This window comes from Xanthomonas sp. LMG 12459, from assembly GCF_009192905.1.
Classification (GTDB): domain Bacteria; phylum Pseudomonadota; class Gammaproteobacteria; order Xanthomonadales; family Xanthomonadaceae; genus Xanthomonas_A; species Xanthomonas_A sontii.
In genome coordinates this window covers 1-56,723 of the sequence record NZ_NSGT01000020.1, presented here as the reverse complement: position 1 = coordinate 56,723, position 56,723 = coordinate 1, and the positions used below count along the sequence as shown (strand labels likewise).

Sequence of the window (56,723 nt, the reverse complement as noted above, 5' to 3'; positions counted from 1 at the left end):
AGCGGCCGCCTGCACGGCCCGGTGGTCGGCACGCTGATGACCAACTATGGCCTGGAACGGGCGCTGGCCGCGTTGCAGGTGCCGTTCCTGCGCGCCAAGGTCGGCGACCGCTACGTGCACCAGGCACTGGTGGAACAGGGCGGGGTGCTCGGCGGCGAGGCCTCCGGGCACATGCTGTGCCTGGACCGCGCCACCACCGGCGACGCCATCGTCAGCGCGCTGCAGGTGCTGGAAGTGCTCAAGCGCTCGCGGCAGACCCTGCGCCAGGCGCTGGCCGGGCTGCAGAAGGTGCCGCAGCAGACGGTCAACGTGCGCCTGCAGCCGGGCGTGCGCCCGCTCGAGGCCGAGACCGTGAAGGCCGCGCTGGCCGCGGCGCAGGCGGCGGTGCAGGGGCGCGGGCGCGCCTTCCTGCGCGCCTCCGGCACCGAACCGGTGGTGCGGGTCACGGTCGAGGCCGACGATGCCGCGTTGATGCGGCAGACCCTCGACGCCCTGGCCGAGGCGGTCCGTGACGCGGCGTGAGTCGATCGCCATTGCCCTCTTCGTGATCGTCGCCAAGGCGGTCACGTTCTACCTGCTGTATCGCCTGCTGCGCTGAGCGCGGCGTTTGCTTCCTCTCACGAGATGACGGTTCCTGCCATGACTGCGCGCATTCCCACCCTCGACATCACCCGTTTCGACACCGACCGCGAGGCCTTCGTCGCCGAGCTGGGCGCGGCCTACCGCGAGTGGGGCTTCGCCGGCATCCGTAACCACGGCATCGCCCAGGCGCAGATCGACGCGGCCTACGACGTGTTCAAGGCGTTCTTCGCCCTGCCCGAGGAGACCAAGCGCACCTACCACCTGCCCGGCAGCGGCGGCGCGCGCGGCTATACCGCCTTCGGCGTGGAGACCGCCAAGGACTCCAAGCATTTCGACCTGAAGGAGTTCTGGCACATCGGTCGCGAGATTTCCGACGACTCGCCGTACCGTGCGGTGATGCCGCCGAACCTGTGGCCGAGCGAGGTGCCCGGCTTCCGCACCCACGGCTATGGCCTGTACCAGGCGCTGGATGCGCTCGGCGCGCGCGTGCTGTCGGCGCTGGCCCTGCACATCGGCCTGCCCGAGCACTACTTCGTCGACAAGACCGATTCGGGCAACTCGATCCTGCGCCCGATCCACTACCCGCCGATCACCGCCGACGACATCCCCAACGTGCGCGCCGGCGCCCACGAGGACATCAACCTGATCACCCTGCTGGTCGGCGCCAGCGCCGCCGGCCTGGAAGTGAAGTCCAAGCAGGGCGAGTGGGTGCCGTTCACCTCCGACGCCGACACCATCGTGGTCAACATCGGCGACATGCTGCAGCGCCTGACCAACCACGTGTACCCCTCGACCACCCACCGCGTGGTCAACCCCCCGGGCGAGCAGGCGCGCCAGCCGCGCTACTCGGTACCGTTCTTCCTGCACCCGAACCCGGACTTCGTGATCGACGTGCTGCCGTCGTGCGTGAGCGCCGACAACCCCAGCCGCTATCCCGAGCCGATCACCGCGCAGGGCTACCTGGAAGAGCGCTTGCGCGAGATCAAGCTGAAGTAAGTCGCGCCCGCAACGCTGCGTGCCGCCGCCGGGACGCCCGGCGGCCGGGACCGGCCTCAAGCCGGGTCCATTCACTGCCGATATCGCTTGCAGGTCGCCCTCGACGCGCCGTCCGGGAGGTCCGGGCGCTGCCAGCCGGGCCCTTAGCGAGGGTGCGATGACAAGGCGAACAGGATCGTTCTGGCGGCAAGGCCGCTGCCGTTGGCTTGCCGTGGTGCTCGCGATGGCGGCGTTGCCGGCCGCGGCCACGCCGGTCACGGTGCTTGTGGCCGACGCCGCCGGTCCGCTGGCCGATGCCGTGGTCAGCCTGCAACCGGCCGTGCCGGCGCGCCCGGCCGCGACGGCCTCGGCGACGGCGACGATGGATCAGGTCAACTCGCAGTTCGTGCCCGCAGTGCTGGCGGTGCAGGCCGGCAGTTGGGTGCGCTTTCCCAACAGCGACCAGATCCGCCACCAGGTCTATTCCTTCTCGCCCGCCAAGCGCTTCGAACTGCCGCTGTACCAGGGCAGCACCGCCAAGCCGGTGCGCTTCGAGCAGGCGGGTCTGGTCACGGTGGGCTGCAACATCCACGACTGGATGGTCGGCTACGTGGTGGTGCTGGATACCCCGTACTTCGCGGTGACCGGCGCCGACGCGCAGGTGCGGCTGGAGGTGCCGCCCGGTGCCTACGAACTGCGGGTGTGGCATCCGCGCCTGAGCGGCGCCGGCTACGCGCAACCGCTGCAGGTAGCGCGCGCGCCGCTGCGCCAGGCGGTGCAGTTGGCCACGCGCGGACCGGCGCCGGTCGTCCCGGAAGATCCGCGCATCCGCGCGCTGCAGGACAAGTTCCGCCGCAGCCAGACGGCGCCGACGCGATGAAGCCGTGGCGGTTGCACACCCGCATCGCCGCGCTGCTGGTGCTGGTGGTGCTGGCGGCCCAGGCGCTGACGTTCCTGGCCGTGCACGTGGCGACCCGGCGCAGCGTCGCCGCGCAACTGGACGACGAACTGCGCACGGGCGAGCGCGTGTGGCAGCGCATCGATCAGCGCCGCGACGAGCAACTGCTGCAGGCCGCCTCGGTGCTGGCCGACGATTTCGGCTTCCGCGCCGCGGTGACCAGCGGCGACGTGCCGACCATGCAGTCGGCACTGCGCAACCACGCCGCGCGGGTGCGCGCGCCCAGCGCGCTGCTGCTGTCGGCTGACGGCCAATTCCTGGCCGGGCTGTCGGCGCTGCCGCAGGCGCAGCAACTGCGTGCGGTGCAGCCGCTGCTGCGGCAGGCGCAGCGCAACGGCAGTGCGGTCGGCATCGTGCTGCTGGACCGGCGCCTCATGCGTCTGGCGCTGGTGCAGGTGCTGGCGCCGCAACGGGTCGGCTGGGTCGCGATCGGCGGCGAATCCGGCGACGAGCTCGGCCAGGATTTCGTCGGCACCACCGGGCTGGACGCGACCTTCTTCACCACCCAGGGCGCACCGCAGGTGCTGGCCTCGACCCTGGATCCGCTGCGTGCCGCGCAGTTCAAGCAGCAACTGCGGCGCACGCCGCTGGCGTCGGCGGCCGCGCAGCCGCTGCAGTTGGGGCAGGCGCGCTACCTGCTGCGGGTGCGGCCGGCGTCCGACGACGGCCGGGTCATGGTCGCGCTGCAGGCCTCGCTGGACCGCGCCGACGCGCCGTACCGTCTGCTGAAGCTGCGCATCCTGATCCTGGCCGGCGTGGCCACGCTGGCCGCGCTGGTGGCGGCGATCTTCCTGGCGCGCGGGGTCAGCCGCCCGGTCGCGCAACTGGTCGCGGCGACGCGGCGTATCCAGCACGGCGACTACCAGGCGCTGCTGCCGCTGCACGCCGGTGCCGAACTGGCCGAGCTGGCCAGCAGCTTCGGCGCCATGCAGCGCCGCATCGCCAGTCGCGAGCAGGACATCCTGCACCAGGCGCGGCACGATGCGCTGACCGGGATGCCCAACCGCACGGCGCTGCTGCAGCACCTGCAGTCCGTGGTCGAGGCCTGCCAGGCCGATGCCAGTTCCGCCGCGGTGCTGGTGCTGGACCTGGAGCGCTTCAAGGAACTCAACGACAGCTTCGGCCACGATTTCGCCGACCAGGTGCTGGTCCACACCGGGCGCCGGCTGGAGCAGGCGGTGCGCGCGCCGGACCGGGTCGGCCGGCTCGGCAGCGACGAATTCATGGTTGTGCTGGCGCACGCCGATGCCGCCGCGGTGGAGGCCTATGCCGACGAGCTGCTGGCGCAACTGAGGCACCCGCTGAGCCTGCCGCAGGCGCGGATCCTGGCCGACGCCAGCATCGGCATCGCGCTGATTCCCGCGCATGGCGCCGATGCCGACACCCTGTTGCGCCGCGCCGACATCGCCCGCCAGCAGGCGCGGCAACACGGCGGCGGCGCATCCGTGTACCGCGACGGGCAGGACGAGCAGCACCTGCGCCGCCTGCGCCTGACCGGCGACCTGCGCCAGGCGATCGCGCGCGGCGAGATGTCGCTGCGCTTCCAGCCGAAGATCTGCCTGGCGCGCGGCGCGGTCGAACAAGTGGAGGTGCTGCTGCGTTGGCGGCATCCGCTGCTCGGCCCGATCGGGCCGGACGAGTTCATTGCGTTGGCCGAGCACTCCGGCGCGATCCAGCAACTCACCCAGTTCGTGCTCGACGAGGCGATGCGCCTGCAGGCGCAGTGGCGCGGCCAGGGCCTGGATCTGGGTCTGGCGGTGAACCTGTCGGCGCTGGATCTCAACGATCCGGGGCTGCCGGCGTTCGTCAGCGGCTGCCTGGCGCGGCACGGCCTGGCCGCGCCGCGGCTGACCCTGGAACTGACCGAAAGCGCGCTGATGCGCGACGTCGAGCACGCCCTGCACATGCTGCAGCAGCTGCGCCGCTGCGGTGTACGCCTGTCCATCGACGACTTCGGCACCGGCTATTCGTCGTTGGCGCAGCTCAAGCGCATGCCGGTACACGAACTGAAGATCGACAAGAGCTTCGTGTTGCAATTGGCCGCGGGCAGCGACGACGCGGTGATCGTGCGCAGTACCATCGACCTGGGCCACCACATGGGCTTGCAGGTGGTCGCCGAGGGCGTCGAGCACGCCGCTGCGGAGGCCTTGCTGCGCAGCTACGGCTGCGACGTGGCGCAGGGCTATCTGTACGCGCCGCCGCTGGATGCGCCGGCGCTGCTGGCCTGGTGCGCGCGCCGCGCGGCGGCCGGCGCGGCCACACCGGCCCTGACCGAGGAGACACCCCGATGACCCGACCCCGCTCTCCACGACGCGCGCTGCTGGCGGCCGCGGCCTTGCTGCCGGGGCTGGCATGCGCCGGGCAGGGGCGGCTGCTGGCCACCGGCGGCGCCTCCAGCGTGGAAGGCAGCGGCGGTGGCGGCATCGTGCCGTGGGCGGCCCTGTCCGGCTACGGCACGCGCGATCAGGACGGCGCGGTGCTGTTCGCCACGCACGTGGACAGCGGCGATTACCGGCTGGACGTGCAGGGGGCGGCGCTGACCCTGGGCAACCGCCTGGAGCTGTCGCTGGCGCGGCAGCGCCTGGACCTGGGCACGTTGCAGCGGCGGCTGGCGCTGCCGTGGCATGCGCTCGGTCAGGACGTGGTCGGCGCCAAGCTGCGGCTGGGCGGCGACCTGATCTACGGCGCCGCGCCGCAGGTGGCGCTGGGGGTGCAATACAAGCGGCTGCGCGACGGCGCCTTGCCGTTGGCGATCGGCGCGCGCGCCGACCATGGCACCGACATCTATCTCAGCGCCGCCAAGCTGTGGCTGGACGCGGCCGGTGGCTACCAATTGCTGGTCAACGGCACCCTGCGCGCCACCCGCGCCAACCAGACCGGGCTGCTCGGGTTCGGCGGCGATCGCGGCAATACCTACCGGCTGGTGGCCGAGGCCAGCGTCGCGGTGGTGCTCGACCCGTCCTGGGTGCTGGGCCTGGAATACCGGCAGAAACCGGACAACCTCGGATTCGCCCGCGAGGACGCCTGGGCGGATGCGTTCGTGGCATGGTTCGCGAACAAGCGCGTGTCCGTGGTCGGCGCCTGGGCCGACCTCGGGGACGTCGCCACCCTGCGCGACCAGCGCGGGCCCTATCTCTCCCTGCAGGTGGCGTTCTGACATGGCCAGGCCGATGCGCGTCCTGATCCCGATTCTGCTGGCGACGGCCGCGCTGCTGGCCGGCTGCGCCAGCGCCCCGCGGCCGCCGCGCACGCTGTACGCCGACCTGGGCGGCCAGCCCGGCATCAAGGCGCTGGTGGAGACGCTGCTGTCGCGCATCGCCGACGACCCGCGCATCGTCCAGCACTTCGCCCGGGTCAACATCGTGATGCTGGACCAGCGCCTGGTGCAGAAGTTCTGCCACCTCAGCGACGGGCCATGCGCCGACACCGCCAAGCCGATGAAGCAGGCGCACCAGCATCTGCCGATCCACGAGGCGGACTTCAACGCGTTGGTCGAGGACCTGGTGTGGGCAATGGACCAGCGCGGCATCCAGCGCCGCGTGCAGAACCGGTTGCTGGCCAGGCTGGCGCCGCTACACGGCGATATCGTCAACCAGCCCTAGCGGCCTGCCGCGCGGCGCGATACCCGGACCCCGCTCGCAGGACCGGCAGGGCGCGGGCTATTCCACCGACCTGATCCGATGCGAGCCGCGCCCCATCAGCCGCAGCAGCAGGGCATTGGGCAGTAGTGCCGTCAGGCCGAGCAGGGCGCGGTAGACCGCGCCGGGGACCACCCGGACCTTGCCGTGTTCGGCGCCGTCGATGCCGGCGCGGGCCACCGCGGCGGTCTGCAGCCAGAGCCAGCGCGGCAGGGCGTTCATCTGTTCGCGGGTGCCGGTGACGTCGTGGAACTCGGACCAGGTGAAGCCTGGGCACAGCGCGCAGACGCCGACGCCGCGGTCGGCGTTCTCCAGCGCCAGCGATTCGCTGAAGCGCAGCATGAAACTCTTCGCCGCCGCGTACAGGGTGTGGCCGTCCGCGCCGGGCACCAGGGCGGCGAACGAGGCGACGTTGAGGATGCGGCCGTGGCCGCTGGCGCGCAGCGCCGGCAGCAGCCGCCAGGTCAGCTCGCAGACCGCGCCGACCATCACCTGCAGGAACGCCGCGTGCACCGCCCAGTCCTGGGCGATGTAGCGGCCGGGCACGCCGTAGCCGGCGTTGTTGACCAGGATCCGCACCGCCAGCCCGCGCCGTTCGATCTCGGCCACCAGCGCGGCTGGCGCGGCCGGATCGGCCAGGTCGGCGACCAGTACCTCCACCGGCACCTGCGGCCGCAGTTCGGCGGCCAGCGCCTGCAGCTGTGCCTCGCGGCGCGCGCTCAGGATCAGCGGCACGCCGCGGCGGGCGTACTCGCGGGCGATCTCGCGGCCGATGCCGCTGGAGGCGCCGGTGATCAGGGCGTAGCCGGGAAGCTGGGTCATGGCGGTTTCTGCGCGTGGAGCGGGGCGGGAGGGTGGAACGGCAGGGACGATGCCGGCCCTTGGCGGCGCATCGGCTATCCTCTCGGCACTTTTTCGCCGGAGATGCGCCGATGCGACGCAAGATCGTAGCCGGAAACTGGAAATTGCATGGCACCCGCCACTTCGCCGCCGACCTGGTACGGGAGATCGTCACCGGGCTGCACGAGGCCGAGCACGGCGTGGAGGTGGTGATCCTGCCGCCGCTGCCGTACCTGGGCGACCTGATCGAGCATTTCGAGGACCGGCTACTGCGCTTCGGCGCGCAGGACGTCAGCAGCAACGAGAAGGGCGCCTACACTGGCGAGGTGTCGGCGGCGATGCTGGTGGACGTGGGCGCCGACTATGGCCTGGTCGGGCATTCGGAGCGGCGCCAGTACCATCAGGAGAGCAGCGAACTGGTCGCGCGCAAGTTCGCCGCCGCCATGCACGCCGGGCTGGTCCCGATCCTGTGCGTGGGCGAGACCCTGGAGCAGCGCGAGGCCGGGCGCACCGAGGCGGTCATCGCCGCGCAGCTGGCGCCGGTGCTGGATCTGGTCGGCGCCGAGGGCTTCGCCCGCGCGGTGGTGGCCTACGAGCCGGTCTGGGCGATCGGCACCGGCCGTACCGCCAGCCCGGCGCAGGCGCAGGCGGTGCACGCGTTCATCCGTGGCGAAGTGGCGGCACGCGATGCTAGAATCGCGGATTCGTTGCCGATCCTGTATGGCGGCAGCGTCAAGCCCGACAACGCCGCCGAGCTGTTCGCGCAGCCGGATGTCGATGGCGGGCTGGTGGGCGGCGCCTCGCTGGTCGCCGCGGAATTCCTGGCCATCGTGCGAGCGGCGGCCACCTGTTGAGCGAACGGCCGCCGCTGGCGGCCGTTCGTCCCCCAAGTCGTACTGTCCGGACGGATTTCGAAATGCTGATGGTCATCCTCAATGTGGTCTACGTGCTGGTGGCGATCGCGATGATCGCGCTGATCCTGATGCAACGCGGCGCCGGTGCGGCGGCGGGTTCCGGGTTCGGCGCCGGCGCGTCCGGCACCGTGTTCGGATCGCGCGGCGCGTCCAACTTCCTGTCCAAGTCGACCAAGTGGCTGGCGGTGGTGTTCTTCGCCATCAGCCTGTTCATGGCCTGGTACGCCGGCCACAGCGCGCGTCCGGCCGACGCCAACCTGGGCGTGATGTCGCAGTCGGCCACCCCGGCGCCGGCTGCGCCGGCCGGCGAACTGCAGGTCCCGCAGGCGCCGTCGGCTGCCGTCGCGGCGCCGGCTGCCCCCGCCGCCGCCCCGGCCGCCCAGCAGGCGCCGGAAAAAGCGCAAGAAAAGTCGCCTGCCCCGTCGCAGAAAGACTGAAGGCGGTTACAATATGCTGCGCGGCGGGATTGCCGCGCAGGTTTTACGCAAGCCCAGGTGGCGGAATTGGTAGACGCACTACCTTGAGGTGGTAGCGACTTAGGTCGTAGGGGTTCGAGTCCCCTCTTGGGCACCATTGTTTGGCTACGGTTTCTGCGCGAAGGCATCACGCCCTCGCACGGAGAATCGTCTATCCCATGCCTGCGCGGCACGCGTGCGGGCACAGGCAAGAGAGAATCGCGAGTGCTGGCCGAATATTTGCCGACCCTGCTGTTTCTGATCGTGGCCACCGGTATCGGCGTCGCGCTGATGCTGGTGGGGCGGTTCCTCGGTCCCCGGCGTCCCGACCTGAAGAAGCTCTCGCCGTACGAGTGCGGCTTCGAGGCCTTCGAGGACGCGCGCATGAAGTTCGATGTGCGCTACTACCTGATCGCCATCCAGTTCATCGTCTTCGATCTGGAAATCATCTTCATCGTGCCGTGGACGCAGGTGTTCATGGACCTGGGCGCTCGCTCCCTGGTCACCATGGGCCTGTTCGTCGGCATGCTGTTCCTCGGTTTTGTTTACGTGTGGAAGAAGGGAGCGCTGGAATGGGAGTGATTCAGACCCTGGATCGCCTGATGACCAACCCGATCCCGGAAGGGCGGGTGGACGACATCCTGCGTCCCGAAGGCGAAAACCCGCTGCTGGAAAAGGGCTACGTCACCACCAGCGTCGACGCGCTGCTGAACTGGGCGCGCACCGGCTCGATGTGGCCGATGACCTTCGGCTTGGCCTGCTGCGCGGTCGAGATGATGCACGCCGGCGCCGCGCGCCTGGACCTGGACCGCTACGGCGTGGTGTTCCGCCCGTCGCCGCGCCAGTCCGACGTGATGATCGTCGCCGGCACCCTGGTCAACAAGATGGCCCCGGCGCTGCGCAAGGTTTACGACCAGATGCCGGACCCGAAGTGGGTCATCTCGATGGGCAGCTGCGCCAACGGCGGCGGCTACTACCATTACTCGTATTCGGTGGTGCGCGGCTGCGACCGCATCGTGCCGGTGGACGTCTACGTCCCCGGTTGCCCGCCGACCGCCGAGGCCCTGGTCTACGGCATCCTGCAGTTGCAGAAGAAGATCTGGCGAACCCAGACCATCGCGCGCTGATTCCTCTTTCCTCGAGAGCACGCCAAGCCCCCATGGCAGAGCAAGCATCTTCCTTTAGCGACCGACTCGGCGCCCGTTTCCCCGGCAGCCAGGTCTTCGTGGCCCTTCCGCGCGGCGAAGTCACCCTGGAAGTGCCGGCCGACGCCTGGCACGCCACCTGCCTGGCGTTGCGCGACGAGTTCGGTTTCGAACAGCTGTCCGACCTGTGCGGCGTCGATTACCTCGGCTACGGCAGCGACGAGTGGGACACCTCCGACGTGTCCTCGCACGGCTTCAGCCGCGGCGTCGAAGGCAAGGCAGTGGGCCGTTTCGCCTGGGGTGAGTTCCCCAGCGGCGAGGCTGCCGGCGGCGCCCAGCCGTTGCCGGTCCCGCAGCAGCGCTACGCCGTGCTGGCGCAGCTGATCTCCTATCGCCACAACCAGCGCCTGCGCGTGCGCTGCTACGCGCCGAACGAAGACCTGCCGGTGGTGGCCTCGGTCACCGACATCTGGCCGGGCGCGAACTGGTTCGAGCGCGAGGCGTTCGACCTGTTCGGAGTGGTCTTCGCCGGTCACCCGGACCTGCGCCGCATCCTCACCGACTACGGCTTCGTCGGCCATCCGTTCCGCAAGGATTTCCCGCTGATCGGCAACGTCGAAGTGCGCTACGACGAAGAGAAGCAGCGCGTGATCTACGAGCCGGTGACCTCGGTGGAGCCGCGCGTGGGCGTGCCGCGCGTGATCCGCGACGATGCGCGCTACCAGACCGCGGCGGGCGAAGCACAGAAGGAGTCCGCCAAGTGAGCGAGTACCACCAGGCGCACGACGGGTTCGCCAGCAATCCTGCCGAAGCCAAGCAGGAAATCCGCAACTACACGATGAACTTCGGCCCGCAGCATCCGGCCGCGCACGGCGTGCTGCGCCTGATCCTGGAGATGGACGGCGAGACCGTGGTCCGCGCCGATCCGCACATCGGCCTGCTGCACCGTGGAACCGAGAAGCTGGCCGAGTCCAAGCCGTTCAACCAGTCGATCGGCTACATGGATCGCCTGGACTACGTGTCGATGATGTGCAACGAGCACGCCTACGTGCGCGCGATCGAGACCCTGATGGGGATCGAGGCGCCGGAGCGTGCGCAGTACATCCGCACCATGTTCGACGAGATCACCCGCATCCTGAATCACCTGATGTGGGTCGGCTCCAACGGCCTGGATCTGGGCGCGATGGCGGTGATGCTGTACGCGTTCCGCGAGCGCGAAGAGCTGATGGACGTCTACGAGGCGGTGTCGGGCGCGCGCATGCACGCGACCTACTACCGCCCGGGCGGCGTCTACCGCGACCTGCCGGACCGCATGCCCAAGTACCAGGAATCGCGCTGGCACAAGGGCAATGCGCTGAAGCGGCTCAACGCCGCGCGCGAAGGCTCGATGCTGGACTTCCTGGAGGAGTTCACCAACACCTTCCCGGCGCGCGTGGACGAGTACGAGACCCTGCTCACCGACAACCGCATCTGGAAGCAGCGTACCGTCGGCATCGGCGTGGTCACCCCGGAACAGGCCTACGCCTGGGGCATGACCGGCGCCATGCTGCGCGGTTCGGGCATCGCCTGGGACCTGCGCAAGAAGCAGCCGTACGCCAAGTACGACAGCGTCGATTTCGACATTCCGCTCGGCACCAATGGCGACTGCTACGACCGCTACCTGGTGCGCGTGGCCGAGATGCGCGAGTCCAATCGCATCATCAAGCAGTGCGTGCAGTGGCTGAAGGCCAACCCAGGCCCGGTCATGGTCGAGAACTTCAAGGTGGCGCCGCCCAAGCGCGCCGAGATGAAGGACGACATGGAAGCGCTGATCCATCACTTCAAGCTGTTCAGCGAAGGCTATTGCGTGCCGGCCGGCGAGACCTACTGCGCGGTCGAGGCGCCGAAGGGCGAGTTCGGCTGCTACCTGATGTCCGACGGCGCCAACAAGCCGTTCCGCGTGCACCTGCGCGCGCCGGGCTTCGCCCACCTGTCGTCGATGGACGCGATCGTGCGCGGCCACATGCTGGCCGACGTGGTGGCGATGATTGGTACCTATGATCTGGTGTTTGGTGAGGTCGACCGATGAAGGCGACAGGTAATTTCGAAGCGGCGCGCGACGTCGATCCGATGGTGGTGCTGAGCGACAAGACGCGCGCGCACATCGATCACTGGTTGAGCAAGTTCCCGCCGGACCGCAAGCGTTCGGCGGTGCTGCAGGGCCTGCACGCCGCGCAGGAACAGAACCAGGGCTGGCTGACCGACGAACTGATCGCCGGCGTGGCCAAGTACCTGGAGCTGCCGCCGGTGTGGGCCTACGAGGTCGCCAGCTTCTACTCGATGTTCGAGACCGAGAAGGTCGGCCGCAACAACGTCGCGTTCTGCACCAACATCAGCTGCTGGCTCAACGGCGCCGAGGATCTGGTCGCGCACGCCGAGAAGAAGCTCGGCTGCAAGCTGGGCCAGTCCACCGCCGACGGCCGCGTCTACCTCAAGCGCGAGGAAGAGTGCCTGGCCGGTTGCGCCGGCGCGCCGATGATGGTCATCAACGGCCACTACCATGAGCATCTGACCAAGGACAAGGTCGACGAATTGCTGGACGGGTTGGAGTAACGGCAATGGCACAGCATCCCCACGCCCCCACCGGTCCGGTCGGCCCCGCGCCGCAGCCGCACCAGGTGGTGTACACCACGCTGCACTACGACACCCCGTGGTCCTACGAGAGCTACCTGAAGACCGGTGGCTACGCTGCGCTGCGCAAGATCCTCGAAGAGAAGATCCCGCCGGAGCAGGTGATCGAGATGGTCAAGCAGTCGAACCTGCGCGGCCGTGGCGGCGCCGGCTTCCCGACCGGCCTGAAGTGGTCGTTCATGCCCAAGGGCGCACCGCAGAAGTACATCCTGTGCAACTCGGACGAATCCGAGCCGGGCACCTGCAAGGACCGCGACATCCTGCGCTACAACCCGCATTCGGTGGTGGAGGGCATGGCCATCGCCTGCTACGCCACCGGCTCCACCGTGGGCTACAACTACCTGCGCGGCGAGTTCCACCACGAGCCGTTCGAGCATTTCGAGCAAGCCCTGGCCGACGCTTACGCCAATGGCTGGCTGGGCAAGAACATCCTCGGCAGCGGCATCGACATCGACATCTACGGCGCCCTCGGTGCCGGCGCCTACATCTGCGGCGAAGAGACCGCGCTGATGGAGTCGCTGGAAGGCAAGAAGGGCCAGCCGCGCTACAAGCCGCCGTTCCCGGCCAACTTCGGCCTGTACGGCAAGCCGTCGACGATCAACAACACCGAGACCTACGCCTCGGTGCCGGCGATCATCCGCAACGGCCCGGAGTGGTTCCTGGGGCTGAGCAAGACCAAGAACGGCGGCCCGAAGATCTTCTCGGTCTCCGGCTGCGTGCAGAAGGGCGGCAACTTCGAAGTGCCGCTGGGCACCACCTTCGACGAACTGCTGGAAATGGCCGGCGGGCTGAAGCCGGGCCGTACCCTCAAGGGTGCGATCCCGGGCGGCGTGTCGATGCCGGTGCTGAAGGCCGAGCAGCTCAAAGACCTGCAGATGGACTACGACACCCTGCGCGCGCTGGGCACCGGCCTGGGCTCGGGTGCGATCGTGGTGCTCGACGACAGCGTGTGCTGCGTGAAGTTCGCCTGCCGCATCTCGCAGTTCTTCCACAAGGAGTCCTGCGGCCAGTGCACCCCGTGCCGCGAAGGCACCGGCTGGATGCACCGCGTGCTGGAGCGCATCGTCGCCGGCAAGGCCACGATGGAAGACCTGCACCAGCTGCGCACCGTCGCCGGGCAGATCGAAGGCCACACCATCTGCGCCTTCGGCGAAGCGGCGGCCTGGCCGATCCAGGGCTTCCTGCGCCAGTTCTGGGACGAATTCGAGTACTACATCGTCAACGGTCATTCGATGGTTGACGGCAAGAAGGTGGAGGCAGCCGCCGCATGAGCGCGCAACCCAACAATCCCGGCGCGACCCCCGCGGTCGTGCCGGAAGGCCATGTGACCGTCGAGATCGACGGCCAGTCGCTGGTCGTGCCGAAGGGCTCGATGATCATCCAGGCCGCCGACAAGGCCGGCATCCCGATCCCGCGCTTCTGCTACCACGAGAAGCTGCCGATCGCGGCCAACTGCCGCATGTGCCTGGTCGATGTCGAAAAGTCGCCCAAGCCGTCGCCGGCCTGCGCCACGCCGGTCATGGACGGCATGAAGGTGCAGACGCGCAGCGACAAGGCGCTGAAGTACCAGCGCAGCGTCATGGAATTCCTGCTGATCAACCATCCGCTGGACTGCCCGATCTGCGATCAGGGCGGCGAGTGCGAGTTGCAGGACGTGTCGCTGGGCTACGGCCGTTCGGTCAGCCGCTTCAACGAGCGCAAGCGCGTGGTGCCGGACGAGGACATCGGGCCGCTGGTCGCCACCGAGATGACCCGCTGCATCCAGTGCACGCGCTGCGTGCGCTTCACCGCGGACATCGCCGGCACCTACGAGCTGGGCGGCATGTACCGCGGCGAGAACCTGCAGATCGGCACCTATGACGGCAAGCCGCTGACCACCGAGCTGTCCGGCAACGTGGTCGACGTGTGCCCGGTCGGCGCGCTGACCAACAAGGTGTTCCAGTTCCGCGCGCGTCCGTGGGAACTGGTGGCGCGCGAGTCGCTGGGCTACCACGACGCGATGGGCTCCAACCTGTTCCTGCATGTGCGCCGCGGCGAAGTGCTGCGCACCGTGCCGCGCGACAACGAAGCGGTCAACGAGTGCTGGCTGTCCGACCGCGACCGCTACTCGCACCAGGGCCTGTACGCCGAGGACCGCGCACTGCGGCCGATGCGCAAGGTCGACGGGCAGTGGCGCGAGGTGTCGTGGGCCGAAGGGCTGTCCGCCGCGAGCGAGATCCTCAAGGCCAACCGCGGCGACGCGCTGGGCGTGCTCGCGCATCCGTCCACCTCCAACGAGGAGGGCGCGCTGCTGGCGCGCCTGGCCGAGGGCCTGGACAGCGGCAACCTCGATCACCGCGTGTACAACCGCGACTTCTCCGATGCCGCGCTGGCCGAGCCGTTCGCGCTGCCGCTGGCGCAGATCGAGCAGGCCGACGTGGCGGTGATCCTGGGCAGCAACCTGCGCCATGAACTGCCGCTGCTGCATGCACGCCTGCGCAAGGCGCGGATGCAGCGCCAGACCAAGGTGTACTCGATCAACCCGGTCGATTTCGACGTGGCCTTCGACCAGGCCGGCCGCCAGATCGTGGCGCCGTCGAAGTTCGCCGAGGCGCTGGCCGACGCCGCGCTGCGCGAGGCGGTGCAGGGCGCCGGCCGTGCGGTGCTGATCGTCGGCGCGCTGGCCGAGAACCATCCGCAGGCCGCGGCGCTGCGTGCCGCCGCGCGCGACTTCGCCGCCGCCACCGGCGCGGCGCTGTGCCGCATCCCGCAGGGCGCCAACGCGCTGGGCCTATCGCGCTACGGCGTGCTGCCGCGCGGTCGCAACGTCGCCGCGATGCTGGCCGAGCCGCGCAGCGCCTACGTGCTGTACGGCCTGGAGCCGGGCCTGGACTTCGCCGACGCCGCCGCCGCGCGCAGCGCGCTGGCCGGCGCCAAGGTGGTGGCGTTCAGCCACTTCGCCTGCGCCTCCACCCGCGACGTGGCCGATGTGATCCTGCCGATCGGCGCGCTGCCGGAAATCGAGGCGACGCTGACCAACCTCAACGGCAGCGACCAGCGCACCCGCGCCGGCGGCAAGCTGCCGGGCGAGGCCCGCGAGGGCTGGCGCGTGCTGCGCGCGCTCGGTGGCGAACTGGGCCTGCCCGGCTTCGAGTTCATCGACCTGGCCGGGCTGCGCGATGGCCTGCAGCCGCGCGAGGTCGCCGCGGCGAGCTCGGCGCAGCCGGCACGCCAGGACGAGGGCCTGGAACTGGCCGCCAGTCCGGCGATCTACCGCACCGATGCGGTGGTGCGCCGCGCGCAGGCGCTGCAGCAGCATCCGCTGAACCGCGCGCCGGGCATTGCGCTGCATCCGGATGAGGCGGCGCGCCTGGGCCTGCGCGATGGGCAGATGGTCAAGGTCGGCACCGCGGCGGGTAGCGCCACGTTGCCGCTGGCGACGGACAAGCGGGTCGCGCCGGGCGCGGCCTGGATCGAAACGGGCTACGGCGCGACCGCGCCGCTGGGCGCCGGTCGGGTGACGGTGGTGGCTGCATGAACGAGATGCTGTTGAACGTGGTCGACCCACTGCACCAGTGGTTCCTCGGCCTGGGCGCCCTCGGCGTGGTCCTGTGGATCGTGCTGAAGATCCTGCTGATCGCCATGCCGGTGATCATTGCGGTGGCGTTCTACGTGGTCTGGGAGCGCAAGCTGATCGGCTGGATGCACGTGCGCCACGGGCCGATGTACGTGGGCATGGGCATCTTCCAGGCCTTCGCCGACGTCTTCAAACTGCTGTTCAAGGAAATCATCCAGCCCAGCAGCTCGCACAAGGCGATGTTCGTGATCGCGCCGCTGATCACCCTGGCGCCGGCCTTCGCCGCCTGGGCGGTGGTGCCGTTCGACGCCAAGCTGGTGCTGTCCAACGCCAACGCCGGCCTGCTGTACCTGCTGGCGATGACCTCGCTGGGCGTGTACGGCATCATCCTGGCCGGCTGGGCGTCCAACTCCAAGTACGCCTTCCTGGGCGCGATGCGCTCGGCGGCGCAGGTGGTCAGCTACGAGATCGCGATGGGCTTCGCCCTGGTCGGCGTGATGATCGCGGCCGGCAGCCTGAACCTGAGCACGATCGTGCAGGCGCAGGCCGGCAGCTCCGGGTTCTTCGACTGGTTCCTGATCCCGCTCTTCCCGCTGTTCATCGTGTACTGGGTGTCCGGCGTGGCCGAGACCAACCGCGCGCCGTTCGACGTGGTCGAAGGCGAGTCGGAAATCGTCGCCGGCCACATGGTCGAGTATTCGGGCGGTGCGTTCGCGCTGTTCTTCCTGGCCGAATACGCCAACATGATCCTGGTCAGCTTCCTGGTCTCGATCTTCTTCCTGGGCGGCTGGCTGAGCCCGATCCAGGGCTGGGTCACCGCGGACATCTCGCCGTGGGTCAACTGGATCTGGACCGGCGGCTGGCCGTGGCTGCTGATGAAGGTGCTGTTCTTCGCCAGCGCGTACATCTGGTTCCGCGCCAGCTTTCCGCGCTACCGCTACGACCAGATCATGCGCCTGGGCTGGAAGGTGTTCATCCCGCTGACGATCGTGTGGATCGCGGTGACGGCATTGATGGTGTTCTACGGCGTGATCCAGAAGGGCGTGTAAGCGATGAATAAAATCACCCATTACTTCAAGAGCCTGCTGCTGCTCGAGTTGCTCGGCGGCCTGTGGCTGACCTTGAAGTACACGTTCCGTCCCAAGTACACCGTGCTGTACCCGATGGAGAAGTTCCCGCAGTCGCCGCGCTTCCGCGGTCTGCACGCGCTGCGCCGCTATCCCAACGGCGAAGAGCGCTGCATCGCCTGCAAGCTGTGCGAGGCGGTGTGCCCGGCGCTGGCGATCACCATCGACTCGACCAAGCGCGAGGACGGCACCCGCCGCACCACCCGCTACGACATCGACCTGTTCAAGTGCATCTACTGCGGCTTCTGCGAGGAAAGCTGCCCGGTGGATTCGATCGTGGAGACCCAGGTGCTGGAGTACCACTTCGAAAAGCGCGGCGAGAACATCGTCACCAAGCCGCAGTTGCTGGCGATCGGAGACCGGCTCGAGGCCGAGATCGCCGAGCGCCGCGCTGCCGACGCTCCCTTCCGCTGAGGTTCCGAAATGGATTGGGTCAATATCGCTTTCTGGATCTTCGCCACCATCGCCGCGGTCGCCGCCGGCGCGGTGATCAGCGTGCGCAACCCCGTGTACGCGGTGCTGTGCCTGATCCTGACGTTCTTTTCCATCGCCTGCGTGTGGCTGCTGGTGGGCGCCGAGTTCCTCGGCGTGACCCTGGTGCTGGTCTACGTCGGCGCGGTGATGGTGCTGTTCCTGTTCGTGGTGATGATGCTGGACATCGACACCGCCCGCATGCGCGAAGGCTGGGTGCGCTACCTGCCGGTGGGCCTGGTGGTGGCAGTGGCGATGCTGGTGCAGATGGTCACCCTGATCGGCGTGAAGGCGCGCAGCGCGGCGCCGTTCCCGGCCGACAACGCCGCGGCGCAGGCCGCCGACACCTCCAACATCACCTGGCTGGCCAAGACCCTGTTCACCCAGTTCCTGCTGCCGTTCGAGTTCGCCGCGATCATCCTGACCGTGGCGGTCGTGGCCGCCGTGATGCTGACCCTGCGCAAGCGCACCGGCATCAAGACCCAGAACCCGGGCGACCAGTCGCGGGTCAAGGCCGGCGACCGTCTGCGCATGGTCAAGATGGCCGCCGAAAAGCCCACGCTCCACACTCCGCCGGCATCGCAGGAGGGCCAGCCATGATCTCCCTAGGCCATCTGCTGGCGCTCGGCGCGGTGCTGTTCTGCATCGCCCTGGCCGGCATCTTCCTCAACCGCAAGAACGTCATCGTGCTGCTGATGTCGATCGAGCTGATGCTGCTGTCGGTCAACATCAACTTCGTCGCCTTCTCGCGCGAGCTCGGCGACGCCGCCGGCCAATTGTTCGTGTTCTTCATCCTGACCGTGGCCGCGGCCGAAGCCGCCATCGGCCTCGCGATCCTGGTGACGCTGTTCCGTACCCGCCACACGATCAATGTGGCCGAAGTCGATTCGCTGAAGGGCTGACCTGCAGATGGAAATTACGCTCTCCAAGAGTCTGCTGATCGCGGTGGTGCTGGCCCCGCTGGTCGGCAGCATCATCGCCGGCCTGTTCGGCCGTCAGGTCGGCCGCAAGGGCGCGCAGTTCGCCACCATCCTCGGCGTCGCGGTCAGCTGCGCACTGTCGTGCTGGACCCTGTACCAGTTGGTCGGGCAGGGCGCCTCGCCGTTCAACCAGAACCTCTACACCTTCTTCGAGGTCGGCCACTATTCGGCCCACGTCGGCTTCATGGTCGACCGCCTGACCGCGATGATGATGGTGGTGGTGACCTTCGTGTCGCTGCTGGTGCACATCTACACCATCGGCTACATGGCCGACGATCCGGGCTACCAGCGCTTCTTCAGCTACATCTCGCTGTTCACCTTCTCGATGCTGAGCCTGGTGATGAGCAACAACTTCCTGCAGCTGTTCTTCGGCTGGGAAGCGGTGGGCCTGGTGTCGTACCTGCTGATCGGCTTCTGGTTCAAGCGCCCGACCGCGGTGTTCGCCAACATGAAGGCGTTCCTGGTCAATCGCGTCGGCGACTTCGGCTTCATCCTCGGCATCGCCGGCGTGCTGCTGTGGTTCGGTACGCTGGACTACGCCAGCGTGTTCGCCAACGCCACCGCGGTGCTGGGCAGCGATGCCGCCGGCGGTCTGGCACAGGTGCAGCTGTTCCAGGGTCATGCCTGGAATGTCTCCACCATCATCTGCGTGTGCCTGTTCATCGGCGCCATGGGCAAGTCGGCGCAGGTGCCGCTGCACGTGTGGCTGCCGGACTCGATGGAAGGCCCGACCCCGATCTCGGCCCTGATCCACGCCGCGACCATGGTCACCGCCGGCATCTTCATGGTGGCGCGCATGTCGCCGCTGTTCGAGCTGTCGCAGACCGCGCTGAACTTCGTGCTGGTCGTCGGTGCCACCACCGCGTTCTTCACCGGCCTGATCGGCATCGTGCAGAACGACATCAAGCGCGTGGTCGCCTACTCGACGCTGTCGCAGCTGGGCTACATGACCGTGGCGCTGGGCGTGTCGGCGTACTCGGCGGCGGTGTTCCACCTGATGACCCACGCCTTCTTCAAGGCGCTGCTGTTCCTGGCGGCCGGCTCGGTGATCATCGGCATGCACCACGAGCAGGACATGCGCAAGATGGGCGGCCTGCGCAAGTACATGCCGATCACCTACTGGACCAGCGTCATCGGTACCCTGGCGCTGGTCGGCACCCCGTTCTTCGCCGGTTTCTATTCCAAGGACACCATCATCGAGGCGGCGCAGCACCACGCCGAGGGCGCACCGTTCTGGAGCATCGCCAGCTACGGCTACTGGGCCGTGCTCGGCGGCGTGCTGATCACCAGCTTCTACAGCTTCCGCCTGCTGTTCCTGACCTTCCATGGTCAGGAGCGCTTCCGCGATGCGCATGCGCACCACGATGCGCATCATGACGACGCCCACGGTGCGCATGCCCACGACGATCACGCACACGACGATCACGGCCACGGCCACCACGGCGCGCACGAACCGCACGAGTCGCCGTGGGTGGTGACGGTGCCGCTGATCCTGCTGGCGATCCCGTCGATCGCGATCGGCTTCTTCACCATCGGCCCGATGCTGTTCGGCACCGACTGGGCGGGGCACCATGCCGCGGCGGCGATCAAGGGCCAGGCGGTCAGCTTCTTCACCGGCATCGTCGACTTCTACGATCCGGCGCGCGACACCGTCGGTGCGCTGGCCGAGGAGTTCCACGGCCCGGTCGCGTTCGCCCTGCACGGCCTGACCCAGCCGCCGTTCTTCCTGACCCTGGCCGGTTTCGCCCTGGCCTGGATCCTGTACCTGTGGAAGCCGGAACTGGCGGCGAAGGCGCGCAAGACCTTCTCGGTGCCGGTGTGGATCCTCGAGAACAAATACGGTTTCGACAAGCTCTGGATCGGCGGTTTCGCCGGCGGCGGCGTGCGCCTGGGCAAGGTGTCGCGCGCGGTGGATACGCATGTCGTGGACGGCGTCATGGTCAACGGCACCGCACGCGTGATCGACCTGGCGGCCAACCTGCTGCGTCGCACGCAATCCGGTTTCCTCTATCACTACGCCTTCGCGATGATCGTCGGTCTCATTGCCCTGCTGGGCGTGCTGATGCATTTCTGGCGTTGACCTGTACGGAATAAGAACACGTGTCGAACTGGCCTCTACTCTCCATCCTGATCTGGCTGCCGATCATCGGCGGTGCCCTGGTGCTCGCCCTGCGTGATGCGCGTGCGGCGCGCTGGGCGTCGCTGCTGGTGGCGTTGCTGACCTTCGCGCTCAGCCTGCCGCTGCTCACCGGTTTCGACTACGCCAGCGACGCGCTGCAGTTCGTCGAGACCCATGCCTGGATCCCGGCATACGACATCGGCTACAACCTCGGCGCCGACGGCATCGCGGTGGCGCTGATCGTGCTGACCACGCTGGTCACGGTGCTGGCGCTGATCGGCGCGTGGACCTCGATCGACAAGCGCGTCAACCAGTACGTGGCCGCGTTCCTGATCCTGGAAGGCGTCACCGTCGGCATCTTCTCCGCCACCGACGCGATGTTGTTCTACGTGTTCTTCGAGGCGATGCTGATCCCGATGTTCCTGATCATCGGCATCTGGGGCGGCCCGCGCCGCATCTACGCCGCGGTCAAGTTCTTCCTGTACACCTTCCTCGGCTCGGTGCTGATGCTGGTCGGGTTGATCTACCTGTACCTGAAGGGCGGCAGCTTCCAGCTCGCCGATCTCTACCAGCTGTCGCTGACCTCGAAGGAGCAGACCTGGCTGTTCTTCGCCTTCCTGATCGCCTTCGCGGTCAAGGTGCCGATGTTCCCGGTGCACACCTGGCTGCCGGACGCGCACGTGGAAGCGCCGACCGCCGGTTCGGTGATCCTGGCGGCGATCGCGCTGAAGATCGGCGGTTACGGCTTCCTGCGCTTCAACCTGCCGATCCTGCCCGATGCCAGCAACGAGTGGGCGTGGCTGGTGATCGCGCTGTCGCTGATCGCGGTGATCTACGTCGGCCTGGTCGCCCTGGTCCAGGACGACATGAAGAAGCTGATCGCCTACTCGTCGATCGCGCACATGGGCTTCGTCACCCTCGGCACCTTCGTCGCCTTCGCCCTGGTCGGCTTCGGCAGCACCGATGCGGCCCGGTTGGGCCTGCAGGGCGCGATGGTGCAGATGATCTCGCACGGCTTCGTGTCCGGCGCGATGTTCTCCTGCGTCGGCGTGCTGTACGACCGCATGCACACCCGCCGCATCGCCGACTACGGCGGCGTGGTCAACGTGATGCCGTGGTTCGCGACCTTCGCGATGCTGTTCTTCATGGCCAATGCGGGCCTGCCGGGCACCAGCGGCTTCGTCGGCGAGTTCATGGTCATCATGGCCAGCTTCCAGGCGCACCCGCTGCTGGCCTTCGGCGCGGCGACCACCCTGGTGATCACCGCCGCCTATACCCTGTGGCTTTACAAGCGCGTGTTCTTCGGCGAGGTCGCCAATGCGCACGTGGCCGAGCTGAAGGACATCAACGGCCGCGAGGCGCTGGTGCTGGGCGTGTTCGCGCTCGGCGTGCTGGCCCTGGGCCTGTATCCGAAGCCGTTGACCGACCTGATGGAGCCCTCGATCGCGAAGCTGGCGGCGCAGATCGCCACCAGCAAGCTGTAAGCGGCCGTCGAGCGTATTGATTCCAGAGATTTGATGATGACCACCCCTGCGCTGCTGCCTCTGACCACCGTCGACCTGCCGCCCCTGCTGCCCGAGCTGGTGCTGACCGCCGGTGCCTTCTTCCTGCTGATGCTCGATCTGTTCATCAGTGAGCGCAACAAGGCCTGGACCCACATCGTCTCGGTGGCGATCCTGGTCGCGGTGTTCGCGATGTTGCTGGCCGGCGTGGGCGGGCAGGGCGAGGTGTTCAACGGCATGTTCGTGCGCGATGCCGCCGCCGACGTGATGAAGACGGTGATCGTCGGCCTCAGCGCGCTGACCCTGATCTACGGCTGGAGCTACCTGCGCGAGCGCAAGCTGTATCAGGGCGAGATCCCGGTGCTGGTGCTGTTCGCCACGGTCGGCATGATGATCCTGGTCTCGGCCGGCAGCCTGCTGATGGTCTACCTGGGCCTGGAACTGCTGGCGCTGTGCTCCTACGCGCTGGTCGCCTCCAACCGCGACAACGGCATGGCCACCGAAGCGGCGATGAAGTACATCGTGCTCGGTTCGCTGGCCTCGGGCCTGCTGCTGTACGGCATGTCGCTGATCTACGGCGCCACCGGCACGCTGAGCCTGAGCCGCATCCACGAGGCGATCGGCAACGGCCGCGAGCACATGCTGCTGCTGACCGGCACGGTGTTCATGATCGCCGGCGTCGCCTTCAAGCTCGGCGCCGCGCCGTTCCACATGTGGCTGCCGGACGTCTACCAGGGCGCCCCGGCGCCGATCGCGCTGTTCATCAGCTCGGCGTCCAAGCTGGCTGCGTTCGGCATGGCCTACCGCCTGCTGGAAGTGGGCGTGGGCCCGCTGGCGGCGCAGTGGCACTGGGTGATCGGCGGCTTGGCGGCGCTGTCGCTGGTGGTCGGCAACCTGATGGCGGTGGCGCAGAGCAATCTCAAGCGCATGCTGGCGTATTCCACGGTCTCGCACATAGGCTTCCTGCTGCTGGGCGTGGCCGGCGGCGGCGAGCGCGGCTATGCGGCGGCACTGTTCTACGCGATCTGCTATGCGGTGATGTCCACCGCCTCGTTCGGCGCGATCATCGCGTTGTCGCGCAAGGGCTTCGAGGCCGAGAACATCGACGACTTCAAGGGCCTGAACGCGCGCAACCCGTGGATGGCGCTGCTGGTGCTGTGCATCATGGCCTCGCTGGCCGGCGTGCCGCCGTTCCTGGGCTTCTGGGCCAAGCTGGCGGTGCTGGGCGCGGTCGTCGCGGTGCCCGACCAGAACCTGTGGTGGACCGGCCTGGCGGTGCTGTCGGTGCTGTGCGCGGTGATCGGTGCGTTCTACTACCTGCGCGTGATCAAGGTGATGTATTTCGACGAGCCGGTCGGCACGCCGCTGCCGGCCAACGACGACCGCGTGCTGGGCGTGGCGCTGGGCGTCAACGCGCTGGGCCTGCTGGCCTTCGGCCTGGCCTGGAGCCCGCTGATGGCGTGGTGCCAGCGCGCCTTCGCGCACCTGGCCTGATCGCGAAAGGGCGGTTTTTCCGCTGTTTTCCGCCAACGCCGCCGCAAGGCGGCGTTGGCGTTTTTGCATTCGGCGATGCGATTGTTGTTTCGTTTTCCATCGTGTGCGGTTATCATGGCGTCCTTCGAACGGCAGCGTCGCTACCGCATCGAGATGAAAATCAGGGCTTGCAATCGACGCACTGATTCTTCATAATTCCGCTTCTGCTGCGGGGTGGAGCAGTCTGGCAGCTCGTCGGGCTCATAACCCGAAGGTCGCAGGTTCAAATCCTGCCCCCGCTACCATCTTTGTCTGCAGCGGCAACCAGTGCATCGGTTGTCTGCGGCAGGGAAGCTTGGGCTTCGCGATGACGCATGTTCCCGTTGTCGCAACCGGAATCCAGCGTGACCGGAGTTTTACCGGACAAGGGGCCCAGAGGGCCCTTTGTCGTTTCCGGGGTCCGGGAAATGCACGCAATCGACTTTTCAACCTTTTCAGATGCAAGGCAGGCTGTGAGCGACAAGGCAAACGAAATCGCGACTCTGCTGGGCCCGACCGTGGACGCGTTGGGCCTGGAACTGCTGGGCGCGGAATACCTGCCGGCCCCCGGCGGCGCCACGCTGCGCCTGTACATCGACGTGCCGCTGGCCGAGCAGCCCGAACGCGTGGTCAATATCGACGACTGCGAGCGGGTCAGCCGCGAGGTCTCGGCGCAACTGGACGTGGAAGACCCGATCAGCGGCAACTACACGCTGGAAGTGTCCTCGCCGGGCGTGGACCGGCCGCTGTTCAGCGCCGAACAGTTTTCCCGTCACCTCGGCGAATCGGCCAAGGTGGTGTTGAAGCTGCCGCAGCAGGGCCGTCGTCGCCTGCAGGGGCGCATCGTGCAGGCCGACGCCGCTGCCGGCCGCATCATCTTCGAGGTCGACGGCGCCGAACTGGCGGTGGACTTCGACAACATCGACAAGGCGCGGATCATGCCCGACTGGGCGGCGCTGGGTCTGGCGCCGACCAAGCCGGGCAAGGGGCCGAAGCCGGCCGGCAAGAACGCAAAATCCAATAAGAAACCATCCAACGAACCGGCGGCCGACGAGGCTGCGCGCGGAGCGAAAGAATGAGCAAGGAACTGTTGCTGGTAGTCGACGCGGTGGCCAACGAAAAGGGCGTGCCGCGCGAAGTGATCTTCGACGCGATCGAGGCCGCATTGGCGTCGGCGGCGAAGAAGCGCTACCCCGACCAGGACGTGCTGACGCGCGTCACCATCGACCACAAGGACGGCACCTACGAAACCTTCCGGCGTTGGGAAGTGGTGGCCGACGATGTGGTGATGGAATCGCCCGACCGGCAGATCCGCCTGATGGACGCGGTCGACGAGGCCGAGGGCGTGGACGTCGGCGACTACATCGAAGAGCAGATCGAGAATCCGGACTTCGGCCGCATCGCCGCGCAGGCCGCCAAGCAGGTGATCGTGCAGCGCGTGCGCGAGGCCGAGCGCCAGCAGGTGGTGGATGCGTGGAAGGATCGCGTCGGCGAACTGGTCACCGGCGTGGTCAAGCGCGCCGAGCGCGGCAACATCTACGTGGACCTGGGCGGCAACGCCGAGGCCTTCATCCCCAAGGACAAGGGCATTCCGCGCGACGTGCTGCGCGCCGGCGACCGAGTGCGCGGCTACCTGGCCGAAGTGCGTTCGGAGCCGCGTGGCCCGCAGCTGTTCATCAGCCGCGCCGCGCCGGAATTCATGATCGAGTTGTTCAAGCTGGAAGTGCCGGAAGTGGGCCAGGGCCTGGTCGAGATCAAGGCCTGCGCACGCGATCCGGGCGATCGCGCCAAGATCGCAGTGCTGGCGCACGACACCCGCACCGATCCGATCGGCGCCTGCATCGGCATGCGCGGTTCGCGCGTGCAGGCGGTGTCCAACGAGCTCAACGGCGAGCGCGTGGACATCGTGCTGTGGAACGACAACCCGGCCAACTTCGTCATCAACGCGATGGCGCCGGCCGAGGTGCAGTCGATCATCGTCGATGAAGAGAAGCACTCGATGGACCTGGCGGTGGCGGAAGACCGCCTGGCCCAGGCGATCGGCAAGGGCGGCCAGAACGTGCGCCTGGCCAGCCGCCTGACCGGCTGGCAGCTCAACGTGATGACCGCCGAGCAGGTCGCGGCCAAGTCCGAGGCCGAGCAGGCCGTGGCCCGCCAGCTGTTCATGGACAAGCTGGAAGTGGACGAGGAGATCGCCGCGATCCTGGTTGCCGAGGGCTTCAACTCGGTCGAGGAAATCGCCTACGTGCCGGTCGGCGAGCTGCTGGCGGTGGAAGGCTTCGACGAGGACATCGTCGAGGAACTGCGCGCGCGTGCCCGCGACGCGCTGCTCAACGAGGCGCTGGCCGCCGAGGAGAGCGACGACGACGGTGTGCCGGCGGCGGACCTGCTGTCGCTGCCGGGCATGGACGAAGCCACCGCCTACGCGCTGGCCGGCCATGGCGTACGCACCAGCGAGGACCTGTCGGATCTGGCTGCCGACGAAATCCTCGAGTTCGGCATCGAGGACCTGGACAAGGACCGCGCCGCGGCCCTGATCCTGGCCGCCCGCGCCGAGGAGATCGCCCGCCTGGAGCGCGGCGAATGAGTCAGCGATGAATGCCGCCCTGACCCGATCAGGGCTTAGAATCCGCGCTACCTTCGCACGCGGCGAGGGGGCGCCAACCAGATCATAGGATCCGAATGTCGCAGCAAACCACCATCCGCAAGCTGGCCGAACTGGTGAACACGCCGGTCGAGAAACTGCTGGTTCAACTGGCCGACGCCGGGATGAAGTTCAGCGGTCCCGACCAGGTTGTCACCAGCACCGAAAAGATGAAGCTGCTGGGCTTCCTGCGCCGTACCCACGGCAAGACCGACAAGCCGGTCGAGGAAGAGGCCCAGGCGGCGCCGAAGAAGATCACCCTGAACCGGCGCAAGCTGCAGGAAGTGACGGTCAGCGCCGGGCGCAGCAAGACCACGGTCAACGTCGAGGTCCGGCAGAAGCGCACCTACGTGAAGTCGGCCGAGGACCTGGCCGCCGAGCGTGCGGCGCCGTCCGCGGGCGGACGGGTGGACGACGAGCGCGCCGAGATCCTGCGCAAGCTGGAGGAATCCAAGCAGCGCAATCTGGCCGAACAGCAGAAGCTCGCCGAGCAGGATCGCGCGCGCGCCGAGGAAATCGAGCGCAAGCGCAAGGCCGAGCAGGAAGCGCGCGAGCGTGCCGAGGCCGAGCAGCGCGCGGCCCAGGCCGCGCTGGACGCCGAGTCGGCGCCGCCGGCTGCGGCGCCGTCCGCGCCTGCCGCCGACCGCAACGCCGCCGCCGCGCCGCGTCCGCCGCGTCCGCCGATGGCGCCGCGTCCGGCCGGTGCCGCGCATCCGGCCAAGCCGGCCGCGCCGCGCAGCGACGACCGCAACAATGCCAACAACAAGCACAAGACCCGCGGCTCGCACGTGATGGTCGCCGGGGTCGAGGACGACGACAGCACCAGCCGTTTCGCCGGCCAGCTGCATCTGTCTGCGGCCGACCGCGCGCGCCGTTCCAACGTGCGCGGCAAGCCGCGCGGCGGCAGCCACAGCGGCGGCCGTCGCCAGGCCGAACCGTCGCGCAGCGGCGGCGGCGCGCACGGCTTCGAGCGTCCGACCGCACCGGTGGTGCGCGAAGTGGCGATCGGCGACACCATCACCGTGGCCGACCTGGCGCAGAAGCTCGCGCTGAAGGGCGGCGACGTGGTGAAGGCGCTGTTCAAGATGGGCGTGATGGCCACCATCACCCAGACCATCGACCACGACACCGCGGCGCTGGTCACCGAGGAACTCGGCCACAAGCCTACCCGCGCCGGCAGTGCCGACGCCGAGGACGCGCTGCTGGCGCACACCGAGGACGCGCAGGGCGAGAAGCTGCCGCGGCCGCCGGTGGTCACCATCATGGGCCACGTCGACCACGGCAAGACCTCGCTGCTGGACTACATCCGCCGCACCAAGGTCGCCTCGGGCGAAGCCGGCGGCATCACCCAGCACATCGGCGCGTACCACGTCGAAACCGATCGCGGCGTCATCAGCTTCCTGGATACCCCTGGCCATGCCGCGTTCACCTCGATGCGCGCGCGCGGCGCCAAGCTCACCGACATCGTGGTGCTGGTGGTCGCGGCCGACGACGGCGTGATGCCGCAGACGGTCGAGGCGGTCAAGCATGCGAAGGCGGCCGGCGTGCCGCTGATCGTGGCGGTCAACAAGATCGACAAGTCCGGCGCCGATCCGCTGCGGGTCAAGAACGAGCTGCTGGCGCAGGACGTGGTCGCCGAAGAATTCGGTGGCGACACCCAGTTCGTCGAACTCTCGGCCAAGACCGGCCAGGGCATCGACGTGCTGCTGGACGCGATCTCGCTGCAGGCCGAAGTGCTGGAACTGCGGGCGGTGGCCGAAGGCCGCGCCAGCGGCGTGGTGATCGAGTCCTCGCTGGACAAGGGCCGCGGTCCGGTGGCGACGGTGCTGGTGCAGCAGGGCGCGCTGAAGAAGGGCGACTACCTGGTGTGCGGCATCCAGTACGGCCGCGTGCGTGCGCTGTTCGACGAGACCGGCAAGCAGCCGGATTCGGCCGGCCCGTCGATCCCGGTGCAGGTGCTGGGCCTGTCCGGCGTGCCGGATGCCGGCGACGACTTCGTGGTCGTCGACGACGAGCGCCTGGCCAAGGACGTGGCGCAGCAGCGCGAGACCAAGCGCCGCGAGTCGCGCCTGGTGTCCTCGGCGGGCAGCCGCATGGAAGACATCATGTCGCAGCTCGGCAAGGGCGAAGGCCAGCTGTCGCTGAACCTGGTGATCAAGGCCGACGTGCAGGGTTCGGTGGAAGCGCTGAAGCAGTCGCTGACCGCGCTGTCCAACGAGCAGATCCGCATCAACGTGATCCACTCCGGCGTGGGCGGCATCACCGAGTCCGATGCGAATTCGGCGCTGGCCTCCAAGGCCACGGTGATCGGCTTCAACGTGCGTGCCGACGCCTCGGCGCGGCGCATCATCGAGACCAACGGCATCGACCTGCGTTACTTCTCGATCATCTACGACGTGATCGACCAGGTGAAGCAGGTGGCGTCCGGCCTGCTGGGCGTGGAGATCCGCGAAGAGATCATCGGTATCGCCCAGGTGCGCGACGTGTTCCGCAGCTCCAAGTTCGGCGCCGTCGCCGGCTGCATGGTCGTGGAGGGCGTGGTCAAGCGCAACAAGCCGATCCGCGTGCTGCGCGACAACACCGTGGTGTTCGAGGGCGAGCTGGAGTCGCTGCGTCGCTTCAAGGAGAACGTCGACGAAGTGCGCAACGGCACCGAGTGCGGTATCGGTGTGAAGGCCTACAACGACGTCAAGGCCGGCGACCAGATCGAGTGCTTCGAGCGCATCGAAGTGCAGCGTACGCTGTAAGAGCCGGGAATCGGGAATCGGGATTGGGGAATGGGAAGAGCGGGGCGCTGCAGGTCCGTCGCTCGTCCCAGACCCTTCCCGATTTCTTTATTCCGAACAGAGAGATTTTCGCTATGCCCACCAAATCCTTTCACCGTACCGATCGTGTGTCCGCGCAGATCCGGCGCGACCTCGGCACGATCGTGCATGCGGCCGTGCGTGATCACGGCCTGCCGTCGGTCAGCGTGTCCGACGTCGAGGTCACCCGCGATCTGGCCCATGCCAAGGTGTTCGTCACCGCGCTGATGCAGGAACGCTCGGCCGAGGCGGTCAAGGGCCTGAAGGAACTGGCGCCGCAGCTGCGCAGCGAGCTGGCGCGGGCGATGAAGCTGCGCCACGTGCCCGAACTGCATTTCCACTACGACGATTCGGTCGATCGCGGCGAGCGCATCGACAATCTGCTGCGCGACATGCCGGAATTGCAGCAAGCGCAGGACGACGACGGCTATGCCGCCGACGACGGCGACACGGCGCCGCGCAAGGGCTGAGTCCGCTGCCGACGCCGTGGCGTCGGCGTCCAGTGTTTGAGTGCGGGCGCCGAACGCGAGCGCCCGTTTCGCAGTCGCGATCGCGGCGCTCTTTCATCCGTCCGGCGTCACGCTGTTCCATGCGTGCCGTTCGCCCGCGCAATGCCGGGGTCGGATCCGCCAATCCCGAATCCCAAATCCCGAATCCCCGCCCGCACCCCATGCCCGTCTTCGGCCCGCGCCTGCCTCGTATCGTCTTCCGTCGCCTCGACGGCATCGTGCTGCTCGACAAGCCGATCGGCATGAGTTCCAACGCGGCGCTGCAGGCGGCGCGGCGGCTGTTCCGTGCGGAGAAGGGCGGTCACACCGGCAGCCTGGATCCGCTCGCCACCGGCCTGCTGCCGCTGTGCTTCGGCGAGGCGACCAAGCTGGCCGGGCTGCTGCTCGGGTCGGCCAAGGCCTACGAAGCGGAGGTCGTGCTCGGCGTCACCACCGACAGCGACGATGCCGAGGGCGCGGTGCTGCGCACCCGACCGGTGCCGCCGCTGGACGCAGCGACCCTGGAGGCGGCGCTGGCACCGCTGCGCGGGCGTATCCGCCAGCGTGCGCCGATCTACTCGGCGCTCAAGCAGGGCGGCGAGCCGCTGTACGTCAAGGCGCGCCGCGGCGAGGCGATCGAGGCGCCGGAGCGCGAGGTCGAGGTGCATGCGATCGACGTGCTCGCCCACGCCGGCGACCGCCTGCGTCTGCACGTGGCCTGCGGATCCGGCACCTATATCCGCAGCCTGGCCCGCGACCTGGGCGAGGCGCTGGGCTGCGGCGCGCATATCGCCGCGCTGCGCCGGCTGTGGGTGGAACCGTTCCGCAACCCGCAGATGGTCACCCTGGAGCACCTGCAGCACCTGGCCACGCAGGATCCGGCGGCACTGGACGCGCTGGTGCTGCCGCTGGCCGCGGGCCTGGCCGATTTCCCGCCGCTGCGCCTGGAGCATGCTGCGGCGCAGCGCTTCCGCATGGGCCAGCGGCTGCGCGATCCGGCCTGGGTGCCCGGCCTGGCGGCGGTGTTCGACGCCGACGGCGTCCCGCTGGGCCTGGGCCAGGTCGATGCGAGCGGGCTGCTGGCGCCGCAGCGCATGTTCAATCCGTGACCGCGCAGCGGTCGCGCGGGGTGTTACCTGACTGTCGTTCAGTCATGACGCCGTCTTAACGCCTTGTTCCTCCGGGCCGAGGCCGGTACAATTTCGCGGCCTTTCCGGCACGCTGCGCTCCGGCGCAATCCTTCGCAATCGGCGAGCCAGGCGGTGCGTCCTCTGCACGTTCCTGCCGGCCCCGCATCTCAGAGAAAAATCCCATGTCCATCGACACCCAGAAAGTCATCGAAGAAAACAAGCGCGGCGCTGCCGACACCGGTTCGCCGGAAGTCCAGGTCGCCCTGCTGACCGCCCGCATCGAACTGCTGACCGGCCACTTCAAGACCCACAAGAAGGATCACCACAGCCGCCGCGGCCTGCTGCAGATGGTCAACCGCCGCCGCAGCCTGCTCGACTATCTGAAGAAGAAGGATGGCGAGCGCTACAAGGCGCTGATCGAGAAGCTCGGCCTGCGTCGCTGAGTCAACGAACCCCACCGCGGCGCAGCGATGCGCCGCGGTTTTGTTTTGGGTAGTACCGTGGCCCGGGGATCGCTCCGCGCCACCGGCCGGATCCTCCCGGCCACCCGCCAGCGGCATGGGCCGTCAGCGGTCCATTTGCAGACAGCATCATCCAAGGAAACCCCGTGGCAAAAATCACCAAAACCTTCCAGTACGGCAAGCACACCGTCACCCTCGAAACCGGCGAGATCGCCCGCCAGGCCGGCGGTGCCGTCATCGTCAAGATGGACGACACCGTACTGCTGGTCACCGCCGTCGCCGCCAAGAGCGCGCGCGAAGGTCAGGACTTCTTCCCGCTGACGGTCGACTATCAGGAGAAGTTCTACGCCGGCGGCCGCATCCCCGGCGGCTTCTTCAAGCGCGAGGGCCGTGCGACCGAGAAGGAGACGCTGATTTCGCGTCTGATCGACCGTCCGATCCGTCCGCTGTTCCCGGAGGATTACAAGAACGAAGTGCAGATCATCGCCACGGTGATGTCGATGAACCCGGACATCGACGGCGATATCGCCGCGCTGATCGGCGCCTCGGCCGCCCTGTCGCTGGCCGGCACCCCGTTCAAGGGCCCGATCGGCGCCGCCAAGGTTGGCTACAAGAACGGCGAGTACATCCTCAACCCGACCGTGTCGGATCTGAAGGAGTCGCAGCTGGAGCTGGTCGTCGCCGGTACCGCCAACGCGGTGCTGATGGTTGAGTCCGAAGCCGCGCTGCTGTCGGAAGAAGTGATGCTGGGCGCGGTCACCTTCGGCCACCGCGAGATGCAGAAGGTCATCAACGCGATCAACGAGCTGACCGTCGAAGCCGGCACCAAGCCGTCCGACTGGGTTGCCCCGGCCAAGAACGAAGCCATGATCGCCGCGCTGAAGGAAGCGGTCGGCGAGCAGCTGGCCGCTGCGTTCCAGGTGCGCGACAAGCTGCAGCGCCGCGATGCGATCTCGGCGATCAAGAAGGACGTGCTGGCGCAGCTGGCGCCGCGTGCCACCGCCGAGAACTGGGTCGCTGCCGACCTGGCCAAGGAATTCGGTGAGCTGGAATACCAGACCATGCGCGGTTCGGTGCTGAGCACCAAGGTGCGCATCGACGGCCGTGCGCTGGACACCGTGCGCCCGATCAGCGTGCAGGCCGGCGTGCTGCCGCGTACCCACGGCTCGGCGCTGTTCACCCGCGGCGAGACCCAGGCGATCGTGGTCACCACGCTGGGCACCGCCCGCGACGGCCAGGTGATCGACGCGGTCTCCGGCGAGTACAAGGAAAACTTCCTGTTCCATTACAACTTCCCCCCGTACTCGGTGGGCGAGTGCGGCCGCTTCGGCGCGCCCAAGCGTCGCGAGATCGGCCACGGCCGCCTCGCCAAGCGCGGCGTGCTGGCGGTGATGCCGACCATGGAAGAGTTCCCGTACACCATCCGCGTGGTCTCGGAAATCACCGAATCCAACGGTTCCTCGTCGATGGCCTCGGTCTGCGGTTCGTCGCTGGCGCTGATGGACGCCGGCGTGCCGGTGAAGGCGCCGGTGGCCGGTATCGCCATGGGCCTGGTGAAGGAAGGCAACGACTTCGTGGTGCTGTCGGACATCCTGGGCGATGAAGATCACCTGGGCGACATGGACTTCAAGGTCGCCGGTACCGCCGACGGCGTGTCCGCGCTGCAGATGGACATCAAGATCGAAGGCATCACCGAGGAGATCATGAAGCAGGCCCTGGCGCAGGCCAAGGCCGGCCGACTGCACATCCTCGGCGAGATGGCCAGCGCGCTGACCACCCCGCGTGCGGAGCTGAGCGACTACGCGCCGCGCCTGCTGACGATCAAGATCCACCCGGACAAGATCCGCGAAGTGATCGGCAAGGGCGGTTCGACCATCCAGGCGATCACCAAGGAAACCGGCACCCAGATCGACATCCAGGACGACGGCACCATCGTCATCGCCTCGGTCAATGCGATCGCCGCGCAGGCCGCCAAGTCGCGCATCGAGCAGATCACCTCGGACGTCGAGCCGGGCCGCATCTACGAAGGCAAGGTCGCCAAGATCATGGACTTCGGCGCGTTCGTGACCATCCTGCCGGGCAAGGACGGCCTGGTGCACGTCTCGCAGATCTCCAGCGAGCGCGTGGAGAAGGTCGGCGACAAGCTGAAGGAAGGCGACGTGGTCAAGGTCAAGGTGCTGGAAGTCGACAAGCAGGGCCGCATCCGCCTGTCGATGAAGGCCGTGGAAGAGGGCGAGGGCGCGTCGGCCGAATAAGCCGCACGCTGCCAGCGTCGTTCCAGGAAAAAGCGGGCTTCGGCCCGCTTTTTTCTTGCCTGGTGTTTGCGCAGGCGCGACGGGGCGCCAACGGTGACATCCTGTCGTGGCTGACGCCGCTCCTGCACAGGAAGACGGAGCATTTGGCCCGCGACTTGGCCGAGGCTGCCAGCGATCGCTGGAGAGCATCTGCAGATGCGCTGACAGCGGCCCAGGGTCGGCGAGGGTGGGGCGCGCGCCCGTAGCGCACGCTTAAGCAGGAGCGGCTTCAGCCGCGACCAGGCCGGCATGGCGATCTTGGGAATTCCTGGGGGATGATCCCGAACCGGGGACCAGCGCCGCGCCTGCGGTGGGCGTTCTCAGCCGCTGCTGCCGTCTTCGATCGCCGGATAGCGTGCCAGATGCGCCGACAGCGGTCCGGGGTGGGCGAGCTGGTAGCCCTGGCCGTAGCGCGCGCCCAGCGCCTGCAGCGTCGCCAGTTCGCTCTCGGTCTCGATGCCTTCGACGACCACGTCGGCATTGGTTTCTGCGGCGAAGGAGAGAATGGCCATCGCCAGCCGCTGCCGGCGCGGTTCGGCGTCGATGCCGCGTGTCAGGGTCAGGTCCAGTTTGATGATGTCCGGCGCAAGGTGCAGCAGATGGCGCAGGCTGGCGAAACCGGTACCGGCGTCGTCCAGGGCGATGCGCAGGCCCTGCCGCTGCAGCAGGCCGATGTGCTCGGACAGGCGTGGGTAATCCGGCGCCTGCAGTTGTTCGGTGATTTCCAGCACGATCCGCGACAGGTCGTGGCCGTGCAGCAGCGCCTGCAACTGCGGATGCAGCAGCGTCGGTGCGGACACGTTGATCGCCAGATACAGCGGCGCCGGCAACTGCGCCAGCAGCTCCAGCGCCTTGCGCGCGGCGGCCAGCTCCAGGTCCAGGCCCAGCCCGACCCGGCTGGCATCGTCGAACCAGCGCAGTGGCGGCAGCGCCGGATTGGCCGGAAAGCGCGACAGTGCCTCCACCCCGACGATGCGTTGCGATGCCAGTGCCAGCACTGGCTGGGTCACGATCTGCAGGCGCGTCTCGGCGATGGTTTCGCGGATGCGGGTGGCGATCGCCGCCTTCTCGCGAAATGCGTGTTTCTCCATGTCCTGGCGGCGCGCGATGTCGGTCTGCAGTGCGGCGCGGTCCATCGCCAGCGCCAGCGTCGCGCCGACCAGGGTCGCCAGCAATTCCAGTGTGCGCACGTCCTGTGCGCTGTAGGCGTTGGGGTGCGGCGCGAGGACCTTGAGCACGCCGATGCTGCGGTCGCCGTAGCGCAGCGGCACCACCAGCATCGAGCGCAAACCGATGCGCCGGCAGGCCGCGCGGTCCACGCGCGGATCGACTTCCGAATCGTCGCAGCGCAAGACCTCGCCGGTCCGCATGCACAGCCCCGACAGGCTGCCGTTGCTGGGCAGGCGCAGGCCGAGGTGGCGCTCGGCGACGCCGCTGGCCGACCAGTACAGCATGTCCTTGCCGTCGCACATCTCCACCACGGCGCCATTGGAGCGGGTCAGCTCCTGCGCGCGGCGGGTGACCACGTCGACCACCTGCAGCGGATCGCCGCCGGCCGCGGCGATTTCGCCCTGCGCCAGGATGATGCGCGACAGCAACGCCGCGTCGTCCTGGGTCGCGGCGGCGGCGTGCTGGATGAGGTCCGAAATGTCGGATGCCTTGGCCATGTCCGCATCATGTGGCAGTGCGTCGGAGGACGGCAATCGCGCGGCGCGCGCTTCGCCCAGGCAGCGTGCGGAACTGATCGCTCCATCACGCTGCGCGCGTGTGCGTGCTCAGTCGCCAGCGCCACCCTTGCGCGGCTTGCCGTACAGGCTGCGCAACTCGTCCTTGGCCTGCTCCAGGATCTGGCGGCGCTGCGCCGGCAACTGGTCGCCGGCGCGATTGATGTAGAAGGTCAGCATCGACATGGCCGAGCGATACGGACCGGTGCGGCGGCGGGCGTGCAGGTCGGCCGACTGCTTGAGCGCGCGCGCGATCGCGGCCGGATCGTTGCCTTCGAACACGTTAGGCGCGACGCCGAGCGACTGTTGCGCGTCGCTGCCGCGGCGCTGGTTGAGGTCGGTACTGGAGAGTGACGGGCTGCTCTGTGCCATTGGTGATGCTCCTTGGCGATGGCGGTGGAGAGGTACAACGCATGCGCAGTCCCACAGTGCAGGACCCGATGGCGGATGCCGCCGCCATCGCTGCCGCGCGCCGCGAGGCGACGGCAGTTCGACGTCGAAGGGAGACGGAGGCGGACGCGGCGCGAACGCGCGCCGCCGCGATCGCGTGTGCGGGTCGTGGAGCGTCCCGCGCGCGTGATGGGCGATGCCGTTGTTCGCTGGTGTTGCCGTGCCGCATTCCGTTCCCAGAAGCGAAGCTTGTGCGTGATGCGCAAACGCTAGGCCGGGATACGTGACGCCGTCGACAACATAACCGCGCTACGCGGAGCGAGTGGTAGACATTATGTCGTTCGATGAACGCTTAATGGAAAAACCCCTAAAAACAGGGCTCGCGCGAGGTTGCGCTTGATTGCCTGGATAACGTCACCATTTTCATTGCCGAGAAAATGGCGCAAGACATCCAGCTGGACAATCCGCACAGGCGGCATCGTCGGCGCGCCCCAGGTTGGTTGCGACGCTGACACCAGGAGATCGCATGTCGTTGGCGCAGGCGCGCTTCCATCCCGCCGTTGCACGCTGGTTCGAGCAACGTTTCGCGGCGCCCACGCCGGCGCAGGCGGCGGCGTGGCCGGCGATCCAGGCCGGACGGCATACGCTGGTCGCCGCGCCGACCGGCTCGGGCAAGACCCTGACGGCATTTTTGGCTGCGCTGGATGCGCTGGTCCGCGAAGGCCTGCGTGAAGGCGGCCTGCAGGACCGTACCCAGGTGTTGTACGTGTCGCCACTGAAAGCGCTTTCAAACGACATCCAGCTCAATCTCGAGGCGCCGCTGCAGGGCATTCGCGCCGAACTGGCGGCGCTGGGTTTGCCGGATGTGTCCATTCGCACCGCGGTACGCACCGGCGACACCCCACAGCGCGAGCGCGCGCAGGCGCGGCGGCGCCCGCCGCATGTGCTGGTGACCACGCCGGAGTCGCTGTACGTGCTGCTCGGCTCGGTGTCCGGGCGCGAGACGCTGCGCCACGTGCGCACGGTGATCGTCGACGAGATCCATGCGCTGGCGGCGAACAAGCGCGGCAGCCATCTGGCGTTGTCGCTGCAGCGCCTGCAGCAGCTGTGCGAGGCGCCGCCGCTGCGCATCGGCCTGTCGGCGACGCAGAAGCCGATCGAGGCGGTCGCACGTTTCCTGGTCGGCAGCGCCGCGGTGCACGACGGCGTTGCCGACTGCGCCATCGTCGACATCGGCTATGCGCGTGCCCGCGACCTGGCGCTGGAGGTGCCGCCGACGCCGCTCAGCGTGACCATGTCCGCCGACCAGTGGCAGCAGGCGTATACGCGCCTGGCCGAGTTGGTGCGCGCGCACCGCACCACTCTGGTGTTCGTCAACACCCGGCGCATGGCCGAGCGCACCGCGCGGCACCTGGGCGAACTGCTCGGCACGCAGGCGGTGGCGGCGCATCACGGCAGCCTGGCGCGCGAGACCCGGCTGCTCGCCGAGCGCCGGCTCAAGGCCGGCGAGCTGCAGGTGCTGGTGGCCACCGCTTCGCTGGAACTGGGCCTGGACATCGGCGACGTCGACCTGGTCTGCCAGCTCGGCTCGCCGCGTTCGATCGCCGCGTTCCTGCAGCGCGCCGGCCGCTCCGGGCACGCGGTGGGCGGCACGCCGAAGGCGCGCTTGTTTCCGCAGTCGCGCGACGACCTGGTCGAGTGCGCGGCCTTGCTGGATTGCGTGCGCCGCGGCGAACTGGATGCGCTGCGCATGCTCGATGCGCCGCTGGACGTGCTCGCCCAGCAGCTCGTCGCCGAGGTGGCCTGCCAGGAGTGGGAGGAAGACGCGCTGTACGCGCTGGTGCGTGGCGCCTGGCCGTATGCGGCGTTGCCGCGCGCGCAGTTCGACGCGGTGCTGCGCATGCTCAGCGAAGGCTTCAGCACGCGGCTGGGGCCGCGCGCCGGCTACCTGCATCGCGATGCGGTGCATCGCCGCGTGCGCCAGCGCCGAGGTGCGCGGATGGCGGCGCTCACCTCCGGCGGCACCATCCCCGAGACCGGCGACTACAGCGTGGTGCTGGAGCCGCAGGCGCAGACCATCGGCACGGTCAACGAGGATTTCGCGGTGGAGAGCCTGGGCGGCGACGTGTTCCAGCTCGGCAACGCCAGCTACCGCATCCTGCGCGTGGAAGCGGGGCGGGTACGGGTGGAGGACGCGCGCGGCGCGCCGCCCAACATCCCGTTCTGGATCGGCGAGGCGCCCGGGCGCAGCGATGCGTTGTCGCTGGGCGTGTCGCGGCTGCGGGCCGAAGTCGCGCAGGCGCTGGAGCAGGGCGGCGCGGCGCAGGCGCTGCAGTGGCTGTGCGGCCCGCTGGCGCTGGACGCGGCCGCTGCGCAGCAGATCGTCGATTACCTGGGCCGCGCGCATGCGGCGCTGGGCGCCTTGCCGACCCAGCAGTGCATCGTGCTGGAACGCTTCTTCGATGCCACCGGCGGCACCCAGCTGGTGATCCACAGCGTCTACGGCAGCCGCATCAACCGCGCGTGGGGCCTGGCCCTGCGCAAGCGCTTCTGCCGCACCTTCAATTTCGAGTTGCAGGCGGCCGCGACCGAGGACGCGATCGTGCTGTCGCTGTCGACCCTGCACAGCTTCGCCCTGGACGAGGTGGCGCGCTATCTGCGCGCCGCGTCTGCGCTGGACGTGCTGGTGCAGGCGCTGCTGGACGCGCCGCTGTTCGGCGTGCGCTGGCGCTGGAACGCCACCAATGCGCTGGCGCTGCCGCGCTTCACCGGCGGGCGCAAGGTCGCGCCGCAACTGCAGCGGATGAAGTCCGAGGATCTGCTGGCCACGGTGTTTCCCGACCAGGTGGCCTGCGCGGAGAACCTGGTCGGCGAGCGCGAGATTCCCGAGCACCCGCTGGTGGCGCAGACCCTGCGCGACTGCCTGGACGAGGCGATGGACAGCGATGGCTGGCTGCAGCTGCTACGCGGCATCGAGGCCGGCGAGGTGCGCGTGCTGGCGCGCGAGCTGACCGCGCCCTCGCCGCTGGCGGCCGAGGCGCTGGACGCGCGGCCCTATGCCTTTCTCGACGACGCGCCGCTGGAAGAGCGGCGCACCCAGGCCGTGCACAGTCGCCGCTACCAGGATCCGCACAGCGCCGACGATCTCGGCCAGTTGGACCCGCAGGCGATCGACGCGGTGCGCGAGGAGGCCTGGCCGCAGCCGCGCAGCCGCGACGAGATGCACGAGGCGCTGCTCACGCTCGGGGTGGTGAGCGCCGCCGAGGCCGCCGCGCAGCCGCAGTGGCGGCAGTGGTTGGATGAACTGGCTGCCGACGCGCGCGCCACCTGCCTGCACGGCGTCGACGGCGCCGCGGCGGCGTTGTGGGTGACGGCCGAAGCGCAGGCGGCGGTGGCGCAGCTGTACCCGCAGGCCAGCGCGCGGCCGGCCATCGCCAGTCCCGAGGGCTACGCGGTGGCCAACTGGGACCGCGACAGCGCGCTGCGCGAGTTGCTGCGCTGCCGGCTGGCAGGCCTGGGGCCGGTCACTGCGGCCACGCTGGCCGCGCCGCTGCACCTGCCGCTGCGCGAGGTGCAGGCCGGGCTGCTGGCGCTGCAGCAGGACGGCTATGTGCTCGGTGGTCGGTTCAGTGCCGACGCCGATGCCGAGGAGTGGTGCGAGCGGCACCTGCTGGCACGCATCCACCGCTACACCCTCGGCCGCCTGCGCCGCGAGATCGAGCCGGTGGCGCCGCGCGACTACGCGCGCTTCCTGTTCCGTTGGCAGCATCTGGACGCACAGGGCCAGGTGGAGGGCGCTGAAGCGCTGGCCGCGGTGCTGGCGCAACTGGAGGGCGTGGAGGCCGCGGCGCCGCTGTGGGAGGCGGAACTGTTGCCTGCGCGGGTGCGCGACTACCGTCCGGCCTGGCTGGACGAGGCCTGCAGTGCCGGCCGCACGCTGTGGACGCGGTTGCGCCCCGGCGCCGGCGGCGCCGCGCCGACGCTGCGCAGCACGCCGATCCTGCTGCTGCCGCGGCGCAGCGCCGGGCAGTGGTCGCGGCTGTCGCCAGCGCCGGAGGCCGATGCGCTCGGCTCGCGCGCGCACAAGGTCGCCGACCATCTCGCGGCGCATGGCGCCTCGTTCTTCGACGAGATCGCCGCGGCCACCCGCCTGCTCTCCACCGAACTGGAGGTGGCGCTGGCCGAGCTGGTCGCCGCCGGTCGGGTCCATTGCGACAGCTACGCCGGCCTGCGCGCCTTGCTGGTGCCGGCATCGAAGCGCCCGTCGGCGCTGTCGCGGCGGCGGCCGCGCATGGCGCTGTACGGCGGCATCCAGGATGCCGGGCGCTGGGCGCTGTTGCGGGCCGGCGCCGAGGCCGACGACCCGGCCGCGCGCAGCGAGGCGGTCGAGCACGTCGCGCTGACGCTGCTGCGCCGCTACGGCGTGGTCTGCTGGCGCCTGCTCGAGCGCGAGGCGGCATGGCTGCCGCCGTGGCGCGAGCTGTTGTGGGTCTACCAGCGCCTGGAGGCGCGTGGCGAGATCCGCGGCGGGCGCTTCATCGATGGCCTGTCCGGCGAACAGTTCGCCCTGCCGGAGGCGATCGGTCTGCTGCGGCAACTGCGCCGCCAGCCTGGCGACGGCACCTGGGTGTGCGTGGCCGCCGCCGATCCGGCCAATCTGCTCGGCAGCGTGCTCCCGGGCACGCGGCTGCCACGCGTGGCGGGCGCGCGCGTGCTGTACCGCGACGGCGTGCCGATGGCGAGCTGGGTCGGCGAGCGTTTCGAGGCGCTGCAGGAGCTCGATGCCGAGGAACGCGTGCGCGCGCAGCGCTTGTTGCGCGGAGCCACCGCGGCGGAACGACGCACGGTCGCGGCGCTGCCGATGGTGTGAAGACGCGGCGCCATGCACGCGCTCGCGCACTACGAGGGCGGGCATATCGGCGCCGCTTTCACATTCTGTCTACAAATTAAAGGGGTTGGTATCCCACTTCGCCTTCGGTGCAGAACCGGGGTCATCTGCCATTGCAGAACAACTGCGGCATCCGCGCCGCAGACGCCCAGGCGCCTTCTTCACACGCGTCGAGTGCTGCGCCGCAATGCCCGTTGCGCATTCATGCAACGTCGCCGCAGCGCTTGCGCTATGCGGAATTCCGCAGTTTTCACGCGATTTAAAGGCGCTGTCGATGACGCCGATAGCCCTCACGCACAGACGTTGCGGCGCAGCGTCCTCGCTCTCCTCAGAGCGAGTGTGTCCACTCCGCGAGGCGTTGCGGAAGACGGCTGGAGGCGCTCACTTGCGCAACCGGACGCACACAAAGAATCGGGGTACACCATGTTGGGCAATATGAAAATCGGAGTCAGGCTGACGGCGGCATTCCTGATCGTGGCGGCGATCGGCGCCTGTATCGGCTGGGTCGGCATTCGCAACTCCGGCCGCATCAACGACTACGCCACGGTGCTGTACGAGCGCGAACTGCTTGGTCTGTCGCACCTGAAAGAGGCCAACATCAATCTGATCAACGCCGGCCGGTCGCGCGCCAACCTGCAGTTGGCCAGTACCGCGGAAGACCGCGCCAAGCACGTTGCCAACATCGACAAGTACACCGCCCAGGTGGTCGAGCACATGGACAAGGCCAGGACCTCGTTCGACGACCCGGCCACGCTGGCCAAGCTGGCCCGCTTCGACCAGGTGTGGAAGACCTACCTGGAGCGGCGCGGCCAGTTCGTCGACTCGGTGATGCGCGAGCCGCTGCCGCAGGGCAATGCGCAGCTGGCGGACCTATCGAAGGGCGTGCGCAGCAGCTCCGACGAACTGGATACGCTGATGTCCGAACTCAGCGAAACCAAGGAAGCCAACGCGGCGCGTGCCAACGACGCCACCGATGCGATCTATGCCAGCAGCACCCGCACCATGCTGGCCATCGTGATCGGCGGCGTGCTGCTCGGGGTCGGCCTGGGCTGCTGCATCAGCCGCAGCGTGACCCGGCCGATCGACAAGGCGGTCAGCGTGGCCAATGCGCTGTCCGAGGGCGACCTGAGCATGTCGATCGAGGTGCGCGGCCGCGACGAAACCGCGCAGCTGCTGATGGCGATGCAGCGCATGGTCGAGAAGCTGCAGCAGGTGGTCGGCGAGGTCAACGCCAGTGCGCAGAGCCTGGCCGGTGCGTCGGAAGAAGTCAGCGCCACCGCGCAGTCGCTGAGCCAGGCCTCGACCGAACAGGCCGCCGGCGTGGAAGAGACCAGCGCCTCGCTGGAGCAGATGACCGCCTCGATCGCGCAGAACACCGACAACGCCAGGATCACCGACGGCATGGCCGCGCAGGCGGCGCGGGAAACCCTGGAGGGCGGCGAGGCGGTGGTTGCCACGGTCGCGGCGATGAAGCAGATCGCGCAGAAGATCGGCATCATCGACGACATCGCCTACCAGACCAACCTGCTGGCATTGAACGCGGCGATCGAGGCTGCGCGCGCCGGCGAGCACGGCAAGGGCTTCGCCGTGGTCGCCGCGGAAGTGCGCAAGCTGGCCGAGCGCAGCCAGGTGGCCGCGCAGGAGATCGGCGAGGTCGCCGGTTCCAGCGTGGAACTGGCGGAGAAGGCCGGTCAGCTGCTGGAGACCATCGTGCCCAGCATCAAGAAGACCTCGGATCTGGTGCAGGAGATCGCTGCCGCCTCGCAGGAACAGTCGTCCGGCGTCACCCAGATCAATGCGGCGGTGGTGCAGCTGAGTCAGATCACCCAGCAGAACGCGACCGCCTCCGAAGAGCTGGCGGCCACCGCCGAATCGATGAGCACGCAGGCCGTGCAGTTGCAGGACAGCATGGCGTTCTTCCAGTTGTCCGCCGGCGCGCGCCGCGCCACGCACGCGCTGGACGACGGTGAGCCGGTGGCGCCGCTGCGTGCGGCTGGCTCGCGCTGGGCGCCGCGTGCGCCATCCGTCGCCGCGCGCCGTTCCGTTGCAGGCAATCGCGACCGCAGCGAAGCGCTGCTGGGCCGCGCCTGATCCATTCCCTGGCGGCGCCTGTCGCGCCGCCAGTTCCGTGTCGCTGTCGTTGTCACAACTGCCCATTGTCGGGAGAGTGCCGTGCTGAAGAATCTCAAAATCGCAACCAAGCTCTACGGCGGCTTCGCCGTGGTCCTGTGCATCCTGCTGGCCCTGGCCGGCGTGGCGTACTTCAACGTGTCCGCGTTGTCGCAGGCCAATTACTGGAACACCCACACCTACAAGGTGATCGCCGAAGTCGATGCCGCGCTCAGCAGCCTGATCAACATCGAGACCGGTACGCGCGGCTTCTCGCTGACCGGCGAGGACGCGTTCCTGCAGCCCTACCGCGACGGCGTCGCCAGCTTCGAAAGCCACCTGCGCACGGCGCAGGAGCTGACCGCCGACAACCCCAAGCAGCAGGAGCGCCTGAACGCGCTGAAGCAGACCCAGGCGCAATGGCTCAGCCAGGCGGTGCATCCGCAGATCGCGCTGCGCAAGAACGTCAACGATGGCCAGGCGACGATGGAGGCGCTGACCGCTGCGGTGCGTGCTTCCAAGGGCAAGGCCTACATGGACGCCATGCGCGATCGCATGGCCGAAGTGCGTCGCGCCGAGAGCGAGTTGCTCGCTGCGCGCGCCACCGAGGCCGAGCAGTTGCAGCAGCGCACCAACCTGACCCTGATCGTCGGCAGCCTGGTCGCGGCACTGTGTGCCTCGTTGATCGGTTTCCTGATCGCGCGGTCGCTGATGAGCGAACTTGGCGGCGAGCCGAGCACGGTGATGGAAGTGGCCTCGCGAATCGCGCGCGGCGATCTCACCGTGCAGGTGCCGACCCGCCCCAACGACAGCACCAGCGCGATGGTGGCGCTGCAGGCGATGGTCGAGCGACTGGCGGAGGTGGTGGGCGAGGTCAATGCCAGCGCGCAGTCGCTGGCCGGTTCGTCCGAGGAAGTCAGCGCCACCGCGCAGTCACTGAGCCAGGCGGCCACCGAGCAGGCCGCCGGCGTGGAGGAGACCAGCGCCTCGCTGGAGCAGATGACCGCGTCCATCGCGCAGAACACCGACAACGCCAAGGTCACCGAGGGCATGTCGGCGCAGGCGGCCAAGGAAGCGGTGGAGGGCGGCGACGCGGTGCTGGCGTCCACCCAGGCGATGAAGCAGATCGCGCAGAAGATCGGCATCATCGACGACATCGCCTATCAGACCAACCTGCTGGCGCTGAACGCGGCGATCGAGGCCGCGCGCGCCGGCGAGCACGGCAAGGGCTTTGCGGTGGTCGCCGCCGAAGTGCGCAAGCTGGCCGAGCGCAGCCAGGTGGCCGCGCAGGAAATTGGCGAAGTCGCCGCCAGCAGCGTGGGCCTGGCCGATCGCGCCGGCAGCCTGCTCGGCACCATCGTGCCCAGCATCAAGAAGACCTCGGATCTGGTGCAGGAGATCGCCTCGGCCTCGCAGGAGCAGTCCTCCGGCGTCACTCAGATCAACCTGGCGGTGTCCCAGCTCAGCCAGGCCACGCAGCAGAACGCGGCGGCCTCCGAGCAACTGGCGGCGACCGCCGAACAGATGAGCACCCAGGCCGAATCGCTGCAGCAGGCGATGGGGTTCTTCCGCCTCAGTCGCGAACAGGACCTGGCCGCGCCGCGCCGTGCCGCGCCGGTGGCGCCCAGGCCGGCCGCCACCCGGCCGCTGCGCGACGCCGGCAAGGCCCTGCGCCCGCGTGCGCGCCCGGTGCCGGCCTACGCGCTGGCGGATGCGCCGGACGAAGGCCAGTTCGTCAACTTCTGAAGGGGAAGAACATGCACAACGATCGCTACGAGAGCGCGGCCGAGCACGCGCCGCAGGGGGGCTGGCAGTTCCTGACCTTTCAGCTGGACCGCGAACTGTTCGGGCTCAACATCGCCGGCATCCACGAGATCATCGAGTACCGTCCGCCCACCCCGGTGCCGACCATGCCGGCCTGCGTGCGCGGGGTGATCAACCTGCGCGGCGCGGTGGTGCCGGTGGTGGACCTGCAGTCGCGGCTCGGCCGCGGGCCCAGCCAGGTCACCCGGCGCAGCTGCATCGTCATCGCCAGCGCCGCCACCGACGAGGGCGGCGGCGCGCAGTCCTTCGGCCTGCTGGTGGATGCGGTCAACGAGGTGCTGGAACTGCCGCCGCAGCAGATCGAGGCGCCGCCGGCCTTCGGCAGCGATATCCGCCGCGACCTGCTGCAGGGCATGGGCAAGCTGGAGGATCGGCTGGTGATCCTGCTGGACCGCGCGCGGCTGCTGCGCAGCGACGACATCGCCGAGGTCGGCGCACCGGCGCTGGCGGCGTGACGTCAGGTAGGCCGTGATCCATGCATCACGGCGGCCCCGCTAGGGTGGCGGCGAACGGGCATCCGCCCCAGCGAGGTGCAGACCATGGCAAACGACGAGACCACCCAGTCCGGCAAGCAGCAGGGCATCCACGAGGGCCGGCAGGACCGTGCCCAGGACGACACCGCCAAGCAGCGGCCGGGCCTGGAAGACCAGAAGCTGCGCGAGGCGCACGAGCGTGGCCCGCGTTCCGGCCAGGATGAGCCGGAGCAGGGCGGTCACGACTGAGCGATGCGGCGGGAAGGAGCGGAGTGCATCCCGCTTCCCGTTCCGTCAGGACGACGGCCAAGGACTGCCTGACGCGCCAGTGGACGGCGCACCCCGCGCGATCGAGCGCGGCCAGGCTCAAGATCGGCCAACAAAAAAGGCCAGAGAGCCTGGTGGCTGTCTGACCTCGTTTGCACCGTCGAAGACGGCAAGATGGTGGGCGGAAGGCTCCCGAATAATACCTGCAAGTGACTGTAATGCAATAGGTATTTCAGATGCGGTGAGCGCTGTTACCGCCATAGTTACCGCCAAGCTCATGCGGCTAGGCCCTGCGTACCATTGCGTGCGTCTACCGCTGCACTCATCCATGCGGCCACTTCGGTGGAAACCCAAGCGGCAATGTTGCCACCGGGGAATTGTACTGGCTTCGGGAACTTGCCCGCAGCGGCCCAGGCATAGAGCGTGGACTTGCTGACGCCGACGGTCGCGATGACCTCGGGCAAGCGCATGAAGTGATACGGCAGTGTCGTCTGTGGTTGAGTCGTCATGGCTTCCTTGAAATGAGAAAGGCCCGCTGCATGAGATTGCGGCGAGCCTTTGGGTTGGTGTGGTGCATGCCGTTGGGCAGCTTTCCCCGGAGGGGGCGGCATGGGGGCGGCTGGGCCTTGGATGGTTGAAGTGACTGCCGCGTAATTTCGCAGCGAAAATCTTTTTCTTCTCCCGCCGGCAGTGCGGTCAAATCAGGCTGGGGCTGTCAGTTGTCCAGATGTGCCGGTTGCGCTGGGACAGCGGGTGTCCCAATTGGGACAGGGCGGCGTGCTGGGCTGAAGGGAGCAAGAAGCTCCACCGATGCGAGTTGATCTGTGGCACTCACCTCGTCGTTCGCCAGCATCTCAAGCGCTCTGGCGCGCACGGCTGGGGATGAGCCATCCACGAGCTTGACTATGTGGCGCGCAACCCTTTCTGCATCCCGGTCTAGCTGCTGCTGGTCCGAGCTAGGCAGGCTTGTTTGCCAAGGGTTCTTTGCTTCGCGTACATGTCGCCACCTCGGCCAACCTGTGCCGGGATCTATCGCCAGCGCGTGGAACTCTGTAGCGATGACGTGCGGCATATTGGTGAGCATGCTGCTTACCGTACTCTTGCTGATGCCAAATCGAGCGGCGACAGAGCGTAAAGACTCCCCCACACTGGGAAGCTCGATAGCTCCTCGATGCGTTAGATCTGCAAGGTACTGCCAAGCCGCGTCCCGGCGCTGCTCGTTGTGAAGGGCGAGCGATCTGCCAGTGCAGTTGACCAGTTTGGAAACAACCAGGGCCGTCCGCCAATCTAAGGCTAAAACACCCGCCGGAACTTGCTTTCTGCCTGCTTGTTGGTATGCCCTCAGGCGGTGGTGACCATCGACCACATACAAGCCAGTTTCTACCGGCTCGGCGCTACCAATGTCGGCGAGCCAAATCGGATCAAGCTGCTTATCCTCCGCCGCTTCCAGTACCAAGCGAAGCGTAGCAATGTGTTGCTCGCTGCTTTCCTCGGCTCGCCCTTTGTCCTTGAACGGTACCAAGCGGGCAACACGTGGTTGCAGAGCGTCGTGGATTCGTATCTCGCCAATCTTGATCAGGCGAGTTTGGGCTTGTTTGAACTGTTCCATTACCGCGTCGTATTTCATTGTTGTCTCCTAATAGGTGTTCAAAGGAGACGCGCACAGCTTCCTGAGCTTGCTGCTACTGATAGGAGGCAGCTAATACTGGGTGCCAAGGTACGCGCCAACGAAAGATGCGTCCCTTCGCCGTAGGTGTACCAAAATTAGGTGGCCTTAAAAATCAATGACTTATGACTCTGGCCTGATTGGCCGATACCTGAAGTTACCGAGCTTTGGTGGGGGATGTTGGCTCTAGCAAGCAGCTCGGATGCACGCCCAGCGCCTCGGCAAGGCGGTAGATGTTCAGTAGCGCGATGTTGCGCTGTCCACGCTCGACGCCGCCCAGGTAGCTACGCGCCAACCCGCTCTCCAAGGCAAGACGTTCCTGGGAGAGTCCCTTGGCCTTACGGACCTCGGCAAGTCGCAGCCCAAACAGGACACGGGGATCGGTTGGCATCGCTTTCTCTGGCATGTGAGAACGATGCGGTGGCAACCTCTATCGGACCACGCCCTATGAGGACACCCTCTATGAGTGACATGGGTGCCTGGCTCTTCTATCATTCCTTGGTGGAGCGCTCGGACAGCTCTGCGACTGCCCTGTACAACTAGGGTCCGAATGCCAAGGGGGTTCACCATGAAATTGAAGTTTTGCGGTGCGGCGGCCGTCGTACTGCTTGTCGGCGCATGTGCCACTCATGCCGACTGGCTGGTAACCAAAGCGAGCCGCGCAGATGGTGTGATTGCGCTTTCGTACGAGCGCAATGAGTTCCAGCGTCCCGACTTGAGCGAACAAGAGGCCGTCCAACTTGCCACTCAGAAGTGCAGGAATTGGGGGTACAAGGGCGCAGAGCCGTTTGGTTCGCAGAGCACCGAATGCCTGTCGCGCCGAGGATTCGGAAACTGCGGATCAAGGCGAGTGACCGTTGAGTTCCAATGCACTGGTTCGCCCAGTCAGCAGTAGCCACCGAAACGATACAGATGCCGTTGCCGCAGGAGGCGCAATGCTTGAGTTCATAGGAACGGTCGCGGTATGCGCAGCGGGTCTTTGGCTTGCGCGGTACCTGTGGAGCTTCTGGCGGTTCCGCCAAAGTATCAATGCCGTGGAGGCACTTGCTTCAGCAGTGAAAGCCAAAGCGGATTTCGTCGCAGCGGAAGCGGGAGCCGATGCCGCAGAGAAAACCTACTTTATTGCAATCTGCCTCAAGAGCCTTGCAGATTCCCTGAGTTACGGCAAGTTGGCGAACCCACTCATTGCGGGGGCTCAGCTTGAGGTGCTGGAAGGCATGATCGGATCGCCTGACGATGTGGCCTTCTACATGGGTAAGTCCGTGGACTCCATTACCGAAATGAGGCTGGGGCTTGTGCGTGCTCGCGAGTCGTTCGTCTTACTGCACCGAGCAATGGGTAGCAAGCCAATCGTTTGATGATTCTGGTGGCGTAGGCGAAGGGCGGGGCGCTCGGAAAAGATGCCCCGCCCACGGCTTATAGCTTACCCACGCGCCACTCTGTGCTTGAAGAGAACAACCTTGTTCGCAGGGTCAGCTTTCAATATGTCGAGGTTGTCCGCCCAAGCCTGCATCATCTTGCGGCGTTCGTCCAAATACTGTGCTTGATTGTAGATGCCGCGCACTCCAGGCATCTTATGGGTTAGGGCGGATTCGATTGCATCGGGGTTCCAGCGGCCCATTTCGTTCAGTAGCGTGCTTGCCATGTGTCGGAAGCCGTGGATGGTGCTTTCGTCTTTCTCGATGCCGCAGCGTCGCGCTGCCACTAAAATGGCATTGCCAGACATGTGCTTGCGAGGGTCGCGCCCACCAGGGAAAACGAACTCGCCGCGTCCGGTAAGGGGGTGTAGGTCGCGCAGAATTTCCACTGCCTGAGTCGAAAGGGCGGCGATATGGGTGCGCTTGGTCTTGGTCACGAAGTAACGCCACTGTCCGGCGTCAAGGTCCAACTCCGCCCACCTCATGCGGACAAGCTCGCCGGGTCTGGCGAACAGCAACGGTGCCAGTCGCAGGGCACTCCTGACCACTGGCCGGCTGGTGCTTATGTCAATCTTCCGCAGCACGGTCGTCGCTTCCTCCGATGTGGTGGCAGCAGCGAACGGCATGGATCGCCAGGGAGTCAGCGCTCCTTTCAATGCACCTGTCGGATCGGCTTCGGCCCGGCCAGTACGCACTGCGTACCGAAAGACTGCGCCGCAGGTCTGCAAGGCTCGATGAGCAGTCTCGATGGCGCCTCGCTGTTCGATCCGCTCCAGGTGCTTCAGCAGTTCCGGGGCGGTGATGGCTGCGATGGGGCTGCTGCCGATCCAGGGAAAGATGTCGCTCTGCAAGCGGCGGATGATCTTGTCCGAGTACTGGGTGCTCCAATCCTTCTGCTGCTTGGCGAACCACTCTCGGGCGACGACCTCGAAGCTGTTCGCGGCGGCGGCCTCGCCAGCGGCCTTGACGGCCTTCCGCTGTTCGCCGGGGTCGATCTTGGCCGCAAGTAGGCGGCGCGCTTCCGCCAGCCTCTCTCGCGCGTCCGAGAGGCTCACTTCCGGATAAGTGCCGAACGACAGGGTGTTGCGCTTGCCAGTGACCGGGCGGCGATAGTCGTAGCGCCACCAGCGTGCGCCGTCGGGTCGTAGCAGCAGATACAGGCCGTTGCCGTCGCGCAGCTTCTGAGGCGTGGCGGCGGGTTTCGCTTTACGGATGGCGGTATCGGTGAGAGGCATTGGGCGGCTCCTTGACGGTAACAGGGTAGGGGATGCCCTTGCTACCGCCAAAATTACCGTCAGCTACCGCCGGATTTGCGCGGTCTCGGCTAGACTGCCTCGGAAACAAAAAAGGCCGGAAAGCCTTGTGTCGCAGGGCTTTCTGGCCTCGTTTGCACCGTCTAGGACGGAAAGATGGTGGAGCGGAAGGGGATCGAACCCTCGACCTTCGCATTGCGAACGCGACGCTCTCCCAGCTGAGCTACCGCCCCACATCAGACGCGTAGTGTAACTGGGCACGGGGCCGCGTGCCAAGGGGGCAGTGCAACATCGGCGGCGCCGGGGCAGGGGACCGGTCGGGCCGGAAAACGTGTTCGCCTTTTGTCTACAGCGCGCGCATGGAGTCGATATACTCGACGGCCGAAATCCCCCGCGGTGATTTCGTTCCGGACGAAATATACCGTCCGCTTCATACCTTTTACTAAAGACAGGTCTTTTACACATGACGGAAGTTCGCAACCTGCAACAGATCGCCGAAGCCAAGGCCAAGCTGCAGGAAGAAATGCGCAAGCTGGAAGAGCAGGAGCGGCAGGCGCGCGAGGGCGAAACCAATGCGGCGCATGCCAACGTGCTGTCGCTGCTGGAGCAGTTCGCCGAGTTCTTCAGCGCCAAGCAGCGCAACGAGATCGCCGCCTACGTGACCAGCGCGGCGCCCAAGCCGGCCAGCGGCAAGTCCGCCGGCGGCCGCAGCGAGGTCAAGCCGAAGTACCAGTTGCCGCATACCGGCGAAACCTGGTCCGGCCGCGGCCGCACCCCGAAGGCATTCGCCGCCTGGGAAGGCACCGCCGCCTACAACGAATGGAAGGCGCGCCACCCGGATCTGAAGTTCCCGCTCTTCAAGTACTGAGCGAACGAAAAAGGCCAGGAATTCCTGGCCTTTTTTTTATGCCCGATCGTTGACCCGATCGCGCTGCGCGGACGAGGCGGCGCGATCGGCCCGGCCGCGCCCGCTCAGCGCGTGGCCGCCAGCAGCGGCTGCAGCCGCGGTTCCAGTTCGCGCCGGCGCCAGCCCGCCAGCGGCGCCGGCCATTGCGCGCTTTCCAGCAGGGCTTCCAGATGCTTGCGCGAGGCGAGCAGGCCGTCGGGCAGGCCGAGTTCGGCGCTGCGTGCGGCCACCGCGTCCTGCAGCCGCTTCAGCGCGGCCTTGTTGTCGTCGCTGGCGGCCAGCGCCTGCGGGGCGTCGGTTTCGTCGGCCAGTGGGGTGGTCAGCGCCTGCCACACCGCATCGCTGAGCTTGCGCGGCGCCTTGGGGTGTTTGTCGAACAGCGCCAGCATGGCCGGTTGGTCCTGCGGCGAGAAGCGCGCCAGGGTGGCGGCCAGTTCGTTGTCCAGGATCCAGCTGCGCGGTTTGTCGTTGTGCCGGGCCTGCGCGTCGCGCCAGCGCAGCAGGCGCAGCAGGCGCAGTTGCGCGGGGCGGTCCATGAACTGCGCCGAGCGCATGCCCAGGTGCGGCCAGCGTTCGCCGTCGTCGTGCTCGACGGTGCCGAGCAGGCGTTCGCCGTCCTCGTGCAGCCAGTCGCCGCGCTCCAGGGTCTGCAACCGCGCCTGCAGGTTGTCGTGCAGCGCGAACAGATGGCGCACGTCGTCGGCGGCGTACTCCAGCTGCGCCGGCGACAGCGGGCGGCGCAGCCAGTCCGAGCGGGTCTCGCCCTTGGCCAGGTGCACGCCGGTGATCTCCAGCACCAGCTTCTGGTAGCCCATGCCGGCGCCGAGCCCGGCCAGGCCGGCGGCGATCTGGGTGTCGAACAGCGGCCGCGGCAGGGTGCCGCAGGCGCACTTGAAGGCGACCAGGTCTTCGCTGGCGCTGTGCATGATCTTGAGGATGTCCGGGTCGCTCAGCCACGGCGCCAGCGCCTGCGGCATGCCCGGGATCAGCGGGTCGATCAGCAGGATTTCGTCGCCCACGGCCATCTGCACCAGCGCCAGTTGCGGCCAGTAGGTCCGTTCGCGGACGAATTCGGTATCCAGGCCGATGCGGGCCGGCCGCTGCGCCAGCCGTTCGCTCAGCTCGGCAGGTTGCTTGATCCAGTAAGGCACGTGATTTCCGTTGACTGCAGGGTTTGCTCAGGCAGGCGAGAATAGCCTAACGTCGCTCCGCCGGCCGCACGGCGCGCCGGACGGGATGGCGTCGCAAGGTCCATGGTTCGGAGGAAAAGTGCGCAGCAGCGGCGTTGTGATGGTCTGGAGCATGCTTGCGGCAGCGCTGGTCGGCTGTGCGCGGCAGCCGTCGGCGCCGGCCGCCGAGACCGCGCCTGCGACCGCCGCTGCCACCGCCACCGCTACGGCGCAGTCGGCGCCGGCCAAGCCGGTGCAGGCGCCCAGCGTGACCATCGGCGGCGAGGATGCGGCCGAGACCGTGGCGCGCTGGCAGCCGCCGTTGCCGACCCTGACGCGCAGCGGCCTGCCGCAGGCGCGGCGCCAGGCGGCGCGCGCGCTGGTCGAGGATCGCCTGTTCGAGGATGCGCAGTCGGCGATTCCGCTGTACCTGGCGATCCGCAGCCTGGCGCCGAACGATCGCGTTGCCCAGGACGGCCTGCGCAAGGCGCGGCGGCGCCTGTTGCAACTCGGCGCGCAGGCGCTGGGCGATCCGGATCTTTCCGAACGCACGCTCGAGCAGGCCGCGCGCATCGCGATGGTGGCGCTGTGGCTGGATGCCGATGACCCGGCGGTGCGGCGCCTGCAGCAGCGGGTGGAGACCGCCTCGCGGGTGCTGGCCTACAACCGCGCCGGCGAGGACGACCTGCGCGGCGGCCGCCTGGGCGAGGACGGCAACGGCGCCCTGGCCAATTTCCGCGAGGCGTTGCTGCTGGATGCGGACGATGCGCGCGCGCGGCAGGGCGTGGCGGCGGTGGAAAGCGCGCTGATCCGTCGCGCCGAGACGGCCGCGGCGGCCTCGGATTTCGCCGCCGCCGGCAGTTGGCTGGCGCGCGCGGCGCGGGTGCGCGAGGACGCGCCCACGGTGCACGACGCGCGCGAGCGCGTGGAGCAGGTGCGGGTGGCGCGCATCGCCGCCTTGCGCGATGCCGGCCTGCGCGATCTGGCCACCCCGGCCGGATTGAAGTCGGCGCGCGAGCGCCTGGGCGACGTGCTGCGCATCGCCGATCCCGGCGACCCGGTGGCGGCGATGCTGCGCGAACGCATCGACCTGGCCACCCACTACGGCAGCTTCCGCCCCGGCCAGGTGTTCACCGACGGCATGCACGACGGCGGGCGCGGCCCGCAGATGATCGTGGTGCCGCACGGCGGCTTCCGCATGGGCGCGGCCGAGACCGAACCCGGCGCCTCGCCGGCGGAGATGCCGCAGCACTACGTGCGCTTCGACCGCGGTTTCGCCATGTCGATCACCGAGGTCACCGTGGCCGAGTTCCGCCGTTTCGTGGAGGCGACCAATGCGCGTCCGCGCGCCACCCGCCGCGGCCATTCCACCGTCTACGACGAACGCAGCGGCAACTTCGTGCGCCGCAACGGCGTGGACTGGCAGTCCGATTACCAGGGCGCGCGGGCGGCGCCGAACAGCCCGGTGATGCACGTCAGCGTGCGCGACGCCGAGGCCTATGCGGCCTGGTTGTCGCAGCAGACCGGGCGGCATTACCGGCTGCCCAGCGAGGCCGAGTTCGAATACGCTCTGCGCGCCGGCGGCCGCGGCCGCTATCCCTGGGGCAACGCCGGCACGCCGCCGCGCGGCAGCGGCAACTTCACCGGCGGCGGCGACGTCTCGCCCAGCGGGCGGCACTGGCGCAATGCCTTCGTCGGCTACACCGACGGCTTCTGGGGCCCGGCCCCGGTGGCCAGTTTTTCCGCCAACGCCTGGGGCCTGCACGACATGGCCGGCAACCTCAGCGAGTGGGTCGCCGACTGCTGGCACGCCAGCTATCGCCGCGCGCCGGCCGACGGCGCGGCCTGGTACAACCCGGGCTGCCGCTCGCGGGTGGTGCGCGGCGGTAACTGGGCCAATGCGCCGGAGCAGACCCGCGCGGCGTGGCGGCTGATGCAGGATTCGGACAGCACCAGCGCACGCGTCGGCTTCCGCCTGGTGCGCGGCATTTGACGCCGCCGCGCCGGTGCCGGCGCTAGATTGCCTCACCAGTCAGCGAGGGGGAGTGCGATGAACCAAGTCTTCGGCCGCCAGGGCGGCGAACCGGGCGGCGGCCGCCGTGGACCGCTGGGCGGGGTGCGCTGGCTGGTACTGCTGGGCTTTGCCGTGTATGCCGGGTTCTACTGGTTCTCCAACCGCAGCGAGGATCCGTACACCGGCGAACAGGTGCTGATCGACCGGTCGTTGAATGTGGAGGACGAGAAGGCGCTGGGTCTGCAGGCGTACCAGGAGATCCTGGCGCAGGAACATCCGGTCGATCCGCAGTCGCAGGTGGCGCAGCAGGTGCGTGCGATCGCGCAGCGGCTGATCGCCAAGGTCGACGTGGTCGAGGACGCGCTGGCCGCCGAGCACGGCATGCAGGCCAAGCATTACGCGCGCGGCTTCGACTGGGACGTCAACGTGATCGAGTCCGACCAGGCCAATGCGTTCTGCCTCCCCGGCGGCAAGATGGCGGTCTACACCGGGCTGCTGCCGGTGGCCAAGAACGCCGACGCGATGGCGGTGGTGATGGGCCACGAGATCGCGCATGCGCTGCTGCGGCATGGCGCGCAGCGCATGGCCCAGCAGAAGCTGACCCAGATCGGGCAGATGGCCGGCGCCGCCGGCGGCCTGGATCCGCAACAGCAGCAGATGGCGATGGCGGCGATGGGCTATGGCTACCTGCTGCCGTACGCGCGCAGCCACGAGACCCAGGCCGACGAAGTGGGCCTGATGCTGGCCGCGGCGGCCTGTTTCGACCCGCGCGAGGCGGTGCCGCTGTGGGAGCGGATGAGCGCCAGCAGTGGCGGCCAGGCGCCGCCGGAGTTCGCCTCCACCCATCCCAATCCGGGCACCCGCATCCAGAACCTGCAGGCGCTGATGCCCAAGGCGCTGGAGTACCGGCAGCGCTTCTGCGAGTCCGCGCGTGGTGCTTCGCAGTAAGCGCTGCCGTCGCCGCACGCGTTGGCTGCCTTGTCGCTGAACGCCGCGCGCTTATCCACGCTCACGTGCACGGCGGCGGGCGCATGATGCGCTCCACACCATCGGGAGCACTGCCATGAAACGCCTGCTGCTGTCCTCCCTCGTCGCCACGGCCGTGCTGGCCGGCTGTGCCACCAACCGGCTCAGCGACGACGAGCGTCTGACCCTGTACCGCGCCCACGCCGGTGCGCCGGTGCGCGACTTCCAGTACTTCAACCGGCTCAGCGGCTGGACCGCACTCGGCGACAGCGCGCTGGCGGTGTGGACGCGCCCGAACCAGGCCTATCTGCTGGAATTCGCCGGCACCTGCCAGGACCTGGATTTCGCCCCCAGCATCGCCATCACCCATTTCGGCAGCCAGGTCTCGGCGAAGTTCGACGATGTGCTGGTGCTCGGCGGCGGCCCCGCCGCGATTCGCCTGCCGTGCCGCATCGACAGCATCCGCCCGCTCGACGTCAAGGCGCTGCGCACCTCGGAGAAGGAACTGCGCGAGGCCAAGGTGCAGGAGCGGGCGCAGCAGGCGCCTGGGAGCTGACGCAGTGCCGGGATTCGGGATTCGCGAGGCGGCGCGCGCGGTGGTGCGGCTAGGGTGATGTCGCGCTGTCGCTTGCTGGTGCAGCCTGTTGCGTCAGGTGCACTGCAAGGTGCTGTGCGGCACGCCCTTATGGCTCCGGGGCGCACGCTTCAGCCGCGACGGGTATTGCCGGTAAGGCCGTGTCGCGGCTGAAGACGCTCCTGGAGGTCGGGTGAGGTGCGACGAACGCAGGCGCTTGGCGGTGTCCGAGCGTCGGTACGTGGGAGTGACGCGACGACGCGGTGGTGCTCAGGAGGCCTGGTCGGGCGCCACGTAGCCGTCGGGCTTGTCGGCGCCGCCCTGGAACAGGAACTTTTCCAATTCCGCTTCCAGGAACGCGCGGTGTTTGGGATCGCGCGGCGACAGCCGGTTCTCGTTGATCAGCATGGTCTGGTGCGCCAGCCAGGCCTGCCAGCCGGCCTTGCCGATGTGCGCGAACACGCGCTTGCCGAGCTCGCCGGGATAGGGCACGTAATCGAGCCCTTCGGCGTCGCGTTGCTGGTACTGGCAGAAGACGGTGCGGGACATGGCAACAATTCCTGGCGGTGCGTGCGGCGGCGCGCGCTGGCGCGCTAGAGGCCGTCGAGCAGTTTGCGGATCGGTGCGGGCAGGCCCAGCGTCGACAGGTCGGCGCGCGCCACCCAGCGCAGGTCGTCATTGTCGCCCAGCGCATCGCCCATGGCGACCTTGCGCAGGCGCAGTGGCTGCAGGTGCAGGCGGTAATGGCTGAAGGTGTGCACGATCGGCGGCAGCGCTTTGGCGTCGTCGTAGGCGCGCCCGCGCATCCAGCGCGCGTACCAGGCGCGCAGCTCGCTGTCGGTGTCGGCCTGCGGCAGGGTCCACAGCGAGGCCCAGATGCCGGTCGGCGGCCGCCGCTGCAGCAGCAATTCGCCGGCGGCGTTCTCCAGCAACAGCGCCAGCGCCTCGCGCTCGGGCAGGGTCTTGCCCGGCTTGGGCGTGGGCAGCGCTTCGACCAGGCCGTCGCGGCGCGCCACGCAGTCGTCCTGCAGCGGGCACAGCACGCAGGCCGGGTTGGCGCGGGTGCACAGGGTGGCGCCGAAATCCATCTGCGCCTGCGTGTAGTCGGCCATGCGCCCGTCGGGCACGGCGGCTACGTGGTCGTGCGCGAGCGCCCACAGCGGCTTTTCCACCGCCGGCAGGCCGGGATAGCCGGCGATGCCATGGTAGCGGGTCAGCACGCGCTTGACGTTGCCGTCGAGGATCGGGAAGCGGTCGTTCCAGGCCTGGCTGAGGATCGCGCCGGCGGTGCTGCGGCCGATGCCGGGCAGTGCATGCAGGGCCTCGAAATCGCGCGGCAGCTCGCCGCCGTGCAGTTCCACGCAGCGCTTGGCGGCGGCGTGCAGGTTGCGCGCGCGGGCGTAGTAGCCGAGCCCGGCCCATTGCGCCATCACCGCGTCGTTGTCGGCGGCGGCCAGTGCCGGCAGGGTCGGGAAGTGCTGCAGGAAGCGCAGGAAGTAGGGGATGACCACCGCCACCTGGGTCTGCTGCAGCATGATCTCCGACAGCCACACCCGGTACGGACTGCGCGGATGCTGCCAGGGCAGGTCGTGGCGCCCGTGGCGGTCGAACCAGGCGAGCAGGCGGGTGGGGAAGGTGTCAGAGGGCTGGCGCATGCTGGCATCTGAGTTCCTTCTCCCCTCGGGAGAAGGTGCCCCGAAGGGGCGGATGAGGGTACGGGCGAAGCCTGGTGCGGTTTGGGTAGTGCGCATGCCGGCATGGCGGGCTCCGCCGCACCCTCACCCCAACCCCCCTCCCCGGGGGGGGGGGGGGTGGG

Annotated in this window: 49 protein-coding genes and 3 tRNA genes (1 of these 52 running past the window's edge); 41 read left to right on the top strand and 11 right to left on the bottom strand. The window is 68.2% G+C overall.

Annotation, left to right across the window (positions count from 1 at the left end; translation table 11 throughout):
• From glmM to CEK65_RS04355, 6 genes are all read left to right on the top strand, one after another.
• On the top strand, positions 1–522 hold the end of the coding sequence (glmM, locus tag CEK65_RS04380) for a phosphoglucosamine mutase (RefSeq protein WP_152180896.1). The gene continues 822 nt to the left of window position 1, outside the view; 522 of the gene's 1,344 nt are visible here — the last part of the coding sequence; the start codon falls outside the window, past its left edge; it ends in the stop codon at positions 520–522.
• Positions 523–639: 117 nt separating this feature from the next.
• On the top strand, positions 640–1,578 hold the full coding sequence (locus tag CEK65_RS04375; protein ID WP_017915477.1) for a 2-oxoglutarate and iron-dependent oxygenase domain-containing protein: 939 nt from the start codon (positions 640–642) through the stop codon (positions 1,576–1,578).
• A gap of 223 nt (positions 1,579–1,801) precedes the next feature.
• Positions 1,802–2,437: a methylamine utilization protein gene (locus CEK65_RS04370; RefSeq protein WP_017909805.1), complete on the top strand. Its 636-nt coding sequence runs from the start codon at positions 1,802–1,804 to the stop codon at positions 2,435–2,437.
• Positions 2,434–4,806, top strand: coding sequence for an EAL domain-containing protein (locus CEK65_RS04365; protein WP_152180895.1), 2,373 nt, complete (start codon positions 2,434–2,436; stop codon positions 4,804–4,806). Before CEK65_RS04370 ends, CEK65_RS04365 begins: the two co-directional genes overlap by 4 nt.
• On the top strand, positions 4,803–5,672 hold the full coding sequence (locus CEK65_RS04360; RefSeq protein WP_152180894.1) for a DUF3034 family protein: 870 nt from the start codon (positions 4,803–4,805) through the stop codon (positions 5,670–5,672). Before CEK65_RS04365 ends, CEK65_RS04360 begins: the two co-directional genes overlap by 4 nt.
• Position 5,673: 1 nt before the next feature.
• Positions 5,674–6,117, top strand: a complete 444-nt coding sequence (locus CEK65_RS04355; RefSeq protein WP_193314691.1) for a group 1 truncated hemoglobin — start codon at positions 5,674–5,676, stop codon at positions 6,115–6,117.
• Between the two features lie 57 nt (positions 6,118–6,174).
• Here CEK65_RS04355 and CEK65_RS04350 read toward each other — a convergent pair whose 3' ends face one another.
• Entirely contained in the window at positions 6,175–6,975 is an 801-nt protein-coding gene (locus CEK65_RS04350) for an SDR family NAD(P)-dependent oxidoreductase (protein WP_152180892.1), read from the bottom strand.
• A 110-nt stretch (positions 6,976–7,085) separates the two neighbouring features.
• Here CEK65_RS04350 and tpiA point away from each other — a divergent pair, with 110 nt between their 5' ends.
• The 25 genes from tpiA (at position 7,086) to pnp (ending at position 33,226) form a co-directional block, all read left to right on the top strand.
• Positions 7,086–7,847, top strand: coding sequence for a triose-phosphate isomerase (gene tpiA / locus CEK65_RS04345; RefSeq protein WP_152180891.1), 762 nt, complete (start codon positions 7,086–7,088; stop codon positions 7,845–7,847).
• Positions 7,848–7,909: 62 nt separating this feature from the next.
• Positions 7,910–8,344 (top strand): preprotein translocase subunit SecG, encoded by a 435-nt coding sequence (gene secG, locus CEK65_RS04340; RefSeq protein ID WP_152180890.1) that lies wholly within the window; start codon positions 7,910–7,912, stop codon positions 8,342–8,344.
• A gap of 51 nt (positions 8,345–8,395) precedes the next feature.
• Positions 8,396–8,480: transfer RNA gene (locus CEK65_RS04335), tRNA-Leu, on the top strand.
• Between the two features lie 107 nt (positions 8,481–8,587).
• On the top strand, positions 8,588–8,944 hold the full coding sequence (locus CEK65_RS04330) for an NADH-quinone oxidoreductase subunit A (RefSeq protein ID WP_010343005.1): 357 nt from the start codon (positions 8,588–8,590) through the stop codon (positions 8,942–8,944).
• Positions 8,935–9,489, top strand: coding sequence for an NADH-quinone oxidoreductase subunit B (locus CEK65_RS04325; RefSeq protein ID WP_010343006.1), 555 nt, complete (start codon positions 8,935–8,937; stop codon positions 9,487–9,489). The genes CEK65_RS04330 and CEK65_RS04325 overlap by 10 nt, the downstream gene beginning before the upstream one ends.
• Before the next feature lie 32 nt (positions 9,490–9,521).
• The gene (locus CEK65_RS04320; RefSeq protein WP_026143244.1) at positions 9,522–10,271 is read left to right on the top strand and encodes an NADH-quinone oxidoreductase subunit C; all 750 of its coding nucleotides are present in this window, start codon (positions 9,522–9,524) and stop codon (positions 10,269–10,271) included.
• On the top strand, positions 10,268–11,575 hold the full coding sequence (locus tag CEK65_RS04315) for an NADH-quinone oxidoreductase subunit D (RefSeq protein WP_017912135.1): 1,308 nt from the start codon (positions 10,268–10,270) through the stop codon (positions 11,573–11,575). The genes CEK65_RS04320 and CEK65_RS04315 overlap by 4 nt, the downstream gene beginning before the upstream one ends.
• The gene (gene nuoE / locus CEK65_RS04310; protein ID WP_010343009.1) at positions 11,572–12,099 is read left to right on the top strand and encodes an NADH-quinone oxidoreductase subunit NuoE; all 528 of its coding nucleotides are present in this window, start codon (positions 11,572–11,574) and stop codon (positions 12,097–12,099) included. The genes CEK65_RS04315 and nuoE overlap by 4 nt, the downstream gene beginning before the upstream one ends.
• Positions 12,100–12,104: 5 nt before the next feature.
• A complete protein-coding gene (gene nuoF / locus CEK65_RS04305; RefSeq protein WP_017912136.1) occupies positions 12,105–13,448 on the top strand; it encodes an NADH-quinone oxidoreductase subunit NuoF in 1,344 nt (447 codons plus the stop codon).
• Complete coding sequence (nuoG, locus tag CEK65_RS04300; RefSeq protein ID WP_152180889.1) at positions 13,445–15,694, top strand: NADH-quinone oxidoreductase subunit NuoG; 2,250 nt, start codon at positions 13,445–13,447, stop codon at positions 15,692–15,694. Before nuoF ends, nuoG begins: the two co-directional genes overlap by 4 nt.
• On the top strand, positions 15,691–16,782 hold the full coding sequence (nuoH, locus tag CEK65_RS04295; RefSeq protein WP_017908129.1) for an NADH-quinone oxidoreductase subunit NuoH: 1,092 nt from the start codon (positions 15,691–15,693) through the stop codon (positions 16,780–16,782). Before nuoG ends, nuoH begins: the two co-directional genes overlap by 4 nt.
• Positions 16,783–16,785: 3 nt before the next feature.
• On the top strand, positions 16,786–17,274 hold the full coding sequence (nuoI, locus tag CEK65_RS04290; RefSeq protein ID WP_012915532.1) for an NADH-quinone oxidoreductase subunit NuoI: 489 nt from the start codon (positions 16,786–16,788) through the stop codon (positions 17,272–17,274).
• A gap of 9 nt (positions 17,275–17,283) precedes the next feature.
• The gene (locus tag CEK65_RS04285) at positions 17,284–17,931 is read left to right on the top strand and encodes an NADH-quinone oxidoreductase subunit J (protein WP_017908130.1); all 648 of its coding nucleotides are present in this window, start codon (positions 17,284–17,286) and stop codon (positions 17,929–17,931) included.
• Complete coding sequence (nuoK, locus tag CEK65_RS04280) at positions 17,928–18,233, top strand: NADH-quinone oxidoreductase subunit NuoK (RefSeq protein ID WP_017908131.1); 306 nt, start codon at positions 17,928–17,930, stop codon at positions 18,231–18,233. The genes CEK65_RS04285 and nuoK overlap by 4 nt, the downstream gene beginning before the upstream one ends.
• 7 nt (positions 18,234–18,240) lie before the next feature.
• Positions 18,241–20,391 (top strand): NADH-quinone oxidoreductase subunit L, encoded by a 2,151-nt coding sequence (gene nuoL / locus CEK65_RS04275; protein ID WP_152180888.1) that lies wholly within the window; start codon positions 18,241–18,243, stop codon positions 20,389–20,391.
• 20 nt (positions 20,392–20,411) lie between these two features.
• Positions 20,412–21,914: an NADH-quinone oxidoreductase subunit M gene (locus CEK65_RS04270; RefSeq protein WP_017908133.1), complete on the top strand. Its 1,503-nt coding sequence runs from the start codon at positions 20,412–20,414 to the stop codon at positions 21,912–21,914.
• A gap of 36 nt (positions 21,915–21,950) precedes the next feature.
• Positions 21,951–23,426, top strand: coding sequence for an NADH-quinone oxidoreductase subunit NuoN (nuoN, locus tag CEK65_RS04265; RefSeq protein WP_152180911.1), 1,476 nt, complete (start codon positions 21,951–21,953; stop codon positions 23,424–23,426).
• Positions 23,427–23,633: 207 nt separating this feature from the next.
• Positions 23,634–23,710, top strand: a tRNA-Met gene (locus tag CEK65_RS04260).
• Positions 23,711–23,917: 207 nt separating this feature from the next.
• Positions 23,918–24,523: a ribosome maturation factor RimP gene (gene rimP, locus CEK65_RS04255; protein WP_152180887.1), complete on the top strand. Its 606-nt coding sequence runs from the start codon at positions 23,918–23,920 to the stop codon at positions 24,521–24,523.
• Positions 24,520–26,031: a transcription termination factor NusA gene (nusA, locus tag CEK65_RS04250; RefSeq protein ID WP_017908136.1), complete on the top strand. Its 1,512-nt coding sequence runs from the start codon at positions 24,520–24,522 to the stop codon at positions 26,029–26,031. The genes rimP and nusA overlap by 4 nt, the downstream gene beginning before the upstream one ends.
• A gap of 95 nt (positions 26,032–26,126) precedes the next feature.
• Complete coding sequence (gene infB, locus CEK65_RS04245; RefSeq protein WP_152180886.1) at positions 26,127–28,835, top strand: translation initiation factor IF-2; 2,709 nt, start codon at positions 26,127–26,129, stop codon at positions 28,833–28,835.
• 113 nt (positions 28,836–28,948) lie between these two features.
• Positions 28,949–29,362, top strand: a complete 414-nt coding sequence (rbfA, locus tag CEK65_RS04240; RefSeq protein WP_152180885.1) for a 30S ribosome-binding factor RbfA — start codon at positions 28,949–28,951, stop codon at positions 29,360–29,362.
• Between the two features lie 200 nt (positions 29,363–29,562).
• Entirely contained in the window at positions 29,563–30,489 is a 927-nt protein-coding gene (gene truB / locus CEK65_RS04235) for a tRNA pseudouridine(55) synthase TruB (RefSeq protein WP_152180884.1), read from the top strand.
• A 203-nt stretch (positions 30,490–30,692) separates the two neighbouring features.
• The gene (gene rpsO / locus CEK65_RS04230) at positions 30,693–30,953 is read left to right on the top strand and encodes a 30S ribosomal protein S15 (RefSeq protein WP_003467392.1); all 261 of its coding nucleotides are present in this window, start codon (positions 30,693–30,695) and stop codon (positions 30,951–30,953) included.
• A gap of 164 nt (positions 30,954–31,117) precedes the next feature.
• Positions 31,118–33,226, top strand: coding sequence for a polyribonucleotide nucleotidyltransferase (gene pnp, locus CEK65_RS04225; RefSeq protein ID WP_017915146.1), 2,109 nt, complete (start codon positions 31,118–31,120; stop codon positions 33,224–33,226).
• Positions 33,227–33,585: 359 nt separating this feature from the next.
• Here the strand turns inward: pnp and CEK65_RS04220 are convergent, their stop codons facing one another.
• Complete coding sequence (locus CEK65_RS04220) at positions 33,586–34,932, bottom strand: EAL domain-containing protein (protein WP_152180883.1); 1,347 nt, start codon at positions 34,930–34,932, stop codon at positions 33,586–33,588.
• 108 nt (positions 34,933–35,040) lie between these two features.
• On the bottom strand, positions 35,041–35,361 hold the full coding sequence (locus tag CEK65_RS04215; protein ID WP_017907565.1) for a DUF3175 domain-containing protein: 321 nt from the start codon (positions 35,359–35,361) through the stop codon (positions 35,041–35,043).
• Between the two features lie 544 nt (positions 35,362–35,905).
• Between CEK65_RS04215 and CEK65_RS04210 the strand changes: the two genes are divergently transcribed.
• The 5 genes from CEK65_RS04210 (at position 35,906) to CEK65_RS04190 (ending at position 44,922) form a co-directional block, all read left to right on the top strand.
• Positions 35,906–40,249 carry a DEAD/DEAH box helicase gene (locus CEK65_RS04210; protein ID WP_152180882.1) on the top strand — a complete coding sequence of 1,448 codons (4,344 nt, stop codon included), beginning with the start codon at positions 35,906–35,908 and terminating at the stop codon, positions 40,247–40,249.
• A 441-nt stretch (positions 40,250–40,690) separates the two neighbouring features.
• Complete coding sequence (locus tag CEK65_RS04205; RefSeq protein WP_152180881.1) at positions 40,691–42,358, top strand: methyl-accepting chemotaxis protein; 1,668 nt, start codon at positions 40,691–40,693, stop codon at positions 42,356–42,358.
• A gap of 81 nt (positions 42,359–42,439) precedes the next feature.
• Positions 42,440–44,122, top strand: coding sequence for a CHASE3 domain-containing protein (locus tag CEK65_RS04200; protein WP_152180880.1), 1,683 nt, complete (start codon positions 42,440–42,442; stop codon positions 44,120–44,122).
• An 11-nt stretch (positions 44,123–44,133) separates the two neighbouring features.
• On the top strand, positions 44,134–44,655 hold the full coding sequence (locus CEK65_RS04195) for a chemotaxis protein CheW (protein ID WP_152180879.1): 522 nt from the start codon (positions 44,134–44,136) through the stop codon (positions 44,653–44,655).
• Positions 44,656–44,739: 84 nt separating this feature from the next.
• Positions 44,740–44,922 (top strand): hypothetical protein, encoded by a 183-nt coding sequence (locus CEK65_RS04190; protein ID WP_152180878.1) that lies wholly within the window; start codon positions 44,740–44,742, stop codon positions 44,920–44,922.
• A 293-nt stretch (positions 44,923–45,215) separates the two neighbouring features.
• On the opposite strand, the gene CEK65_RS04185 is transcribed toward CEK65_RS04190, so the two are convergent.
• The 3 genes from CEK65_RS04185 to CEK65_RS04175 form a co-directional block, all read right to left on the bottom strand.
• Positions 45,216–45,449 (bottom strand): AlpA family phage regulatory protein, encoded by a 234-nt coding sequence (locus tag CEK65_RS04185; RefSeq protein WP_011347765.1) that lies wholly within the window; start codon positions 45,447–45,449, stop codon positions 45,216–45,218.
• Positions 45,450–45,655: 206 nt separating this feature from the next.
• A complete protein-coding gene (locus tag CEK65_RS04180; protein WP_152180877.1) occupies positions 45,656–46,567 on the bottom strand; it encodes a ParB N-terminal domain-containing protein in 912 nt (303 codons plus the stop codon).
• 196 nt (positions 46,568–46,763) lie between these two features.
• Complete coding sequence (locus CEK65_RS04175) at positions 46,764–46,997, bottom strand: helix-turn-helix transcriptional regulator (RefSeq protein WP_040942302.1); 234 nt, start codon at positions 46,995–46,997, stop codon at positions 46,764–46,766.
• A 544-nt stretch (positions 46,998–47,541) separates the two neighbouring features.
• On the opposite strand from CEK65_RS04175, the gene CEK65_RS04165 reads away from it, so the two are divergent.
• The gene (locus tag CEK65_RS04165; protein WP_040941190.1) at positions 47,542–47,964 is read left to right on the top strand and encodes a hypothetical protein; all 423 of its coding nucleotides are present in this window, start codon (positions 47,542–47,544) and stop codon (positions 47,962–47,964) included.
• 65 nt (positions 47,965–48,029) lie between these two features.
• Here CEK65_RS04165 and CEK65_RS04160 read toward each other — a convergent pair whose 3' ends face one another.
• Positions 48,030–49,259, bottom strand: a complete 1,230-nt coding sequence (locus tag CEK65_RS04160; RefSeq protein ID WP_152180876.1) for an integrase arm-type DNA-binding domain-containing protein — start codon at positions 49,257–49,259, stop codon at positions 48,030–48,032.
• A 175-nt stretch (positions 49,260–49,434) separates the two neighbouring features.
• Positions 49,435–49,510, bottom strand: a tRNA-Ala gene (locus CEK65_RS04155).
• Positions 49,511–49,740: 230 nt separating this feature from the next.
• On the opposite strand from CEK65_RS04155, the gene CEK65_RS04150 reads away from it, so the two are divergent.
• Entirely contained in the window at positions 49,741–50,145 is a 405-nt protein-coding gene (locus CEK65_RS04150) for an H-NS family nucleoid-associated regulatory protein (protein WP_152180875.1), read from the top strand.
• A 104-nt stretch (positions 50,146–50,249) separates the two neighbouring features.
• Here the strand turns inward: CEK65_RS04150 and rnd are convergent, their stop codons facing one another.
• Complete coding sequence (gene rnd, locus CEK65_RS04145) at positions 50,250–51,335, bottom strand: ribonuclease D (protein WP_152180874.1); 1,086 nt, start codon at positions 51,333–51,335, stop codon at positions 50,250–50,252.
• Positions 51,336–51,486: 151 nt separating this feature from the next.
• Between rnd and CEK65_RS04140 the strand changes: the two genes are divergently transcribed.
• The 3 genes from CEK65_RS04140 to CEK65_RS04130 all read left to right on the top strand — a co-directional run bounded on the left by CEK65_RS04140 (position 51,487) and on the right by CEK65_RS04130 (position 54,889).
• The gene (locus tag CEK65_RS04140; RefSeq protein ID WP_152180873.1) at positions 51,487–53,346 is read left to right on the top strand and encodes a formylglycine-generating enzyme family protein; all 1,860 of its coding nucleotides are present in this window, start codon (positions 51,487–51,489) and stop codon (positions 53,344–53,346) included.
• Between the two features lie 57 nt (positions 53,347–53,403).
• Positions 53,404–54,315 carry a M48 family metallopeptidase gene (locus CEK65_RS04135; RefSeq protein ID WP_017909672.1) on the top strand — a complete coding sequence of 304 codons (912 nt, stop codon included), beginning with the start codon at positions 53,404–53,406 and terminating at the stop codon, positions 54,313–54,315.
• Positions 54,316–54,430: 115 nt separating this feature from the next.
• Complete coding sequence (locus CEK65_RS04130; RefSeq protein WP_017909671.1) at positions 54,431–54,889, top strand: DUF6491 family protein; 459 nt, start codon at positions 54,431–54,433, stop codon at positions 54,887–54,889.
• Between the two features lie 288 nt (positions 54,890–55,177).
• Here CEK65_RS04130 and CEK65_RS04125 read toward each other — a convergent pair whose 3' ends face one another.
• Together CEK65_RS04125 and mutY are read right to left on the bottom strand one after the other, a co-directional pair.
• Entirely contained in the window at positions 55,178–55,456 is a 279-nt protein-coding gene (locus CEK65_RS04125; RefSeq protein WP_017912227.1) for an oxidative damage protection protein, read from the bottom strand.
• A 44-nt stretch (positions 55,457–55,500) separates the two neighbouring features.
• Positions 55,501–56,562 (bottom strand): A/G-specific adenine glycosylase, encoded by a 1,062-nt coding sequence (gene mutY, locus CEK65_RS04120; protein WP_152180872.1) that lies wholly within the window; start codon positions 56,560–56,562, stop codon positions 55,501–55,503.
• Positions 56,563–56,723: the final 161 nt, after the last annotated feature.

Coding starts and splice junctions, on each gene's coding strand:
- CEK65_RS04320 (WP_026143244.1), top strand. CDS start 9,522: ATGGCAGAGCAAGCATCTTCCTTTAGCGACCGACTCGGCGCCCGTTTC.
- CEK65_RS04160 (WP_152180876.1), bottom strand. CDS start 49,259: ATGCCTCTCACCGATACCGCCATCCGTAAAGCGAAACCCGCCGCCACG.
- tpiA (WP_152180891.1), top strand. CDS start 7,086: ATGCGACGCAAGATCGTAGCCGGAAACTGGAAATTGCATGGCACCCGC.
- CEK65_RS04150 (WP_152180875.1), top strand. CDS start 49,741: ATGACGGAAGTTCGCAACCTGCAACAGATCGCCGAAGCCAAGGCCAAG.
- infB (WP_152180886.1), top strand. CDS start 26,127: ATGTCGCAGCAAACCACCATCCGCAAGCTGGCCGAACTGGTGAACACG.
- CEK65_RS04165 (WP_040941190.1), top strand. CDS start 47,542: ATGCTTGAGTTCATAGGAACGGTCGCGGTATGCGCAGCGGGTCTTTGG.
- CEK65_RS04375 (WP_017915477.1), top strand. CDS start 640: ATGACTGCGCGCATTCCCACCCTCGACATCACCCGTTTCGACACCGAC.
- CEK65_RS04365 (WP_152180895.1), top strand. CDS start 2,434: ATGAAGCCGTGGCGGTTGCACACCCGCATCGCCGCGCTGCTGGTGCTG.
- CEK65_RS04195 (WP_152180879.1), top strand. CDS start 44,134: ATGCACAACGATCGCTACGAGAGCGCGGCCGAGCACGCGCCGCAGGGG.
- CEK65_RS04205 (WP_152180881.1), top strand. CDS start 40,691: ATGTTGGGCAATATGAAAATCGGAGTCAGGCTGACGGCGGCATTCCTG.
- CEK65_RS04220 (WP_152180883.1), bottom strand. CDS start 34,932: ATGGCCAAGGCATCCGACATTTCGGACCTCATCCAGCACGCCGCCGCC.
- CEK65_RS04180 (WP_152180877.1), bottom strand. CDS start 46,567: ATGAAATACGACGCGGTAATGGAACAGTTCAAACAAGCCCAAACTCGC.
- CEK65_RS04215 (WP_017907565.1), bottom strand. CDS start 35,361: ATGGCACAGAGCAGCCCGTCACTCTCCAGTACCGACCTCAACCAGCGC.
- nuoH (WP_017908129.1), top strand. CDS start 15,691: ATGAACGAGATGCTGTTGAACGTGGTCGACCCACTGCACCAGTGGTTC.
- CEK65_RS04325 (WP_010343006.1), top strand. CDS start 8,935: ATGGGAGTGATTCAGACCCTGGATCGCCTGATGACCAACCCGATCCCG.
- nuoK (WP_017908131.1), top strand. CDS start 17,928: ATGATCTCCCTAGGCCATCTGCTGGCGCTCGGCGCGGTGCTGTTCTGC.
- truB (WP_152180884.1), top strand. CDS start 29,563: ATGCCCGTCTTCGGCCCGCGCCTGCCTCGTATCGTCTTCCGTCGCCTC.
- rpsO (WP_003467392.1), top strand. CDS start 30,693: ATGTCCATCGACACCCAGAAAGTCATCGAAGAAAACAAGCGCGGCGCT.
- CEK65_RS04210 (WP_152180882.1), top strand. CDS start 35,906: ATGTCGTTGGCGCAGGCGCGCTTCCATCCCGCCGTTGCACGCTGGTTC.
- CEK65_RS04185 (WP_011347765.1), bottom strand. CDS start 45,449: ATGACGACTCAACCACAGACGACACTGCCGTATCACTTCATGCGCTTG.
- rbfA (WP_152180885.1), top strand. CDS start 28,949: ATGCCCACCAAATCCTTTCACCGTACCGATCGTGTGTCCGCGCAGATC.
- CEK65_RS04360 (WP_152180894.1), top strand. CDS start 4,803: ATGACCCGACCCCGCTCTCCACGACGCGCGCTGCTGGCGGCCGCGGCC.
- CEK65_RS04125 (WP_017912227.1), bottom strand. CDS start 55,456: ATGTCCCGCACCGTCTTCTGCCAGTACCAGCAACGCGACGCCGAAGGG.
- CEK65_RS04175 (WP_040942302.1), bottom strand. CDS start 46,997: ATGCCAACCGATCCCCGTGTCCTGTTTGGGCTGCGACTTGCCGAGGTC.
- CEK65_RS04350 (WP_152180892.1), bottom strand. CDS start 6,975: ATGACCCAGCTTCCCGGCTACGCCCTGATCACCGGCGCCTCCAGCGGC.
- CEK65_RS04355 (WP_193314691.1), top strand. CDS start 5,674: ATGGCCAGGCCGATGCGCGTCCTGATCCCGATTCTGCTGGCGACGGCC.
- CEK65_RS04190 (WP_152180878.1), top strand. CDS start 44,740: ATGGCAAACGACGAGACCACCCAGTCCGGCAAGCAGCAGGGCATCCAC.
- nusA (WP_017908136.1), top strand. CDS start 24,520: ATGAGCAAGGAACTGTTGCTGGTAGTCGACGCGGTGGCCAACGAAAAG.
- nuoL (WP_152180888.1), top strand. CDS start 18,241: ATGGAAATTACGCTCTCCAAGAGTCTGCTGATCGCGGTGGTGCTGGCC.
- mutY (WP_152180872.1), bottom strand. CDS start 56,562: ATGCGCCAGCCCTCTGACACCTTCCCCACCCGCCTGCTCGCCTGGTTC.
- nuoG (WP_152180889.1), top strand. CDS start 13,445: ATGAGCGCGCAACCCAACAATCCCGGCGCGACCCCCGCGGTCGTGCCG.
- CEK65_RS04135 (WP_017909672.1), top strand. CDS start 53,404: ATGAACCAAGTCTTCGGCCGCCAGGGCGGCGAACCGGGCGGCGGCCGC.
- CEK65_RS04285 (WP_017908130.1), top strand. CDS start 17,284: ATGGATTGGGTCAATATCGCTTTCTGGATCTTCGCCACCATCGCCGCG.
- CEK65_RS04130 (WP_017909671.1), top strand. CDS start 54,431: ATGAAACGCCTGCTGCTGTCCTCCCTCGTCGCCACGGCCGTGCTGGCC.
- nuoE (WP_010343009.1), top strand. CDS start 11,572: ATGAAGGCGACAGGTAATTTCGAAGCGGCGCGCGACGTCGATCCGATG.
- CEK65_RS04370 (WP_017909805.1), top strand. CDS start 1,802: ATGGCGGCGTTGCCGGCCGCGGCCACGCCGGTCACGGTGCTTGTGGCC.
- nuoF (WP_017912136.1), top strand. CDS start 12,105: ATGGCACAGCATCCCCACGCCCCCACCGGTCCGGTCGGCCCCGCGCCG.
- CEK65_RS04140 (WP_152180873.1), top strand. CDS start 51,487: ATGCTTGCGGCAGCGCTGGTCGGCTGTGCGCGGCAGCCGTCGGCGCCG.
- nuoN (WP_152180911.1), top strand. CDS start 21,951: ATGACCACCCCTGCGCTGCTGCCTCTGACCACCGTCGACCTGCCGCCC.
- secG (WP_152180890.1), top strand. CDS start 7,910: ATGCTGATGGTCATCCTCAATGTGGTCTACGTGCTGGTGGCGATCGCG.
- nuoI (WP_012915532.1), top strand. CDS start 16,786: ATGAATAAAATCACCCATTACTTCAAGAGCCTGCTGCTGCTCGAGTTG.